Source organism: Blastomonas sp., assembly GCF_030373265.1.
Lineage (GTDB): Bacteria > Pseudomonadota > Alphaproteobacteria > Sphingomonadales > Sphingomonadaceae > Blastomonas.
Map to the genome: position 1 here is coordinate 57,672 of NZ_JAUCZC010000014.1, position 49,945 is coordinate 107,616.

Genomic DNA, 49,945 nt, shown 5'->3' on the forward strand with positions numbered 1-49,945 from the left:
ATGTCCACCGCATCGGCCGCACGGGCAGGGCAGGGGCGACCGGCAAGGCGTATACCTTCATCACCGAGGAAGACGCCGAAGCGCTCGCCAACATCGAAAAGCTGATCGGGACCACCATTCCCGAAATCACCGTAGCGGATCCGGGCGGCAAGAGCGTAGACGCCAAACCTGCCAAGGCACGTGAACCCGAAGAGCGTGCACCCCGCCGCAGAACCCGCAGCGGCGAAGCCAAAGCGCGTGCTCCGCGCGAAGAGCGTGCGCCGCGCGAAGAGCCAGCGCACGAAGAAGAGGTCATCACCGAAAAGCCGGCTCGCGAGAAGACGCGCGAAGACAAGGCTCGTGATGAACGTCCCCGCGCTGCAAAGCCGAAGGAAGAACGCCCGCGTTCGGCCGATCGCCGCCCGGGCGCCGCGAAACCGCGCCGCTCGCATGAGCGCGACGATGGTCCCGATGACGGCTGGAACGGCCCGATGCCGGACTTCCTCTCGGTGGGCTTTGGCGAGAGCTGAGCCTGCTGCGGAGGTTTCCGCGGTTTCGGAACTCAATTATTTTGGTCCATACTCGTCACCCCCGCGAAGGCGGGGGTCCCGCTTCTACGCCGACCGTGCCAAGGACAGCGGGATTCCCACGTTCGCGAGAATGGCGAAACTGAACTTTTTTGAACAGCCCAACGCCCCCGTTCTCCGGCTTTCGTCGGAGAACGGGGTGTGGGTATCGAAGCTTTAGAAGCTGAACTTCGCCGCGATGCGGAAGTCGCGTCCGGCAAGCGGGGCGAAGTCCTTGGTGAAGCTGGCGGCGCGACGACCCACGACATCGAAGATGTTGTTGGCCGACGCGATCAGCGTCACTCCGCGGGCGGAGCCAAAGGGCTTCCACGACGCGCTGGCGTTGACCAGAGTGAAGCCTTCGGTCTCGGTCTCGAAATTGGCATTGCGGGCCTGATCGTCGAACCACTCGACTTCGGCGCGCAGACTGACCACATCGCTCCGTGCCTCAAGCCCGCCTAGCAAGCGCAGCGGTGGGATGCGCGGGACGGGACCCAAGCCGTCGAGTGAGGCACGAACATAATCGGCGACACCGTCCGCACTGAAGCGGAAGCCGCCAGCCCGGGCGAAGATCACCGAGGCTTCGGCTTCGAATCCGTAATATTTGGCATCGTTCTGGATGTACTGGAACACCGGAAGGTCGTCTTCTTCGAGACCGGTCGGAACGTCGATGATGAAATCGTCGAAGTCGTTGTAGAAGCCGGTGAGCGCGAGGCTCACGTCCGGGGTCGACCAGCGGATATAGGCTTCACCGCCCCAGCTCTTTTCGGTGGTGAAATTGGGGTTGCCGATCTCGAACGCCTGGGTCGCGATGTGCGCGCCGTTGGAAAACAGCTCTTCGGCTGCAGGCGCGCGCTGGGCGCGGTTGAGGTTGACCCCCATCCGCAACCGGTCGTCGGCGATATACGCCATGCCCAGTGCGAACGAGTACGAGTTGAAGTCCCGCTCGACGCCCAGCACCTGCGACTTCACATTGACCTTGTCATAGCGCGCCGCGCCTTCGATTTCGAAGTTGCCGCTGCGCACTTCCTGCAGCGTGAAGATGCCGATCTGGTCGGTGACGTTGGGCGGGAGAAAAGCTTCGGCGCCGACTGCGCTGAAATCGCGGTGGACGTATTGCACGCCGCTCGCGCCGCGCCAGCCGCCGCGTTCGCGCTGCACCAGCTCGAGCCGCGATTCGATGCCCTGGTTGCTGAAAACGGTGCCGACTTCGTCACCTTCGAACTCGGTCTGGCTGAAATCGGCGTAGGCCGCGCGCAGGCGGAGCGATTCGAAAAATCCGGGAAGGAAGACTTCGCCGCGGAAATCGACCTTGATCTGGTCGAGGCCGATGGTGACGGGACCTTCTTCCTCTTCGCCGCCGGCTTCCTCTTCCTCGCCTTCCTCACCGTGGTGATGGCCAGCGCCGGGACGTTCTGGAACGCCATACAGGCTGTTGTAATAGCTGCCCGAGACCCCGAAGCTGCCGCCTTCGCCGATATAGGCCAGGCCGCCTGCGAAGCTGTAGGTTTCGGTGCCGGTGTTGGGGATGCGGCCGCGCAGGCCGGCAAGTTCTTCGGCCTCTTCAGCCTCTCCGATATTGCCTTCCTCGCGCTCCTCCGCCGCTTCTTCGAGCTGCTCGGCACGCAGGCCGGGGGAGAGAACGAAGCCGCCGACCCGCAGGTCATTGGACTTGCGATAGCTGCCGTCGAGATGCAGCACGAGCTTGGAAGTCAGCGGTACATCGAGGCTGGCGCCGATGCTCCGTTCGTCCGCCGCGGTGCCGTAAGTTGCGAGCGCATCGAGATGGAACGGCTCTTCGGGCACCTCGCGCGGAATGCGCTTGTCGATGGCGTTCACCGCGCCGCCAACCGCCTGTCCGCCGAACAGCAGCACGGCGGGGCCGCGCAGCACTTCGATGCGATCAAGCACGATCGGTTCTACCGTGACACCGTGGTCGGGCGAGGTGTTGGAGACGTCGATCGTGCCAATGCCGTCGGTGAGCACGCGGATGCGCTCGCCCTGGAAACCGCGCAGCACGGGGCGCGATGCTCCGGGCGAGAAACTGGTGGCGGAAACGCCGGGCAGCTTGGTCAGCGTGTCCCCGATCTGCGAGCGGGCCTCGAGCGACAGCTCGTCACCAGACAGCTCGGATGTTCCGGCCAGAATGCTGAGATCGCGCACGAAGGGTGCGGTCACGACGATGCCGCGATTGCGATGGAAATCATCACCATCGTCTTCGGCATTCACCGTGGCATCGGCCTGCTGCGCCAGCGCGGGCAGGGGGGCCAGCAGTGCGGTGCCGAGGCTAAGCGAGGAGGAAACGAGCAAAAGCGTGCTGCGCATGATCTAGAGATGCTCCCGTGGACTGTGTTTTTTTCAGGTTGCAGCCGCCAGATGCCATTGGCCTTGGGAACAAGCGGAGAGAGAGACCCCGGACGCGACCCAGGCGGCTGATCGGGTGTCCGCTAGCATCGGTGTAATGTTATATCAATATGAATAATGCAGCCCTGCGACAAGACGCTGCGGGTTGCCGTGCGCGGCCGCTTCCGGCACAAACCATGGCCTGCCAGGCCCTTGTCGGCCACCAATCAATGCAAGGACACGCATCATGACCAGCCCAAGCCAGCAGGATTCCGGAGCCGAGGCGCTGATCGCGCCGCCCAGTGACTCGGAAACCTGGTGCACGCCCGCGCAGTATCGCGAACTCCACGCCGCTTCGGTACGCGACCCTGACGGGTTCTGGGCGCTGCAGGCGGACCGGATCGACTGGGTGGCCAAGCCGACGCGGATTGACGGGTCTTCTTTCGATCCGGTCGATATCCGGTGGTATGAGGATGGCGAACTCAATCTGTGCTTCAACTGTGTCGATCGCCACGTCGCCGCTGGACACGGCGCGGATTGCGCGCTGATCTGGGAGGGCGATGCGCCAGGGGATGTGCGGTCGCTGAGCTATGACGATTTGCTGGGTGAAGTTCAGGCGATGGCCGGTGCGCTCAAGGCGCTGGGCGCGAAGAAAGGCGACCGGATCACGATCTACATGCCGATGGTGCTCGAAGGCGCGATCGCGATGCTGGCCTGCGCGCGGATCGGCGCGGTGCACTCGGTCGTGTTTGGCGGGTTCTCCCCCGAGGCGCTGGCCGGAAGGATCGAGGATTGCGGCAGCCGCTTCGTGGTCACCGCAGATGCGGGGATGCGCGGGGGCAAAACCGTACCGCTGAAGGCCAATGTCGATGCGGCGCTCGAGCAGCACGGGATCGATGTCGATGCGGTTCTGGTGGTGCGGCACACCGGCGCAGGCGTCAGCATGACCGAAGGCCGTGACCACTGGTATCATGACGTCACCGCGACGGTTCCCGAAACGTGCCCGTGCGAGCCGATGAAGGCCGAAGATCCGCTGTTCATCCTCTATACGTCGGGATCGACCGGCAAGCCCAAGGGCGTGCTGCACACCACCGGCGGCTATGCGGTATGGGTGGCGACGACCTTCCACTACGCCTTCGATTACCGTCCGGGCGAGGTCTATTGGTGCACCGCCGATATCGGCTGGGTCACCGGGCACAGCTATTCGGTCTACGGTCCGTTGCTCAACCGCGCGACCAGCCTGCTGTTCGAGGGCGTGCCCAATTATCCCGACCACAGCCGCTTCTGGGACATATGCGAGCGGCACGGGGTCAACATCTTCTATACCGCGCCCACCGCGATCCGCGCGCTGATGCGCGAGGGCGACGCGCCGGTGACGAAGCACGACCTTTCCGCCTTGCGGCTGATCGGGTCGGTCGGAGAGCCGATCAATCCCGAGGCCTGGCGCTGGTATCACCGCGTCGTCGGCAAGGAACAGTTGCCGGTGATCGATACCTGGTGGCAGACCGAGACGGGCGGCATCATGATCACGACGTTGCCTTATGCGCACGCGATGCGCCCGGGGAGTGCGGGCCTGCCGTTCTTCGGCATCGACCCCGAACTGGTCGATGCGGACGGCAACGTTCTCGACGGTGCGACCGAGGGCAATCTGTGCATCGCCGGATCATGGCCGGGCCAGGCGCGCACGGTCTATGGCGACCATGACCGCTTCGTGCAGACCTATTTCAGCACCTACAAGGGCAAGTACTTCACCGGCGACGGCTGCAAGCGCGACGAGGACGGCTATTACCGGATCACGGGCCGGGTCGACGATGTCATCAATGTGTCGGGCCACCGCATGGGCACAGCCGAGGTCGAAAGCGCGCTGGTGCTGCACCCCCGAGTCGCGGAAGCCGCGGTTGTCGGCTTTCCACACGACATCAAGGGGCAGGGGATCTATTGCTATATCACGCTCAACGCCGATGAGATCTTCGACGATGCGCTGGTGGCCGAGTTGCGAGCGCTGGTGCGCAAGGAGATCGGACCGATCGCGACCCCCGATCACCTGCACTTCACCCCGGCACTGCCCAAGACCCGCAGTGGAAAAATCATGCGGCGCATCCTGCGCAAGATCGCCGAAAATGACGTCGGGGCATTGGGCGATACCAGCACTCTGGCCGACCCATCGGTGGTCGATGCGCTGATCGCCGGGCGGCAGGGGGGCTGAATTATCTGTTAGATTGCGCAGAAATCTGCCACAATCGGGCATCGGCTTGGCTATCGTGTCGTTCGATTCCTGCGCATTCGCAGCTTAGCCGGAAGATCCCCGCCATGTTCAATACACTTCAATCCACGCTCGTCGTCGCCGGTCTGTTCGGGCTCGTTGCTGCGCCCTTTGTCGGCGTGATGCTGATCCTGCTCGCGATCGGCGCAACGTCGGGCCTCATCGTAGGACTGGGCTTCCTGGCGTTTCTGGCCAGCATCACCTTTGCGGTGTCCAAGGCCGGACGCAATTTTCTGGCGCCCCGCCTGGACAAAGCCGCACGTCGCAGCTGATGGCTGTGATGGGCTGGCCCGTCAGAGCGACGGAGCGAGCAGAGCAACTAGCCACGCCGCCGCTGCCATCAGCGTGCCGAGCGGAAACCGGGTGGCGCTGGACAGCGCCACGCCGCGCCGTTGCAAGACAAGCGCAACCGCCAGCCCTGCACCGCTGGCGATCATGAGCACCAGCGGCAGCAGCTGCCAGCCCAGCCACAGACCGATGGCGCCCAGCAACAGCGGATCGCCGCCACCCAGCCCCTCGCGTCCGCGCAGGGTTTGATAGGCAAATGCGATAGTCCACAGCATCGCGAAGCCTGTAACGGCTCCGATCAGGCGGCTCGACCAGTCGGGAGGAATGCCTGCGAAGGCCGCGATCAGGCCTGCGATCGCCAAGGCGAGGGTCAGCGGATGCGGCAGCCAATAGTGCCGAAAATCGAGCCACGCCAGAGGGAGCAGCAGCCAACCGAACACCGCCACGGCTACGCCGGTCCAGCCCGGATGTAGCGCCAAAGCCAGCACACCGATTGCTGCAGCCATCAGTTCGATGATCAGGCTGTCACGCCCGATTGCAGCGCCGCATGATGCGCATCTGCCGCGCAAGCCGAGGTACGAAACGATCGGCACAAGCTGCCACGGACGCAGCCCGGCACCGCACGAATCGCAGGCCGATCGGCCTGCAAGAACCGACCGTCCCTGCGGCCAGCGGCTGACCAGGGCTGCCATGAAACTCCCCAGAATGGCACCGAGGATCGCAGCGAGCACCGGCCCAAGGATCGAATGGTGGACCAACTGCGCGAGCATTGTCTGACAGGCCTCTTGCGGGATCGGGAAACTTGCTTGCGCCATAGCGGGCTTGGCTGCGGCGTGGAAAGCGCATTCGCGATGCCCCTGCTGGGCATTTGAAATGGCGGACGGGTTGCTCTAGGGGAACGGCATCGTGAAACACGCTGAAGGACCCAACGTCATGACCGCATTTTCCGCCGCCGACCCCGTCGTCATCGTATCGTATGCGCGCACCCCGATGGGCAGCTTTCAGGGCAGCCTCTCCGGCGCGAGCGCAACCGAACTGGGCGCTACCGCGGTCAAGGCTGCGGTCGAGCGGGCAGGGGTTTCGAGCGATGCGATCGAGCGCATCTATATGGGCTGCGTGCTTCCGGCCGGCCTTGGACAGGCCCCCGCGCGCCAGGCGGCGTTGAAGGCCGGGCTGCCAACCTCGGTCGAGGCGACCACGGTCAACAAGATGTGCGGCAGCGGCATGCAGGCTGCGATCATGGGGGCCGAAGCATTGGCATCGGGTTCGGTCGATCTGCTGATTGCCGGTGGCATGGAAAGCATGACCAACGCGCCGTACCTGCTGACCAGGCATCGCGGCGGTGCGCGGATCGGCCATGATCGGGTTATGGACCACATGTTCCTCGATGGCCTTGAGGACGCGTATGAGCCGGGCCGCGCGATGGGCAGCTTTGCGGAAGAAACCGCCGGCGAATATCAGTTCACCCGCGAGGCGCAGGACGAATATGCCATGACCTCGCTGACCCGCGCGCAGCACGCGCAGACTTCGGGCGCGTTCGATCGCGAGATCGTCGCGGTCGAGATCGCAGGCCGCAAGGGCAACGTCACCGTCGACAAGGACGAGCAGCCGCTCAAGGGCGACGCCAGCAAGATACCGACCCTCAAGCCCGCCTTCGCCAAGGATGGCACAATCACCGCAGCCAACGCCTCTTCGATCTCGGACGGTGCGGCGGCCTTGGTGCTCACCCGTCAAAGCGTTGCCGACAAGCTCGGCCTCAAGCCGGTCGCGCGGATCGTCGCGCACGCGGCGCATGCCCATGCTCCCGCCAAGTTCACCACCGCGCCGGTTGATGCCAGCCGCAAGGCAATGGAAAAGGCGGGCTGGAGCGTCGATGATGTCGATCTGTTCGAGGTCAACGAAGCGTTCGCCTGCGTCTCGATGATCGCGATGCGCGATCTGGGCATTCCGCACGACAAGGTCAATGTCCACGGCGGCGCGACCGCGCTCGGCCACCCGATCGGCGCCAGCGGCGCGCGGATCATCGCGACGCTGATCTCGGCGCTGCAGACGCATGGCGGTACGCGCGGCGTAGCATCGCTGTGCATCGGCGGCGGCGAAGCGACCGCGGTTGCGCTCGAGCTGATCTGAGCGAAGAGGGGGAGAAACGCCCCCTCTTCAGGCTCCTATTCTCGTCACCTCCGCGAAAGCGGGGGTCCCGCTTCTGCGCTGACGTTTCGACCGAAGCGGGGCTCCCGCGTTCGCGGAATGACGAGGGTCAGTCCTTCGGCGCGTAGGTCTGGTCGGCGCTGGGGAAGCTGCGCGCGGTGACCTCGGCCGAATAGCTCTTCACCGCGGTCTCGATCACGCCCGCAAGGTTTTCGTATTTCTTCACGAACCGCGCGGTGCGTTCGAACAGGCCGAGCATGTCTTCGGTGACCAGCACCTGGCCGTCACACCGCGCCGATGCGCCGATGCCGATCACGATCGCGGCCACCGCCTCGGTCACCGCGATCGCGATCGGCTCGACCACGCCTTCGACGACGATGGCAAACGCACCCGCCGTGTCGAGCGCGACCGCATCGCTGACGATCTTGTCGGCTTCGGCGCCCGAGCGCCCGCGTGCGGCATAGCTGCCCAGGATGTTGATCGCCTGCGGGGTCAGTCCGACATGGCCGACAACCGGGATCCCGCGTTCGGTGAGGAAACGGACGGTCGGGGCCATCGCCGCGCCGCCTTCAAGCTTCACCGCTGCCGCACCGGTTTCCTTGAGCAGCCGCGCGGCGCTGGCAAACGCCTGTTCGGGCGAGGCTTCGTAACTGCCGAACGGCATGTCGATGACAACGATGCTGTGATAGCTGCCGCGCACCACCGCGGCGCCATGCGCGGCCATCATTTCGAGGGTCACGGGCACCGTACTGGGCAGCCCATAGATAACCTGGCCCAGCGAATCGCCGACCAGCAGCATGTCGCAATGCGGATCGAGCAGCTGCGCCATCCGCGCGGTGTAGGCGGTGAGCATCACCACCGGATTGTCTGTCACGCCGTCCACCTTGCGCCGCTGGATCGCGGGCACGGTCAGGCGTTTCATGGGAGCAGGCGTCGGGTTGGCGCGGCTGGTCGAGGTGTCGAGCGTATAGGTTGTGGACATGGGGGCGGGTGTAGCGGGGCAGGCGATGCACTGCAAACAGAACGGCATGGTGTCGAGAACCCGCGCTTGCCTAATGGTGCGCAGCACGCGACAAGGGCCGCTGCCACTCCTCCACCACGGATATGATTCAGGATGCTGCGAACCCTTGTTATTGTGCTGGCTGCGATCGCCGCGACCGGAACAACGTTAAGCTTGCTGACCAGCTATCGCTGGTACATCCGCATGTGGGACTTTCCGCGTGTCGCGCTGATCGTGTTCGCCGCCTTAGCGCTCGTGCTCGCCATTCCGGTGCTGGCCGGCTGGACCCGCTCGCTCGTGGTGGTGGCGATGCTGCTGGTTATCGGATGGCAGGGCTTGCGCATATACCCCTACACTCCGCTCGCCAAACCCGAGGTGGCTCAGGCGGTTATCAGCAAAGAGAACTGCATTTCCGCGTTCTCGTTCAATGTGTTGCAGACCAACCGCGATTATGCGCGGACCATCTCGCTGATCGACCGCGAAGACCCCGATATCGTGCTGCTGCTGGAAACCGACGGTCCGTGGGAAGCCGCGCTCAAACCAGTGATCGACCGCTATCCACACCGTTTTTCCGCGCCGCTCGACAATCTTTACGGACTGATCATGCTGTCGCGGTTGCCGGTTGAGGACGCCGAGATCACTTGGTTGATCGACAAGGAAACCCCGTCGGTGTTTGCGACCCTGCAGACGAATGGGGGATCGCGGTTCCGCTACATCGGCCTGCATCCCCGCCCACCACAGCCGGGAGAAGACACCGAGAAGCGCGATGGCGAAATCGCGATTGCTGCCCGCCACGCCAAGCTCACCAAGCTTCCCGTGCTGGCGATGGGCGATTTCAACGACGTCGCATGGTCGCGCACCTCGCAGATGTTCAAGCGGATCGGCGGCTATCTCGATCCGCGCGTTGGTCGCGGGCTGTACGCCACCTTCCCAGCAAACCTGCCCGGGCTGCGCTGGCCGCTCGACCATATCTTCATGTCGCCCGACTTCACACTTCTTGATATGAAGGTGCTGGAAAATGTCGGTTCGGACCACCTGCCGGTAATCGCGAAGGTCTGCCTGGCCCCGCGCGCCGCCAAGGTGCTCAACGACGAGCCGGAAACGCCCGATGCCGACGACCACAAGGATATGCACGATGCCATTCGCGATGGCAAAGAGGCCGCACAGAAGGAGGGCACCGCATCGGGCGGGGCGCCACCACCACCCTGATCAATGCGCGGCAGCGACACCTTCTGCGACATTGTCGGTGAAAAAGCCATCGATCCCCGCCGCAAGATAGGCGCGGATTTCGGTGGTCACATTCCCGGTTGCGGTGGGGTCGGCGCCTGCTCGAAGATCAAGCGGAAGAAAATAGTTCTCGCGCCGAAACGTCCAGACATGGACCTTCAAACCTGCCGCATGGGCATCGCGCACCAACGTCGTGGGCTCGGCCAGATTGCCCGCTGCGTCGCGCGGGATGACCATCGCTTTTTCCGCGCCGATGGCGTTGGCGTACCGGGCGATGTCGGCCAGCCCCTGCGGCGTGCTCATTTGGGCGTACGTGACGCCGGGCAGGTCCGGCGGGCCGAACGATCCCGCCATCAATTGCACCAGCGGCAATTGCGTCATGCTGCGGAGGCGCTTGAGGTTCTGGACCTCGAAGCTCTGGATGAACACCGGATCGTCCACGTCGCTCAAGCCTGCCGCCTCAAGCATTTCGACCAAAGGTTCTTCCAGCGGCAGTCCGATTGACCGGAAGTAGCTCGGGTGCTTGGTTTCCGGATACAGGCCGATCGTCCGTCCGGTCTCGCCCTGCCGCTGCTGCACCAGCGCGATGATCTGGGATAGCGTCGGCACCTCGAACTGGCCGTCAAACGCGGTGTTCGCCCTGCGCAACTGGGGCAGTCGCTCCTTCGCGCGCAGCGTCTTGATCTCGGCGAGCGTGAAATCCTCGGTGAACCAGCCGGTCAGGCTCTGGCCGTCGATCAGCTTGGTGGTCTTGCGATCGGCGAATTCGGGCCGGTCGGCAACGTCGGTGGTTTCCGATATCTCGTTCTCGTGCCGCGCCACGAGGACCCCGTCGCGGGTGCTGACCAGATCTGGCTCGATATAGTCCGCACCCTGGTCGATCGCGTGCGAATACGCCTCCAGCGTGTGCTCGGGCCGTTCCCCGCTCGCCCCGCGATGCGCGATGACGAGCGGGCTTGCGGTGCTGGCGAGCAGCATCAGTCCGGTCAGGATCACGCGGTGACCTCGACGCCCTTCCAGAATGCCATGCGATCGGCGATCTCCTTCGCCGCATCCTTGGGCTCGGGGTAATACCAGACTGCATCGGCATTGGTCTTGCCGTCGACCTCTAGCGAGTAATAGGACGCGGTGCCCTTCCAGCCGCACACGCTGGTGGTGGCGCTGGGCTTCAAGAAATCGGCGCGGACGCTGTCCCGCGGGAAATAATGGTTGCGTTCGACGACAACCGTATCGTCGCTCTCGGCGATGACGGTGCCGTTCCAGATAGCCTTGGGCATTTTCACATTCTCCTGTCAGTGGCCCCTGATAGATGGGGATGCTGACAGCGATATGACACCGCCTCAGCCAAACGCCTCGGCATAAAGGTCAGGCTTGAATCCGACCAATACGCCCCCGGAATACTCGAGCACCGGGCGCTTGATCAGCGAGGGCTGCTCGACCATCAGCGCGATCGCCTTGTCACGGGTGATGTCATGCTTGTCGCTATCGGGAAGCTTGCGGAACGTGGTGCCCGCCTTGTTGAGCAGCACCTCCCAGCTGACGATATCGGCCCAGGCGTTGAGCTTGTCAGGGGTGATCCCGGACTTTTTATAGTCGTGGAAATCATAATCCATCCCCTGCGCTTCGAGCCACACACGGGCCTTTTTCATCGTGTCGCAATTGGGGATGCCATATATCGAAAGCTTGCTCATTGACCCTCTTCCTCAGATGCGCCGATCACAAACTTGACCCGGTCTGTGCAGCCCACAAAACCCTGGGTGGTGACAGCTTTTCCGCCACGCACCACGATGACAGCCTGGTTGCCGAAGTCTTCGGTGGGCTGGCTGGCAACTGTCTGGATGTTCGAAACCTCACCCCACGGCGCGACATCGTAGGTGACGATCGCCCAGCCTTCGATCGCGCGCCGACGATACGGCTCCGGGAAGCGAAGCGCGGGCTGGACGGCCCATTCGTGGCGGGCGGGACAGGTCGCGCCGGCGGGGCGGAATTGATTTTCGTCGGGTATGGGTGGGGCGGGAAGTGTCGCTGGGCCGCGCCAATAGGGGTAACGGCAGCCCTTGCGTCCGCCACGGTAATAGCGCGTTTCCTCAACGGCCTTCCTGCTCGCCAGATCGAGCGCGGCATTTTTGGTTCCCTCCACCGTCTGGATGTTCGCGGTCGCCCCATCCTCGCTAATGTCGTAGCCGACCATCGACCACTCCCGCACGCCGGGATTTGCAACTATGGCCTTGAAGTTGGGGAATACGCGCGCCTGAAGGCCAAGGGCTCGTTCGTCGCGACAGTCACCCTCGGCATAAATCCGCTCCCAAGCTTCCTTTGGCAATGGTCCGGCTATCGCGTTCACAGAGTAAGCGGCAAGGTCGGCCACCGGCGCGGCATCTAGGCCCGTCTGGCGCGGGACATACACGATGGTGCAACTCGATTGCCCGCTTCCGCCGGCAAAACGGGTGGCCGCGAGCGAAGGCGCGATGTCATCTGATCCGGTAGCGCGCGCATCTTTCCCAACTTTGCGGATTCCCATGGTCCGGCCGCTGGGATCGATATCGAACGTATAGGTAACCGCACTGGCGGGGCTCTGGCTTGCCCAGGACAGGCTGGACAAAGGGCGTTCCAAAAACGCGGGAACCACGATAGCGCCACCGCAGCGGACCTCTCCTGGGAGCCAGGTAACCAGTGTGCGCTCTGCCTTGCCCGAACCGACCGAAATCACCGGAGGGGTGTAAACAGGCACGGGCAAGAGTAGCATCGCGAAGAGAGTTTCGATCATGGCGGTATTCATGCCCAGAAATGATGACGATTACGAGACGCGGAACACTGGCTACATTCCTCGGACCGTCAACGCCGGGCGATAAAGCCGCGGATGTCGCGCGACAATTTGGAAAGATCGGTCTCGTTGACGTACATCATGTGCCCTGCGTCATAGCTGGTATACTCGATGCGGTCGGCAGGTATGCCGGTGCGGGTCAGCGAATATTCGGCGCCGAAGAAGGGGGTGGCGAAGTCATACCAGCCCTGCGCCACGAGCACGCGAAGGCCGCTGTTCTCGCGCAGCGCGCGCCCGATATAGGGTGCGACGTTCTTGTAATACCGGTTCTCTCCGCCTCTGCCGGGAAGGTCCCAATCCCAGCTCCCGACCCCACCAATCGTGACGTATTGACGTTCGGGATTGAACTTCAGCTCCTGCCGCACAAAGGCGTTGAACGCCGCGGTATAGCTGCCATCGATGCCATAGAAGCTCGGGTCGTTGTCAGGGGTTTCACCGGCGTTGTCAAAGTCCTTGCCGGTGTACCGCGCGTCGAGCCGGCCGACCACCAGCCCGCGATCACGCAGCAATTCCTTGTAGAACCGGCTCGGTACGACCCGCAGATCGGCGCTCTCGAGATACTGTTCGGTAAGGCCGGTGTAGCGCGCGAGCTTGGTGCGGATGGCAGCGCGTTCCTCGCCGACCAGAGCGGTGCCCTTCATCAATGCGGGAAGGTACTCATCGGTCGCAAATACCTTGGCTTCCGCCGCCAGTTCCGCAGCGCCCCCGCCCGCAGCGGCCGGCGTGGTCTTGCCGTGGTAGAGCGCGGTCACCGCCATGCTGGGCACCATCAGCACATAGGGCATTTCATTGCCGGGCACTTCTGCCTGCGCACCGAAATCGAGAATCGTCGAGATCAGCAGCAGGCCGTTGAACGCAACGTCATTGTACGTGCCTTCGAGCTCGTTGACGACCGCGGCGGTGCGGGTGGTGCCATAGCTTTCCCCGCCCAGATATTTGGGCGCGTTCCAGCGGTTGTTCTGCGACAGCCAGATCCGGATGAACTCGGCAATCGACTTGGCGTCCTTGGTGACGCCCCAGAATTCCTTGGGGTCGGTATCGCCCAAAGCGGTCGAGAACGCGGTGCCGACCGGATCGATGAACACGATGTCGGTGACATCGAGCAGGCTGTCGGGATTGTCGACGATGCGATAGGGTGGGGCGCCGTCGTCGCGGCCGTCATTGGGGATCGCGACGCGCTTGGGTCCGAATGCACCCATATGCAGCCAGAGCGAGCCTGAGCCCGGGCCGCCGTTGAACAGGAACGTCACAGGCCGGTTCGAGTCCGCGCCATCCTTGACATAGCTGACCGAGAAGATTCGCGCTCGCGGGTTGCCCTTGTCGTCTTTCAGAAAGGTATCGCTTGCGGTCGCGGTGAAGGCGACCCGCTGACCGCCAAAGGTGCCGCTGTGCCGGGTCACAGATACCATGGGTTCGGTGATCGCCGGTGCCGGCTTCTCGCCCTTGGGGGCGTCCGGCTTTCCGCCATCCTGCGCCAGCAGGGGCGACGTTGCCAGACAAAGCGCGATCGCCGCAGAACCAATCAAGCTGCGCATTCAGTCATCCTTCTTGTGTCGAAAACCCGTATACCATTTGCAGCTTGGCACGGCACACCGCCAGTTTGCAACCCGGCTGCGCCGGAATGCTGACGATCAGGCAGGTTGCAGCGGACGCTGGCCAACTTCGGTGAAGCGCCGAGGGCCAAGGTCGAGCCTGAGCGGCCCGACACGCGCGCCGGGGGGTGAACTTTCCTCGCCCAGCACGAACGACTGGGTCACGGCGTAGCGCGTTCCATCCGGCCCCGAATAACCGATCCAGATATGGACGACCGGCACGAACAGCAGGCGGCCCTGCATCTCGATCGGTTCGATCTGCTCCAGCGGCAGACGGATCTGGCCCTCGCACCGGCGGGTGCCATCAGGCGCGATGTCTTCAAGCTTCTGCAGCATTGGCAGCAGGGTGTCGCCCTGCATCGGATCGATTGTCGGCGGCATGCCACGCCGGGCCTGGACCACTGCCCCGTGGAGCACCACGTCGCTGACCGCGATTTCGGCCATGTTGGTGATCCCAAGGTGATACCGCGCAATGGCGTTGACCAACGTGACATCGACCCCAAGCGTCGTAAAATCTAGCAGCAGCCTCGGAGGCTGAGGGCCAGCACTGGCAGCGGCTTGCGGGGCGGCAGGTTGCGGCGCAGGTGTCGGCTGCGGGGCAGGCGGGGGTGCGGGGGCCGGGGTTGGCGCTGTCGCGGGCGATGGGGCAGGTGCCGGACTCGCGGCCGGTTTGAAGGACAGGCCAGTGGCCTGGATTGTTCCAAACGGGATCGACGAGGCAGGACCTGCGGCAGCATTGGCAGCATTGGCAGCAGCGGCAGGCGGTGCGGCCGGCGGTGCAGGTGGGGCAGCCTGGGGGACAGCAGGCGGCTTGCGCAGCGGCGGTGTCGGCACGGTTTGGGTGGAGACCTGCGGCGCGGGCGCGGGTGCGCTCCGGCTTTGCCGCGCGGATCGCTGCCGCAGCCCCATCACGATCAGGCTGATGAGTGCCACCAGACCTGCGCCAAGCCACCACCATATCGAGCTGTCGGTTTCGCCGTCCGGGGCTTCGGCCTCGGTGGTCGGTGCAGGCACCGCGGATGTATCGGGCAGCGGCAGCGGCGGCGGCGTGACGGGCGGGAGTACGGGCGCGGCATCGGCAGACGGCTCCTGCTCGGCTGGAGCGGGTTCGGTCTGCGAACCCGGCTGCTGCTGGGCACGCGACGGCGCCTGCCGCTCGGTGCGCTGTTGTTCGGAGGTCGACGGCTGGCGCGGCGGCGGCTCCTGGCGCGGCTGGGGAACGGGCACCGGCACCGGCGCAATGCTCGGCACCACAGGCTCGGGCGCCGGTTCGGCAGGCTGCTCGGCGCGGCGCGGCGGGGTGGACTCGCTGTCGACCGGCCCTTGGACATCGCTGGGGGGTTGCGGTTCGGCCTGGGGCCCGGGGGGCAGCGAAAAGCTGCCGGGCGATCCTTGCTGCGCATGACTGGATGCGGGCAGGACGAGCACCAGTGCAAGGACAGCAGGCACCGCGCGGCGATACCGTTTCATCAAGGCTTCCATGCTGTCGATCTTCCCCATTCTGCCCAGAACCATGCCATGCCCCGTCGGCATGGGGCTGTGTCGCTCCCAGCAACGCCGCGCCGGCGCTTAATCGGCGCTGAATGCAATGCGGGAGATGACATCAGCCGTGTGCCGCATTAGATGAGGCGCATGTCCGATCAACCCCAAACACGCTTTCTGGGCAAAGACAGCCCGATACCGACCTCACCCGAGACCGCGGTGCTGGACTATGTTCCCAATCCGCGACCCGGCAAACCCTATCTGGTGCGCTTTGCCGTTCCCGAGTTCACCTCGCTGTGCCCGGTGACCGGCCAGCCCGATTTCGCGCATCTGGTGATCGATTATGCGCCCGACGCGGTGATGGTCGAATCCAAGTCGCTCAAGCTGTTTCTGGGCAGCTTCCGCAACCATCAGGCGTTCCACGAGGATTGCACGGTGGGCATCGGCGAGCGGCTGTTCGACGAGATGCAGCCGCACTGGCTGCGCATCGGCGGATACTGGTATCCGCGCGGCGGCATTCCGATCGACGTGTTCTGGCAATCGGGCGAACCGCCTGCGGGGCTATGGCTGCCGCCGCAGGAGGTTCCAGGCTACCGCGGTCGGGGCTAATCCTTGACCGAGGCGGTGCAGGGTGCGCCGTCCGGTCCCACAGCGCCCTTACAGGCGCGCAGCGGCAAAAGCCCTTCGGTCTGCTCGACCAGCCTTTTCTTGCCGTCGGCCGTGCGCGTCAGGTCGAAACTGTCATAGAGCTTGCCCGACGCCGTGTACGCCCGAAATCCGATGGTCTGCGGGGTGACGGTGAACACCTGATAGAGCTCGGTGTCTTCGGCCACTTTGTCAGGCTGGATCATTGCCCGGTCGTTGAGCCCGTACATCTTCTTGCCGACCACCGACACCAGATAGACCGGCCCCTGCGCCGCGCCGGATGCGCGCCTGGCTCGGCCATCGCTCGCGCCCTGCTCGGCGGTCAGACGGCTGTAGCAATGATCATGGCCCTGAAGCACAAGATCGACGTCGTGCTTGTCGAATATCGGCTTCCAGGCCGCCTTGAGTTCGGCAGTGTCGTTGGGCCGGGCACAGGTGAAAATCGGCTGGTGGAACAGTACGACGTTCCAGTCTGCCGTACTGGCAGCGAGCGTCGCATCGAGCCACTGCGTCTGGCGATCAAGCGTGCCCAGGTCGAGTGCCGAGGTTCCATCGAGGACGATGAACCGCACCCCCTGATAATCGGTGAAATAGGTGGTGGTTTCGGCACCGGGCGCGCCATTGCCAGGCAAGGAGAAGCTTGCCGCCCAGTGCGGGCCCAACCGCCGCAATTCGCTGCCGTCGGGTTGAACATCGTCGACATATTCATGATTGCCGGTGGCAGGAAGCTGCGGGATCATCGAAAAGGCATAGCCGCCCGCCTGGTTCCACTCGCCCCATTCGTCATCATGGATAAGATCGTCGCGTTGCGCGACAAGATCACCTGCATGCACCGCCAATGCCGGTGCAGCGGTGTTGAGAAAAGCCTGACGGATCACGCGTGAGCCAATCGGGAGGATGCCGTTCTGGGTGTCGCCGAAATACAGGAAGGTGAACGGCTTTGCCGCAGACGCCGCGGTACGGAACTGCAGCCATTCGCTCCAACCCTCCGCGCCCTTGACCCGATAGAGATACGCAGTGTCGGGGGTCAGGCCTTCAAACCGGGCATGATGATAGCGCGAAGGGCCGTTGTCGGTTGCCAGATCGAGCGACCGTCCCACGACTGGCTTGGCGAAATAGGCAATGCTGGGCCCATCGACCGCCGGTGCGATCTCGGCGACGGCTTCGGTCTGGCGAACATCGGTGCGCCAGGCCACCGCCATCGAAGTTGCGGGATCTGCGCCTGCCGTCAGCACCACCCGGTCCGGTATGCCCTTGGCGGCATAGGGCTTGCCCGGGGAATGCGGAACGGCGGCGGGCTGTTGCGCAACGGCGTTGGCAGAGGTGACAATCGAGATTGCCGCCGCGAAAAACGTCAAGGATAAAGGAAATGCTGTCATCAGAATGCTGCACTTATGCCAAATTTGAGCGTGAAGCTGTACTCTTCATACTGTAGCAGCCGGCGACGGTTGTTGAAGTTCTGATAGGCGAAGAACGGCCGATCGCCGATGTTGATCGCCTCTGCGAACAACCGCACGCCCTTGAGAAGTTCGTAGCGAGCGCTCAGGTCGACCTGGAAATGCTCGTCGACGATCCGGTCTTCGTCTGCGGCGCCGCCGATCTCGTCGAGATAGCGATCACGATAGGTCCCTGCAGCACGCAGGCTGAGCGGACCCTTTTCATAGCCGATCACCGCGTTGAACGTGTTCTTCGAGGCGGCAGGAAGCGAGATCTCGCGGCCATCGAACAACGTGCCCTTGGCGTCGGTGTAGGTGTAGTTCAGGTTGACGAGAATGCTATCCAGCGGCGAGGGCAGGAAGTCGAGCACCTGCTGATAGCTGAACTCCAGACCACGGATCGTGGCCTTGTCACCGTTGAGCGGGATGCTGGCTTCATCGTAGCGGATGCCGTTGATGACCCCGCCGAAAGGATCGGTTGCCGGGTCGGTAAAGGTCGCCGAAACGATGAAATCGTTGATGTCCTTGTAAAAGAAGCCTGCCGAAATCGCGCCGTTGCGCGAGAAATAATATTCCGCCGACAGATCCAGGTTCCATGCCTTGTAGGGGCGCAGCGCGGGGTTCCCGAACGAGCCTTCGCGCTCGTTGCCGTCATTTTCCTCGACCACGAACCGCGGGGCAAGATCGGCAAGGTTGGGCCGGACGAGGCTGCGGAAGCCGCCTGCGCGGAGAACCAGATTGGGGATGGGTTCAAATCTGGCGGTCAGGCTGGGCAGCCAGGTCGTGTAGTTGCGACGGAAATTGTTGGGCGTGACGAACACCGTGTCGTCGTCAAGTTCGACCCCGTCCCGGATGGCCCCGCCTTCGACCAGTTCGACCAGATTGGCCGAGATGTCGTTACGGGTCCGCTCAAACCGGACGCCGCCGATCACGCGGACCGTCGTGCTGTCATAGCGTCCAAGCAGATAGCCCGCGAGAATGTCCTCATCGACCGTGTAGTTCTCAACCGCCGAGCCGAACTGGCTTTCGAGCGGATTGCGTTCGAAGCGGCCGACGTTCTGGCGGAAGAAGCGGGAGAACAAACGCTTGTCCACTGCCGGCGAGATATCGGCCAGGCCGTAGGTCTGCGGGCCCACAAAATCGCTCAGCAGGAGATCCGGCCCATCGAAGCCGTCGTAGAAGTCGAGCTGGAAGTTGAGCGATTTCTCACGCCAGCGCGATTTCACTCCGCCCTGCACCGTCAGCTCTCCCGACGCCAGGCCGAAGCGATGGGCAAGATCGGCGCGCACCGCGAACTCTTCGTCCTGGGCGTCCGCCAGTGCCGAGATCTCCGCGCGGTTGAACTCGTAATTCGCCGGATTGATGAAATCGGCATTGCCGGTCGGGATCGTGAAGCGCGGGATCATGTCGTCGGTATAGTCGAAATCGACGCTGACGCCGTCGCCATCGAAGCGCGAGCGGAACCGGACCGGATCGATCGATCCGTTTTCGCGCTCGCTCGATTTCGCCCAGCTGCCCGAATAGGTGAACTTCCATGGACCGGTATCGGTCTCACCGCCGAACGACACGGTACGGATCTTCTGGCTTTCGAAGCGGTCCTTGTTGTCGCGGCGCACCTCGATCCGGCCATCGGCATCGTCGAACAATGCGCCGTTGGCCGAACCGCTGCGCGGATCTTCGTCGAACACGAACACCAGGCGGCGACGGAACTCCTGATCGTCGAACTGGCTGTACAGGCCGCGCAGGTAGAGCTTGGTGGTGTCGCTCAGGCGTGCGTCGAAGTTCAGAGTCGCGCTGATCCGCTCGCGCTCGACGTCATAATCGCGAAAGTCGATTTCATCGGTAAAGTCGATCCCGGCATCCGACGTGCTCCAACCAGAAGTCTCGACGTTGTCCGATGCGAACTTGCGGTTGTAGTAGGACACGCCGCCGGCCACGCCGAAATTGTCGCCCAACTTTTTGGAAAAATCGAAGCTGGCCTTGGGGGTGAGCGTATCGGCGAGGTCGTTGTAACTGCCCTCGAGCTTGACCGAGAAAAGGTCCTTCTTGCGATCGAACGCGCTGGTGGTGTTGATTTCGATCGATGCACCGATGGTGTCGCCATCCATATCGGGGGTGAGCGACTTTTTCACTTCGATCGATTCGATGATGTCGCTGGAAATCACATCCAGCGCGACCGAGCGGACGTCGCCTTCCGGGGACGGGATGCGCACGCCGTTGACCGAAGTGGAGTTCAGATTGGGATCGAGGCCACGCACCGCCACAAAGCGGCCTTCGCCCTGATCGTTCAGGATGTTGAGGCCGGGCAGGCGGCGCAGCGATTCGGCGACGTTCTGATCGGGGAACTGGCCGATGGCATCGCGGGTCAGGACGCTGCTGACCCCATCGGCAGCACGTTGACGGGTCAGGGCACTTGCCTGGCTGGCCGCCTGGCCGATGACCAGAATGTCGTTGCCGTCGCTGATCCCCAATCGGACGGGGACCTGGACCGATCCGCTCTCGGTGACCGTGATGGCGGTGGTGAAAGCAGGCGCACCGACATACTTCGCTTCGAGCGTATAAGTGCCCGCCGGAACATCGGGAAACCTGAAAGTACCGTCGCGATCGGTGGTGATGCTGCGGCCAAGTTCGACGATTCGGACTTCGGCCGCCTGCAGCGCGCGGGTTTCGCCGATGTCCGTGACCGTCCCTGTGACGTCTCCGGCAAAAGCGGCTGCCGGGATCATTCCCACGCTCAGAACAAGCGCTGCGGCCAAGGCGCGCTGGCAGCCGACGCCGGCGGAAACTTTGAAGATACGCTGTGAAATTGCCACTGTGGCCCCCCGATCTGCATTTGCTAACTGAGCAGCCCGCTAGGAGGTGGATGTTACGGCAGCACGATGCAGGGGTGACGTTGGCGAGACTCTATTGCGTCATCTGGAAGACGGCATGGGATGCGGAACCTTGCCATGAGCAAAAATAGCAGATCACGGGAACTTTCAATGATGTCAGCAACTTTCGTTTCTGGATCCCGCATGCTATGGACAGCCCCATGACAAACCCCGCCGCCATCCGCCATGACCATCCGATCTCGGTCGACCCGTCCGAGATTGATTTCATGGGCCATGTGAACAACGCCCATTATCTAAAATGGGTTCAGGATGCGGTGGTCGCGCATTGGCAGAACATTGCGCCTCCCCAGGCGGTGGCCGAGCATCTGTGGGTCGCGCTCAAGCACGAGATTACGTATCGCAAGCCAGCGTTTCTGGACGATCAGGTGATCGCGACGGTCGTGCTGGAAAAGGTTCACGGCGCGCGCGCGTTCTATGAGACGATCATCCGCCGCGGCGAGGATGTGCTGGCCGAGGTGAAGTCGAGCTGGTGCTGCCTGGATGCCGAAACGCTCCGTCCCGCCCGGCTGGCCGAGGACATCAAGCGCCGCTTCTTCGGTAACTGAACGCCTAGCCGATCAGCCCCAGGCTGATCAGAATCGTCAGGAATCCGGTCACCACGAAAACGGTGCAGGTCAGCAGTAGGCCGAGCCGGAAAACGCCGCCAAGGCGCGAGGTGCCATAGGCATGGCGCAACTGCCGGTACATGTGGAATGGCGCATAAAACAACGCTGCGGGAATGATCAGCCCCGGCAGGATGTTGAACTTGACCGACAGCGTCACGACAATGAACAGCAAGGACATGAACGCGATCGAATAGGTCGTGAACACGGCGTGATCGTAGAAGCGGTGCCCGCGCTTGCCCAGCGTCGACAGCCAGACGAACGGGATCGACAGCGGGATCAGCAGCCAGGCGAATTTGTATCCGTTCGATTGAATCTTGTAGAGCAGCAGCTCGGGGTTCTTTTTCGCCTTGGCCGCGATTTTATTGATCCAGGCGTCAAACGCTTTCACACCGGTGTTCACGTCGGTGTTGAACTGGAACATGTCGGCCGCTGCCGCATCATCGGGGCTGAGTGCTTCGGGATAGCGCGCCTTGCCCTCGGTGGCGTAGGAAAGCCCGTTGACCTCGTTCTTGAGATCTTTGGTCTTCTCCTCCAGCGCCGCGCGGGCAGGATCATCGGCAGGCAGTTTCTCGAGTTCTGCTGTGCTGCCGGCGATCCTGGGTTCGAGCTTGGCGATCTCTGCGCGCATTTCCGTCCGCCAATCGCCGCTGAAGACCTTGGTGCCGTCGGCCGTCTGCGCGGTCGAGTCACCGGTAAAGTTGGGCGACCCGACATACGAGAAAATCGCGAACATCATGAAGATCGAGAACAGGAACAGCGCCATCGGGCTGATGAACTTGGCGCGCTCGCCGTGGATATAGCGGCGGGTGAGGTGGCCCGGTTTCCAAGCGAGCAGCGGCAGCGTGTTCCAGAACTTGCCGTCGAAATGCAGCACGCCGTGCAGGATGTCGTGCCAGAACGCCGAAATCGACCGATGGACATGCGCTGCCTAGCCGCATTGGTGGCAGTGCGGGCCGGTGAGCACGGTGCCGCAATTGAGGCATTTGCCATGCCGTGCATGCGCGGCATCACCCGCGTGAGGCTCGGATGCGCGCGCCCAGAGGGCCCCTTCAGCGATCGCGCCTGCCGCTTCCAATTCGCCGCTCATGCCCGTTGCCGCCCCGCATCCGTTTATCCGCACCGTGTCTACAATCGGGCGAGCGGGGGGCCAAGCGATTTGTCGGGGCCGCGTGTCGCGGCGCCATTAGCCATTGCCTTTGATCTTCGCCTGCGGTTAACCGGACCGCATGGCCCATTTCGATCCCAAGACCTATCGCAACGCATTGGGGCAGTTCGCTACCGGTGTCACCATCGTCACCACGCGCGATGCCGATGGCCATGCGGTGGGTGTGACCGCCAACAGCTTCAACTCGGTTTCGCTGGATCCTCCGCTTGTGCTGTGGTCGCTGGCTCGGTCAGCCAGGTCGATGGCCGCGTTCGAACAGGCAACCGACTTTGCGGTGCATATTCTCGCCAGCGATCAGGAACACCTGTCCAACCTGTTTGCTTCGCGGGTCGAGGACAAGTTTGCCGGCATGGAAGTCGGCAGCGAAGGACCGCCATTAATCGAGGGCTGCTCGGCGCGGTTGGTGTGCTCCACCCGGCACATGTACGAGGGCGGCGACCATGTGATCATGGTCGGCGAGGTGATCGACTATGAGAGCGATGGCAAGCCTCCCTTGGTGTTCCACGGCGGGGCTTATGCCGACCGGATCGCGCGCGAGGCAGGCTCGGAATCCCCCCCAGTCGTGTACGCTGTCGCAGGTCGTATCGCGACCATCACCCTCAACCGTCCCGAGACCCGCAATGCGCTGTCCGAAGAGGTGATCGGTGCGCTGGTTTCGGCGCTGGAAGCCGCCGATGCCGACAGCGATATCGATTGCGTGATCCTGACGGGGGAAGGGCCCAGCTTCTGCTCGGGCGGTAACATCAAGCAGATCAAGGCGCTGACCGCCGAACAGCATATGACGCCTATCGAGCTGGAGAACTGGTACAAGACCCAGATCCAGCGCATTCCACTGACGATGGATCGGCTCTCGGTGCCAGTGATCGCAGCCGTCCGCGGGCACGCCATCGGTGCGGGGTGTGACCTGGCCAGCATGGCGGATATCCGGATAGCTGCCGAAGATGCGATATTTGCCGAGAGCTTCCTGCGGGTCGGCATCATTCCCGGCGACGGCGGCGCGTGGCTGCTTCCACGTATCATCGGCCTCGCCAAAGCCAGCCAGATGATGCTGACCGGCGAGTTCATCGATGCGCGCAAGGCCGAGCATTACGGACTGGTGTCGGAGGTGGTACCGGTCGACGCGCTCGCCGGCCGTGCGATGGAACTTGCCGCCATGGTGGCACAATTTCCGCCATCGGCCATCCGCAAGACCAAACGCCTGATCAAGGATGCACGGGACGTGTCGCTGGCCGAACATCTGGACCAGGCTGCGATCTGGCAGGGTGTCTTGCAGCAGATGGACGATCATCGCGAGGCGATCGACGCCATTCTCGAGAAGCGCGCGCCGAATTTCCAGGGAAAATAATCATTCGGGTGCATTTGCTAGAGCAACAGCCCTGCGGTTATTAACCTTTGCGCGCCATTTTTGTTAACCATTTCGAATCAGTTCTAATGGTCGTCTGCTTCTGGGCTCATCTGGCTGGGCGCAAACGGTGGATGGCTCTTGAGCGATACCTTCCGAATACAAAATGACCCCGGCTTTTGGCCGGGGTCAAATGCTTGAAAAGCCGATATTTTCAGCTTAGTTCCAGCCGCCGCCCAGGACCCAATCCCAGAAACCGCGAACAGGCTGCTTGGTACGCTTTGCCATTTTTAGCACTCCTTATTCGGACGCGAATTTCGAGCCACGTCCAGTTCCGGAAGCTAACAGAATGTAAATTGGTCAACAAGATGTTAACTATGTTTGGCAACCGGTCGATCGCGTTCGGGCCGGGATCGCGGTCCCGGCGCGACGCGATGACAAATCAGTTGCTAAAGGATTTCGGAGCGGGCGATGCCACGGTAAGCTGCCCGGGCCCGACCTGCTGCACCTCCAGCAGGCGTTCCGCCACACCGCTGCGACCGAAGCGGAAGGCGCCATCGAGCCCGATAAAGCCACCATCATCGCGCAGGCGGTCCATCGGAAACACACTGCCGGGTTTCCAGTCGCGTGCGATTCGGGTGGTCAGCAAGACGCTGTCATAGCCCAGGGTCGACAGACGGAAAGGGTCGCTGCCGAACTGAGCGCGGTACTTCGTTGCATATTGCCGGTACAGTCCATCCGAAACGCTGGCGAACCACGCGCCACGCATCGCCGCCGATGCGGGAAGCGCGCGTTCCGTGTTCCACAATTCGGTGCCCAGAACGCGCGCATCGGTGCCGCCATGGGCGCGGATCAACGGCACGATGCGGATCGCTGCGGCGCCGCTGTCGGCGATCAGGATCGCTTCATAGGCGCTATCCTGTTGCATCTTCTTGAGCGCGGCGGTGATCGCGGCGTTGCCGGCGCCATAGCTCTGCATCGAGACAACGGTGCCGCCCGCTGCCTTGACCGACCCGAGGATCGCAGAAGATGCGCGCTGGCCATAGGTGCCTGCCGGAACAAGCGCGGCAAAGCGGGTGATCCCCTGTCCCTTGGCATGGCGCACGACCCGGTCGATCGACTGGGCGGGCACATAGCCCATGATGAAGACGTTATCGCCGGCGACGCCGACATCGTTCGAATAGCTGATAATCGGGACATTGGCCGCTCTGGCGGTCGCAGCGATGGCGACGACATCATCGCCCAGCAACGGGCCGAGGATCAGGCGGTTGCCGTCGGCGATGGCGCGCTGCGCCGCGGGCAGGGCACCGCGGGCGGTGTCATAGCTGGTGATACGGATATTGCTTGCCTTGGTGTCCATCAGCGCGAGTGTGGTGGCATTGGCGAGCGATTGACCGACGGCGGCATCCTTGCCCGAAAGGGGCAGCAGAAGTGCGATACGGTGCCGCGCGGCGTCACTGGGAAGCACACCGGTAATCGGGCCGTCATCGGGCCGGGTCGAGGGCTGATCGGGCTGCTGGCTTGGGGTCGATGGCGGCGCTGTCTTGGGAACCATGGTCTGGCAGGCCGCCAGGAACATGGTGCCCAGCACCAGCATGAGGATGGTCTGCCATTTTCGATAGAGGTGTTTCACAGCTTGTCGCTCCCGCCATGCCGGTCCATGAACATCCGCGTGAATCATGATCCCGAACCCGGCCTGTATATCGTGGCAACGCCAATCGGCAACCTTGGTGATCTGTCGACACGCGCCCGACAGGTGCTGGAACAGGCCGATATGATCGCGTGCGAGGACAGCCGGGTGACGGGTGGCCTGCTGCATCACCTCGGTTTCAAGCGGCCGCTGGTGCGCTATGACGACCATGCCAAACCGGCGGACCGCGAGCGGCTGATTCATGCAGCTTTGCAAGGGCCTGTGGCTCTGGTCAGCGACGCTGGCACACCGCTGATCTCCGATCCCGGCTACAGGCTGGTGCGGGAAGCACGCGCGGCAGGTGTGGCAATCCACTCTGTGCCGGGGCCATCGGCGTTGATCGTGGCGCTCACACTGGCGGGGCTGCCGACAGACAGATTTTACTTCCACGGATTCCTGCCCAACAAGGCCGGTGCGCGCGACAAGGACATTGCAGCATTGGCTGCGATCCCGGCAACCCTGGTGTTCTATGAAAGCGCCAAGCGCATCGCGGCGTGCCTCTCCGCGCTGCATCTTGGCCTTGGCGATCGCGAGGCAGCGGTGGTCCGCGAAATCAGCAAGAAGTTCGAGGAAACCCGCACGGGGACATTGAGCGAGCTGGCTTCGTTCTACGCCGAGTCCACGCCCAAAGGCGAAATCGTGCTGGTCATCGGGCCGCCGCTAGCAGACACCGGAGAGGCGGATGAGGCCGCCGTCGCGGCAGCGCTGGCCGAGGCCTTGGCGACGATGCCGCCGGGCAAGGCTGCTGGTGAGGTCGCCAAGCGCTTCGGCCTCGACCGCAAGGCGCTCTATGCGCGCATTATGGCAGAGCGGGCGAACGATGGCTGACGCCAGGCGCAGGCAGGCGGAAGCGTCCGGACGCCGGGCCGAGACGCTGGCAGCATGGTGGTTGCGCCTCAAGGGCTGGCGAATATTGGCAATGCGGGTGCGTACACCCTTTGGCGAGGTGGACATCGTGGCGCGGCGTGGCCGGATGGTCGCGTTCGTCGAGGTGAAGCACCGTGCGACCGCGCGCGAACTTGATGATGCCATCGATCATCACCGGCTGCGCCGCGTCTCGGCTGCGGCCGAGGCGCTCATGCCGCGCTTCGTTCGCGCGCAGGACGATGCACGCATCGATGTGATCCTGCTTGCACCGCGCCGCCTGCCACGCCATCTGACGCACGTCTGGCAGGGCGACTGAACGTCCCGCGCTATTTTATGCCCACCCAAACAAAGGCCATTTCATGAAGATCGCGGTACAGATGGATCCGATGCCCGGCATCAACATCAAGGGCGATTCGAGTTTCGCACTGATGCTTTCGGCGCAGGCGCGCGGCTATACGCTCTATCATTACGACGTCGAGACGCTGACCTATGAGGCGGGACAGGTCACGGCGCATGCTCACCCGGTGACGGTGCGCGCCGTCCAAGGCGACCATTTCACATTTGGTGATCCGGTGCGGCTCGATCTGGGCGAGGATGTCGATGTCGTGCTGATGCGGCAGGACCCGCCGTTCGATGTCGGCTACATCACCGCCACGCATATTCTGGAGCGGCTGAAAGGCCGCACCCTGGTGGTCAACGATCCCGCCTCGGTGCGCAATGCCCCCGAGAAAGTCTACGTGCTCGACTTCGAGCGGTTCATGCCGCCGACCCTCGTCACCCGCTCGCTCGACGAGGTGAAGCGCTTTCAGGCACAGCACGGCGCGATCGTGGTCAAGCCATTGCATGGCAACGGCGGCAAGGCGGTGTTCCTGGTGGGCGAGGACGGCGCGAACCTGTCCGCTTTGGTCGAGCTGTTCGGCCAGATCTGGCGCGAGCCATTCATGGTGCAGCCGTTCCTCCCTGAGGTCGCGCAAGGGGACAAGCGCATCGTGCTGGTCGACGGCAAGGTGGCAGGCGCGATCAACCGCAAGCCGGGCGAGGGGGAGTTCCGCTCCAATCTCGCGGTTGGCGGCTATGCCGAATCCGCGACGCTCACCGAGCGCGAGCAGGAAATCTGCGACGCGATGGGCCCCGAACTCAAGGAACGCGGACTGGTGTTCGTGGGTATTGATGTGATCGGCGGCAAGTGGCTGACCGAGATCAACGTCACGTCGCCCACCGGCATCGTTGCAATCGGCGCGTTCAACAACTCCGATGTCGCTGGCATGATCTGGGACGCAATCGAGGCTCGCCTGAAGACCTGAACATGAATGATCTGATCATCGATCTGGTAGCCCAAGGCGGATATTGGGGCGTCGCGCTGCTGATGGCGCTCGAGAACGTCTTCCCACCGATCCCGTCCGAGCTGATCATGGGGCTGGCGGGGATCGAGGCGGGCAAGGGCCATTTCAACCTGTGGTTGATGATCCTGGCCGGTACCATCGGATCGGTTGCGGGCAACTATTTCTGGTATGCGATCGGCCGTTCGTTTGGTCCCAAGCGGCTCGAGCATTTCGTCGCGCGCTGGGGGCGGTGGCTGACACTCGACCGGCGCGAGATCGACCGGTTCAATCGACTGTTCCATCGTCATGGTGCCTCGACCATCTTCTTTGCGCGCATGATCCCGACGGTGCGAACGCTGATCTCGCTGCCTGCAGGGATCTTCGAGATGAGCCGTACGAAATTCCTGCTGTGGACCTTTGCCGGGGCGGGGCTTTGGAATATCGTCTTCGCGGGGATCGGGTTTCAATTGGGCTCGCGGTTTGACGAGATCGACAAGTACACCGGCCCGATATCGACCGGGGTGATCGGTCTGATCATCCTTGTGTATCTGGTGCGGGTGACCTTCTGGCGGCCGGTCAAGAGCGATCAGGGGCCGACGTAGCGCTCAACGTCCCTCGACTTCGCTCGGGAACTCGGAGAGGGGCTGCATTAGGCTCTGATGTCCCAGTCCCGTCTGTCCCGAGCGTAGTCGAGGGACGTGCGCACCCGCTTTCGACTGCATTTCAAGCCCGCGGATGCGCATTCTCGTAGACATCCAGAAGATGCGCGGCATCGACCTGGGTATAGATTTGGGTCGACGACAGGCTGGCATGACCCAGCAACTCCTGCAGTGAGCGAAGATCGGCGCCGCCCGCCAGCAGGTGCGTCGCAAAGCTGTGGCGCAGCGCGTGCGGGGTGGCATCCTCGGCGAGCCCGAGCAGCCGCCGCGCATGCATCATCGCGCGCCGCACCAGGGCAGGCGATAGCGGACCGCCACGTGTTCCCCGGAACAGCGGCTCCTGTGCAGCGAATTCGAACGGGGCGAGCGCGACATACTGGCTGATCGCCTCGCGCAGTTGCGGTAGCACCGGCACCACGCGCTGCTTGTTGCCCTTGCCGGTAATCCGCATCGTTTCGCCTAGGGGGAGGACCGATCCGGTCAACCCCGTCGCTTCGCTGATCCGCAAGCCAGCGCCATAGAGCAGCAACAGCACCGCCCAATCGCGCGCCTGCACCCAGCCGGGCGCATCGCGCGAAGCCATGGCGTCGCCCAGCGCCATGATGTCGTCCGGCGCGATCGGGCGTGGCAGGCTACGCTTGATCCTGGGCCCCTTGATGCGCGGGGCGCTGCTGTCCGAGCCGCTCTGTTCGCCAGCAAACGTGAGGAAGGCGCGGATCGCCGAAAGCTCGCGTGCGGTGCTGCGGTTGGCGAGGCCATCGCCGCGCCGCGCTGCCAGAAACGCGCGCAGATCGGCCTGAGTCACGCCGCCAAGCCGCGCCGCATCGGGGCGCTCGCCCCAATGCTCGGAGAGGAATTCGGTCAGCCGCTCGGCAGTCGCGACATAGGCGCGCACCGTGTGCTGCGAGCGGCGCCGGTTGTCCGCGAGATGCGCGCGCCACAGTTCAATCAGATCGGGGAGCGGTTCTGCCATGCGAGGCACGGTATCAGGCGGCAGGCTCGATCGCCACCACCTCGGCGAGGATCGCATCAAGCAGCGGCATGCCCTGCGGCGTGACGGTGATGTGCTGGCCGCTGCGCTCGACCAGGCCCAGCGCAACCAGCCTGTCGGTGGCGGCTTCGTCTATGAGACTGGGCTGAGGAACCCCCGAAAGCTGCGCGATTCGCTCCAGATCAATCCCTTCGGCCAGCCGGAGCCCCATCAGCAATGCTTCGGTCGCCTGGGTCTCGGCATCCAGCGGACGTTCGACCGACAGGCCATGACCGTTGCGGGTGATGGCCGACAGATAGTTTTCCGGCTTGCGATGCCGCTCGGTCGCCATTGCGCGGCGGCGGCCATGCGCGCCCGGGCCGATCCCGGCATAATCGCCATAGCGCCAGTAGGTGAGGTTGTGCCGGCTCTGTTGGCCGATGCGGGCGTGGTTGCTGATCTCATAGGCGGGCAGACCGGCGGCGCCGGTCATCTGCCGGGTGAGATCGAACAGATCGGCGCAATGGTCGTCGTCCGCCGGGACAAGCTCGCCGCGCCGCACCAGGGTCTCGAACCGCGTGCCAGGCTCGATGGTGAGTTGATACAGCGAGAGATGCCCGGTGCCAAAGCCAAGCGCACGGGTCAGCTCGCGCTCCCAATCGGCGAGCGACTGGCCCGGGCGCGCATAGATCAGGTCGAACGTGACGCGGGCAAAGCGGTCCTGCGCGATGTCTAGCGCCGCCAGAGCCTCGGTCACGGAATGCGCGCGACCCAGGAATGCGAGTACGTTATCGTCGAGCGCCTGCAGCCCCAGCGAAACGCGGTTTACGCCTGCCAGCGCTAGGTCAGCAAAGCGCGCGGATTCGACCGACGACGGGTTCGCCTCGAGCGTGATCTCGATATCATCGGCAAAGCGCCAGTGCTGTGCGGCTTGCTCGATCAGCGTTTGCACCAAAGCAGGCGGCATCAGCGAAGGCGTGCCGCCACCGAAGAAGATCGATCCCAGCGTCCGGCCTGGCAATAGCGCTGCCTCGTGCGCCATATCGGCGAGTAGCGCGGCCTGCCACTGCGCCACGTCCACACCTTCGCGGACATGGCTGTTGAAATCGCAATAGGGGCATTTGGAAACGCAGAACGGCCAGTGGATATAGAGGGCAAGCGACTCATCTCCCCTGCCGCTTGCGGGAGGGTTGGACGAGGCGGAGCCGAGGCCGGGGTGGGCCTGAGGTCGGCGCGATTCAGGCCCACCCCCGATCATCGGCATACGCCGCTGATCGACCCCTCCCGCTTGCGGGAGGGGAGAAGCGTTTTCACCGCTCAAAAGCAGGCCTCGACCAATTTGGCGAAGGCGGCGGCGCGGTGGCTGATGGCGTGTTTGTGCGCAGGGTCGAGTTCGGCGAAGGTCTGGTCGAAGCCTTGTGCGACGAACACCGGGTCATAGCCAAAACCGAGCGTCCCGCGCGGCGGCCAGGTCAGCGCGCCGTTTACGCGCCCTTCAAACACCTCGGCATGGCCATCGGGCCAGGCGAGCGCGAGGGTGCAGATGAAATAGGCGCTGCGATCCGCATCCGGCCCGAGCTCGGCCAGCCGCCCCTCGACCTTGCCCATTGCCATATACCAGTCGCGGCCCGGATCGCCTTCGAACCACTGCCGTTCGGCCCAATCGGCGGTGTAGACGCCCGGCCTGCCGCCCAAAGCCGCGACACACAGTCCGCTGTCATCGGCCAGCGCGACACACCCCGATGCCTGCGCCGAGGCATGCGCCTTGAGCAATGCGTTCTCGGCGAATGTGGTGCCGGTCTCGTCGGGCTCGGCCAGGCCGAGATCGCCCGCAGACACCGGTTCGATGCCGAACGGCTCGAGCAGCGCGCGAATCTCGCGTACCTTGCCCTGGTTGTGGCTGGCGATCACCAGCCGGCCCGGTTCGAGTTTGCGCGCCGCCATGGCCTCAGGAAACCGCGCGGTCCTGTGCCGCGAAGATTTCGTTGCAGCCCATTCGCGCCAGCCGCAGCAACCGCAGCAGCGCTTCCTCGCCATACGGCGCGCCTTCGGCGGTGGCCTGCGCCTCGGCGATGTTGCCGCCCTCGATCAGCACGAAATTGGCATCGGCATCGGCGTTCGAATCCTCGATATAGTCGAGATCGAGAACCGGCGTTCCCTGATGAATGCCGCAGCTGACTGCCGCGACCTTGGCGGTGATCGGGTCTTCCTTGAGGAGGCCCTTTGCCATCAACCCGTTGACCGCGAGCCGCAGGGCAACCCACGCGCCCGAGATCGCGGCGGTGCGGGTGCCGCCATCGGCCTGGAGCACGTCGCAATCGAGCGTGATCTGGCGTTCGCCAAGCTTCTTGAGATCGACGACCGCGCGCAGCGAACGTCCGATCAGCCGCTGAATTTCCTGCGTCCGGCCCGATTGCTTGCCCTTGGCCGCTTCGCGCTGGCCGCGGGTGTGGGTGGCACGCGGCAGCATCGAATATTCCGCCGTCACCCAGCCTTCACCCTTGCCCTTGAGCCAGGGCGGCAGCCGCTCCTCAATGCTCGCGGTGACCAGCACCTTGGTATCGCCAAAGCCGATCAGGCAGCTGCCTTCGGCATGCTTGGTGAAGCCGGTTTCGATGCTGATCGTGCGCATTTCGTCGGGGGCGCGGCCGGATGGGCGCATAGTGATTCTCCAGGGAATAAACGTCAATGCAGCGCCCCTAGCTGGCGACCGTCCCAATGGAAAGCATCAAGCCACTTGCCATCGGGGATCAAAAATGGCAGTGGCGCAGCCCTCAAGCGATCATGGGCGATTAGCTCAGTTGGTAGAGCATCTCGTTTACACCGAGAGGGTCGGCAGTTCGAGCCTGTCATCGCCCACCATGATCCTGCAGATGTTGCCTGACGGCCACGGCCAGTCGGCGAATCTCCAGATAGCCAGTTTCGTTCAGCTACTGGTCAGCATGCCGCGGACATGAATTGCGTCCATGCCGGGTCGTATGTTTCTCTTACTAGCGTTGAGCTTCGGCGTTCTGGGCGGCGCGGCGACATTGGCGCCAATTGAACGCGCGATACCGGTTCAGGGCGAATGCGCGGGCAAGAAACGCGTGATCGCCGGAACCGTTCGCAACAAACGGATCGAGACGCGCAGACGCTGCCATGTGTTCATGCCGATCCTGATGTAGACCAGGACGGAGGCATCGCCGGTCAGCCCTTGGCCAGGGTCTCTTCCATCAGCGCCGACGCCCGGCTGCCGTTCCAGTCCATGCCACCGATCATGCGCCAGACCTCCTTGCCCTCGGCATCGTACAGCACGGTGGTGGGCATCACGCCGGTCATATAGCTGAAGCCGAGGTTGTTCTCCGGATCCACGAACGGCTCGATCGTCTTGTAGCCCTTTGCCGCGAAGAACGGCTTGATCTTGTCGAGGTTCTGCATGTCCTGCGATACGGTCAGAACCACCAGCCGGTCCTTCTCGCGCGCGGCCAGCGCATCGAGCGTCGGCATCTCCACGACGCAAGGGCCGCACCATGTCGCCCACAGATTGACCAGCACCGGCTTGCCCTTGAACGCGGCGAGGCTGGTGGGCTTGCCATCGGGATCGTTGAAGCTGACATCGGGCGCCGCCTTGCCGCGCTGCGAGATATCGAGCGTTCCCGACAGCGGTACCGAGGGTCCTGCCGCAGCTGCGCTTTTTTCCGTGCCTGCGGGTTGCTCCGACGCAGGGGATTGCTTATCGCACGCGCCAGTTGCCAGCGCGGCAAGGGCCACCACCGGCCAGATGCGCTTGCTGGATAAATGGGCGATACGCATGGGTAACAACTCCAACAGCATGTGGGGCGGACGGTTCGCCGCAGGGCCTTCCGATGTGATGCGGGCCATAAACGCGTCCATCCCGTTCGACAAGGCGCTGTGGCGGCAGGATATCGATGGCTCGCTGGCGCACGTCGCGATGCTGGCCGCGCAGGGGATCATTCCTGCGGACGATGCCGAGGCGATCACCGGCGGGCTCAAGCAGATCGCCGAGGAATATGCCGCGAACGGCGTGACCGAGGACTGGTCGCTTGAAGACATCCACATGCACGTCGAGGCGCGCCTTTCGGAACTGATCGGCCCCGCTGCTGGACGCCTGCACACCGCGCGCTCGCGCAACGATCAGGTCGCCACCGATTTCCGGCTGTGGGTGCGCGATGCCTGCGATGCCGCCGACGCCGCGCTGCAGGCGCTGCAAACCGCGCTGGTCGAACGGGCCGGCGAGCATGCCGATGCGATCATGCCCGGCTTCACCCATCTGCAGATAGCGCAGCCAGTGACTCTGGGCCACCATCTGCTGGCCTATTACGAGATGTTCGCGCGCGACCGCGACCGCTTTGCAGCTGCGCGCGCACGGATGAACCAGTGTCCGCTGGGCTCTGCCGCGCTGGCCGGAACCGGCTTTCCGATCGATCGCGATGCGACCGCTGCAGCGCTGGGGTTCGACAAGCCCACCGCCAACTCGCTCGATGCGGTATCGGACCGCGACTTCGCGCTCGATTACCTGACCGCCGCCTCGCAATGCGCGCTGCATATGTCGCGGCTGGCCGAGGAGTTCATCATCTGGGCGAGCCAGCCGTATGGCTTCGTCAAGCTGCCCGACAGCTTCTCGACCGGATCGTCGATCATGCCGCAGAAACGCAACCCCGATGCCGCCGAACTGGTGCGTGGCCATTCCGGGCGGATCATCGGCTGTCTGACCGCGCTGATGATCACGATGAAGGGCCTGCCGCTTGCGTATTCGAAGGACATGCAGGACGACAAGCCGCCGGTGTTCGAGGCCGAAGGGCTGCTGATGCTGAGCCTCGCCGCAATGACCGGTATGGTCGCCGAGACCACCTTCGAGACCGACGCGATGCGCAAGGCGACCGAACGCGGCTTTGCCACCGCGACCGATCTGGCCGACTGGCTGGTGCGACAGGCGGGCATTCCGTTTCGCGAGGCGCATCACATCACCGGCGCGGTGGTCAAGCTGGCCGAACAGCGCGGCGTCGCGCTCGATACCCTGCCGATCGAGGACCTGCAGGTGATCGACGCCCGGATTACCGAGGCGGTTTACCCCGCCTTGTCGGTCGACGCATCGGTCGCCAGCCGCAACAGCTATGGCGGCACCGCACCCGATCAGGTAAGGCTCCAGGTGGCCCGCGCCCGTGCCGCGTTGGGCGCAAACGCGGGGGCGGGAGAATGACGATGCTGCGTGCCTGTGTTGTGCTGCTGTCCGCGACGGCCCTGCTTGCGTTGCCCGCCTGTGGCAGCCGCCAGAAGCTGACTCCGGTAGAAGGTACGGCGCCAGCGCCCAAAGCCTATGGCGCGCCGATGATCGCGACGCCCGATCAGTTGCTCACGCCGAGCACCCAGTCTCGCCCCGAACGCAACGTCGAGCTTCGCCGCAAATCCGAGGCCCGCGCCGACGATCCGTTCGATCTTCCTCCCGAATAACCACAGAGGTTCCGCTCGATCATGGACCATTTTTCGCTGATTGGCGGGCAGTTGCATGCCGAGCAGGTGCCACTGGCGCGAATTGCCGATGAGGTCGGCTCGCCGGTCTATGTGTATTCGCGTGCCACCTTGGAGCGCCATGCCGATGTGTTCCGCGAAGGCCTGGCCGGGGTTCCGCGCAAGCATCTGGCCTTCGCGGTCAAGTCCAACCCCAATCTTGCGGTGCTCAAGGTGCTGGCCAAGCGCGGCTATGGCGCGGATGTGGTGTCGGGTGGCGAGCTCGATCGCGCGCTGGCCGCGGGCATGGCGCCGGCGGATATCGTGTTTTCCGGGGTCGGCAAGACCGCCGATGAAATCCGTCATGCTCTGGCGACCGGTATCGGCCAGTTCAACATCGAATCCGAAGAAGAGGGCGAGATGCTAGCCGCGATAGCGGATTCCATGGGGCTGACAGCGGCGGCCGTGCTGCGGATCAACCCCGACGTCGATGCGGGCACCCATGCCAAGATCTCGACCGGCAAGGCGGACAACAAGTTTGGCGTCGGGCTGCATGTCGGGCCGGGGATATACGGGCGGCTGTCGCAACTGCCAGGGATCGGCCTGCGCGGGGTGGCGGTGCATATCGGCAGCCAGCTGCTCAGCCTCGATCCGCTCGAAGCAGCCTTTGGCAAGATCGGCCAACTCGTCGCTGATCTGCGCGGAAGCGGACACATCATCACCCATGTCGATCTGGGCGGCGGGCTTGGCGTGCCGTATCAGGCGGACAGCAACCCGCCTTCACCTGCCGAGTACGGCGCGCTGGTGGCAAGGGTCACCCGCGACTGGGATGCGACGATCCAATTCGAACCCGGCCGCGTGATCGCGGGCAACGCGGGCGTGCTGCTCACCCGCGTGATCCGCGTAAAGCCGGGGATCAAGCATCCCTTCGTCGTCGTCGATGCGGCAATGAACGATCTCGCCCGGCCCGCCCTGTATGACGCATGGCACGATTTCGAAGCCGTCGTGCCCGATGGCACGCGGATGACCGCCAACATCGTCGGTCCGGTGTGCGAGAGCGGCGATACCTTCGCGATGAACCGCGATATCGATACCGTTGCCGCCGGGGACCTTGCCGTGTTCCGCACCGCCGGTGCCTATGGGGCGACCATGGCGAGCAGCTATAACAGCCGCGGTATCGTCGCCGAGGTTCTGGTTGACGGCGATCGCTTCGCTGTGGTCGCAAACCGCATCACGCCTGCCGAAATCATGGCGGCAGAGCAGGTGCCCGACTGGCTGTGAACCAGCTGCCGATCTTCCTCAACCTGCGCGGGCGTCCGGTCATCCTGCTGGGGGAAGGCGAGGCGGCGGATGCCAAAAGGCGGTTGATCGAACGATCCGGCGGCATCTGTGTCGGCGAGGATGCTGGCGAGGCGCGGATTGCCATCGTCGCGATCGAGGACGAGGCCGAGGCGGCCGAAGCCGTCGCCCGGCTCAAGGCGCGCGGCTTGATCGTCAACGCGGTCGACCGGCCCGCGCTGTGCGATTTCACGACGCCTGCGATCATCGACCGCGATCCCGTGCTGATCGCCATCGGTACGGGAGGCGCGTCTGCCGGTCTTGCCAAGGCGTTGCGACAAAGGCTCGAAGGCCTGCTTCCGGCGGCATTGGGCACTCTCGCCCGCGCGCTCGATGGGGCGCGCGACGGCATCCGCCGACGCTGGCCAGACGGAGCCGAACGGCGTCGCGCGATCGACGCAGCGCTTGCCCCTGGTGGCGCGCTCGACCCGTTGAGCGACCTCGGCGCAGACGCGGTGGCGCACTGGATTGACGGCAACGGCGTATCGGTCTCGGCAGGATTGTATGAGATCGTGATCGGCTCGCCCGATCCGGATGACCTGACCCTGCGACAGGTGCGGCTGCTGGGCAGCGCCGATCTGGTGCTTCATCCCCACGACATGCCCGCCGCGATCCTGGCGCGCGCCCGCGCGGATGCCGCGATGCGGATCGCAAATGCGGACCAGGGCACGCCCGAAGGCGTAACCGTCAGGCTGGTCTGGGCGCCGACAGCAAAAAGTTCATGAACACCGTCGCGATCGGCTTGGCGGGATCGTCCTGCCACGCCTTGGCCTCAACGTTGGCCACCCGCCGCCCGATACGGGTCACCTCGCCCAGCGCATAGGTTCTGAGCTCGCGACCGCCGCGCATGAAGTTGATGGTGATATTGACCGGCTTGATCTTGAGGTTGCTCTCGTCCTGGCCCAGCGTCACCCGCAGCGCCGCGATCGCCGAAATTTCGAGCAGGCCGCTGAGCGCGCCGCCGTGCAGAAAGCCCGGGCGTCCCATCACCTGCGGGCCATAATCATAGGCGATTACCGGCAGGCCGCCGTGCATGTGATCGACGGTCATTCCCATGGTCGTGGCGAATGGCGGCATGAAGCCCAGAACCGATTGGATGGTGTCGGTGTCGCTCATCGTTCAGCCCAGGAAGTTTTCGACGCGGATGAAGGTGCCCGCGACATGCGCCACGGGATCATCGGGATCGCCATCGTGCGCGACGCCGCGGACGAACGCCATCGAGCGTGTGGTCTTGTAGCATTCCCCGCGGCCGAACACCGTCTTGCCCGGAGTCGCCGGGCGCATGTAGTCGACCCTGAGGTCGAGCGTGACCTGGGGCCGGAACTTGCCGATGGCCGTCCACACCGAGACGCTGGTGGCGTTGTCCATCAGGCTGATGATCGGCCCCGATGCGATCACGCCGCTGTCGACATCGCCGATCAGCGCGTCCGAATACGGCAAGGCGAGCTCGACCCAGTTGTCGCCATGCGCGTGGTAATGGATGCCCAGATGGCCGCTATGGCCGTGGCTCGACATCATGGTCTGGAACATGCTGGGGTCGAAGCCGCTCGACGGCTCGGCAGAGTCAGGGGTTGGATCGGTCATCGCATGGGGTTCGATTCGCAAGAGCTCGGATTAATGGACTATAATTGGCGCAGCACGGTCATGCTCTGCACTCTCCCGGCGGTTCGTCAACCCCAAGGGTTCAAGGAGCGCATTCATGCCCGTTCAACCGTCTGTTCCGGCCATCCCGCTTGCCGATCTTCCGGACTATGACGACCCGGTTGCCCTGCACGGCGCCCGGCTCGATTGCAGCCCATGCACCGGGGTGAATGACGATCTGTGGATCATCGCGGTGATCATGGTGTATGAATCCGCCTGACCTTTGAGGACGCTGGCGGGTGACGATCGAGCAACATCTGCGCGCCTGCGTCGATCGCCTTGCCGACCTCAGCCCGGCAGAGCTCTGCGATGCCCTCGACCCGATCCTTGCCGACGACGAACTTGCGACCACGTGGCTGGCAGACCGAATGGCCGACATGCGCCAGGAAACGCCCCGACTGCCCGCAGGCTTTTCCGATCCCGTCTGCCAATCGCTCGTGATCCTCGATCACGCACGCGTGCATCTGTCGCTAGCCATGATCTCGGCCGCGAACTGGAATGCCGAGCGTACGCTCGCAAAGGATACCCAGGCGATTGTCGGCTTCGCCGATGGCTGGACCATGGTCCGTTTTCTTGTGGCCCCACAAGCGCGCATTGAGCGCCATGTTCTCTCGCCAACGCCGCAAGGCTTGCGCGCTTTTCGGAAGAAGCCGGTTCCGGTGCGAGCCGCGCAATCGATCCGCTTGAACAACGCGACCGAGTCGCTTCGGTTCGTCGAGATGGGTGGGGATGTGGTCATGCTGCGACTGCTCGTTCGCGATCCGAGCGTGGAGCAGGCCTTTGAGTGCGATGCCCGCACCGGCGCTGTTCTGCGCGTCCGGGAGGCGCAGTCGGTCCATGGCCGCACCCGGATCACGGTATCGCTGTTGCGGGCCTTGGGGCGGAGTGATGCGGTTGGCGTCATCGCCCAGGCGATGGCATCCTGGCCCCCACACTTGCGCTGGCATGGCGTCCGGGAGGCGCTGGCGACCGACAGCATAGCCGGTTTCGGCCTGTTGCAGACGATGGCCGAAGGCGATCCGGATGCGCAGCTGCGCGCGCTCGCCCGCCGCACCCGCGCTGACCTGATGACGCGTTACCCGCAACTCGCGGCTTAGGGCGCCGTTCCGTGGCGCTCACGATCACCACCCAGCCGGTCGAAGCGTGCACCCTGGAAGAATGCCTTGCCGCGATCGACGCAGCAGGATTCACACCGCACGACCCGCGCTCGGTCGTGCATGGCGCCGAATGGCTGGCGCGGCTCGCGGCCAACCGAGACTTTCTGGGCGACCTTGCGCTGGCGCGGCTGCAGCAATCGGGAGGCCGCCCCGCCGGACAGGGCTATACGCCGCAGGTGCTGATGCTGGGAACCGCGCGTCCCGGCTGGTTCATGCGCGCCAACATCTGGCCATCGGCGCAGGAGGCGGTGACGCGCGAAAGCGGCGAGACGGCCTTCGTCTATGGACTGGCGCACGATCACAACTTCGATTTCCTGACCGTGGGTTATCATGGACCCGGGTATCGCAGCGATCATTACGAGGTCGACCCGGGATCGATCGTCGGCAGGACTGGTGAAAAGGTTGGTCTGCGTTTTGTCGGAACCAGCGTGCTCCACCCCGGGCGGGTGATGCACTATCGGGCGCGGCGCGATGTGCACTGCCAGTATGCGCCTCAGTCGCTGTCGGTCTCGATCAACCTGATGCACAGCACGCCCGACCAGCGTTGGCGCGACCAGTTCCAGTATGACATCGCGCGCGGGGTGATCACCAGAGTGTTGACCGGATGCACCGGAGAAACGCTCGCCCGACTGGCGCTGGCGCTCGAGCCTTGCGATGGTCGTGACAGACTCGAGGAAATGGCATCTCGTCATCCGCAGGAGCGGCTGCGCTGGTCTGCCATCGTGGCGTTGGCGCAGGCCGCACCTGATGCCGGCACCCGCGCCGAAATTCTGGCCCGGCACGCTGCGCGCTCCACGGACTGGCTGGCCCGGAGGTGTTTGGCCGAGATTGGCGATTGATGGCGCAGGTGTGGCAGCTATAGTCGCGTCCAATCATTATGGGGGCGCACCACACACATGTTCATCGCAGACCTGGATATCGGACAGATCGGACGCCTGATCCAGTTTGCGATGGCTCCCGCTTTCCTGCTGATGGCGACGGGTAACATGCTTCAACTGTTTGCGGGGCGGCTGGCCCGAGTGATCGACCGTGAGCGCGTGCAGCTTGCAGAGTTCAGCCGGACGGAGGGTGAAGACCATGTCCGCGTCGTCCGCGAACTGAGGATTCTCGATCGGCGGGCCTCGATCGTCAATAAGGCGATCCTGATGGCGACGCTGAGCGCCTCGACCGTCAGCCTACTGATCGCGGCCATGTTCGTGCTGTCGTTGACGGGGTACAAATTCGGTCATGTCGTCGCAGGCGGGTTCATTCTCGCGATGGTATTTCTGATCGCCGGGCTTGGTCTGTTCATCGCCGAAATCCGGCTTGCAACCCGCAACATCCGGATTGAGGAACGCCTGCTGGTGCTCGACGACGACTGATCGCGCTCGGCACAGAAAAAGGGGCTCCGCGAATGCTCGCGAAGCCCCTTTTAAAATCTGATCTAAATCTGAGAAGGCTCAGCCGGCAGCTGGTGCCGCAGCAGCGGCGGGTGCTGCATCGCCCTCGGCAGGAGCGGCTTCGCCTTCAGCGGCTGGGGCGGCGTCGCCTTCGGCCGCAGGCGCTTCTTCTGCAGCGGGGGCTGCCGGCAGCGGCAACGGGCTGCCCGACTGGGTGTTCATCCACGCCATCAGGTTGGCGCGCTCTTCGGGCTTGCCAAGACCGGCGAAGCTCATCTTGGTGCCGGGCGCATAGGCCTTGGGCGAGGTGAGCCAGGCGTTCATCTCTTCAAAGGTCCAGGGACCCGACTTTTCCTTCAGCGCATCGGAATACGCAAATCCGGGAACGGCTGCGTGCGGCTCGCCCATGATGCCGTAAAGATTGGGGCCAATGCCGTTGGCGCCGCCATTGGTGATCGTGTGGCAAGATCCGCACTTGGCGAAGGCCTTCTCGCCCGCAGCGATGTCGGCGCTGGCGAGCAACGTGGCGACGGGTACTTCTGCGGCGGCTTCGCCTTCGGACGACACGACGCCTTCGATCACGAAGCCAAGCTGTTCAGGACGTTCCGGCTTGTCAGCATGGAACACCTTGCCGCTGATGATCGAAAGGCCGAGGGCGGCGATGCCCCCTGCAAGAACCCAACCTGCAATCGTGTTTTTGCTGTCCTGCATTGCCCTGTAGCCTCGTCTTTTGCTGCAGGCGCCATGATGGCACGGCGCCCTGAAAGGTCGTGATCCGATGAAACCGACAAGAATGCCGGATGTTTCGGTGTTTCGAAAGGCATGTTGCCGCGTCGCAACAAGGCCGGTTCGCCGCTCCCTCTAATCATGGAGAAGGCGCACTGCAAGCCCCGAGACACCCGTTTTCGCCTTGTCGTCGTGGCATTGGGTGCCTATTCGCCGTGGCCATGCAAAGCTACCCCCAGATCGCCCGCCTGCTGGTCGAAGACATGGCACGGATTGCTGCCGATGCGCCAGAGCGCACAATCGCCTTTCAGGGCGCGCCCGGGGCCTATTCGCATATCGCCGCCCGCCAGTTCGCTCCCGACTGGCATCCATTGCCGTGCTATTCGTTCGAGGATGCTATGGATGCGGTCAAGGATGGCCGCGCTGCCAAGGCGATCATTCCCATCGAGAACTCTCAGCATGGCCGGGTGGCGGACATCCATTTCCTGCTTCCCGAAAGCGGCCTGACCATCGTCGCCGAATATTTCCTGCCAGTCCATCACTGCCTGCTCGCCAAGAGCCAGGGGCCGTTCCGCGCTGCGGTCAGCCATCCCCAGGCGCTGGGCCAGACCCGGCATTACCTGCGTGCGCACGCCATCCAGCCGACCACCTATGCGGATACAGCAGGCGCCGCCGCGTTCGTTGCCGAATCGGATGACCCTGGTCTGTGCGCGGTGGCGTCCCGGCTGGCAGGCGAGGTGTTCGGGCTGACCGTGATCGCCGAGGGTATCGAGGATGCCGACCACAACATGACCCGCTTCGTGGTGCTGGCCGCGCATCGCGATGACCCGCTGCCGGGCTCGGATACGGTGATGACCAGCATGATCTTCGAGGTGAAGAACATTCCGGCGGCGCTGTTCATGGCGCTTTCGGGTTTCGCCACCAACGGCATCAACATGACCAAGCTGGAAAGCTATATTCGCGGCGGCAGTTTTGCCGCAGCCGAATTCTACGCGGATATCGAAGGCATGCCAGGCGATCCGGCGGTGGATCGCGCGTTGGAAGTGCTCGGCCATCACAGCAAATGGGTGCGGATATTGGGCAGCTATCCGCAGGCGCTGGCGAGAGTGTGAGCGGGCTTTAGCCAGCAGATGTATCGGCCCGGTTGAGCTTCCGCATCAACGGGGTCACGGACAATCCGTGCAACACGATCGAGCCCAGGATGATCAGTCCCACGGTTTCCCAGAGGGCATGCTGGTCAGCGAAATTGCCGTGGTTGAGCGCGAAGGCGAGGTAGTAGACCGACCCAAGCCCGCGAATGCCGAAAAAGGCGATGATGAACCTCTCCAGCGCGGGGCGCGGCAGATCGATCAACGCCAGCCAGCCAATCACAGGCCGGATTACCAGCAGAACGAGCGCCGCGACCGCAACGTTGTTCCAGCCGACGTTCGCCAGCAGCTCGCCGCCTGTCAGCATGCCACCGAAAAGCACCAGCAGCACCATCATCACCAGCCGCTCGGTCTCATCGGCGAAGTCATGCAATTCCGAATTGAAGGCGTCGCCCTTGGCCGATCGGTTCAACATCACGCCCGCCACGAACACCGCCAGAAAGCCATAGCCATATGCGAACTCGGTGGTGGCATAGATGGCCAGCGTTGCCCCAAGGGCGATAAAGCCGTCTCCGGTGCGTGACAGCCGGGTATCTTCGGGCAGGCGGTAGATGATCTGTCCCAGCAGCCAGCCGCCCAGAGCCCCCATCGCAGCACCGACGCTGAGCCGCCAGACGACATCGTGCCATAGCCAGGTTCCGAGCGAGGCGAGGCCCAGACCGCCGGCGCTCGCGACCAGCGCGAGATGGACGAATGGAAACGCCAGCGCATCGTTGAGCCCGGCTTCCGATGTCAGCGCGAATCTGGCTTCGTCGGTATCGTCGCCGCTCGGCCGCTCGATCTGGACGTCGGACGCCAGCACCGGGTCTGTCGGCGCGAGGCACGCGCCAAGCAGCAGCGCCGATGCGAGCGGCAGCCCGAGAATCCAGTGACCCGACAGCGCAATCGCGCCAATCGTCAAGGGCATGACCACGGCCAGCAGCCGGATCGTGATGTTCCAGTTTGTGATCGTGAATGGTCGTCCGATCTTCAGGCCTGCGCCCATCAACGAGATGATCACGATGAACTCGGTTGCTTTCTCGATCAGAACAGGGGCTTCCACCGGGTGGGGCGAGAACGTCCCCAGCGGCGTGAGCGCGAAGATGGCCATGCCCAGCCCGACAAAGATGATCGGCAGCGACAGGGGCAGTTTCTTGAGCAGCAGCGGCAACCACGCGACGAGCAGCACCACCACGCCGATGGCGAGCAGCCACAAGGTGTAGTTGTGCATCAGAAACTTGCCGATCGCACTGGTGAACAGCGGGTCGGCAAAAGCCGTGACATCCAGCGTCGGCGATTGGGGGATCAGGGATTGCCCGCCAAGCCGTGTCATCAGTGCGCAGCACCCCAACTAGGGCCCGTGCCGATCTCGACGCCCAGAGGCACGCTCAGCGTGACCGCTGGCTCGGCTGAGCTCTCCATAACGCGTCGGATCACCGCCGATGCCGCCTCCACCTGCTCTGCGGGCAGTTCGAACACAAGCTCATCGTGCACCTGCAACAGCATGCGCACCTCGTGCAGCCCGGCAGCCTGCAGCGCGGGCACCATCCGCACCATCGCCCGCTTGATGATATCGGCGCTGGTGCCCTGGATCGGCGCGTTGATCGCGGCGCGCTCGCTGCCCTGACGCTCGGCCTGGTTCTTGGAGTTGATCCGCGGAAAATGCGTCTTGCGGCCAAAAAGGGTCTCGGTGAAGCCGCATTCGCGCGCTTTTTCCATCGTCTCGGCGATATAGCGGTTGATGCCGGGGAAGCGCTGGAAATAGGTGTCGATCATGGCCTGCGCTTCGTCTGCGCTGACCTCGAGCCGCCCGGCCAGACCCCAGCGCGATATGCCGTAGAGGATCGCGAAGTTGATCGTCTTGGCACGCCCGCGGGTGTCCCGGTTGACCTCGCCGAACAGTTCGAGCGCCGTGCGGTTGTGGATGTCCTCGCCCTTCGCAAAGGCATCGCGCAACGTTTCGACATCGGCCATGTGCGCGGCCAGCCGCAGCTCGATCTGGCTGTAATCCGCAGCCAGAATGACATTGCCGGGCTCCGCGACGAAGGCATGCCGGATCTGCCGCCCGATCTCGGTACGGATCGGGATGTTCTGGAGATTGGGCTCGGTCGAGGACAGCCGCCCGGTCTGTGCGCCGACCAGGCTGTAGCTGGTGTGGACGCGGCCCGTCACCGGGTTGATCTGCTCCTGCAGCGCGTCGGTGTAGGTCGACTTCAGCTTGGCGAGCTGCCGCCAGTCGAGCACCTTGCGAGAGATGTCAGACCCTTCGCCGGCCAGCTTCTCCAGCACGGTGACATCGGTCGAATACTGGCCGGTCTTGCCTTTCTTGCCACCCTTGAGGCCCATCTTGTCGAACAGGATCTCGCCCAGCTGCTTGGGGCTGCCGATGGCGAAGGTCTGGCCTGCAAGCGCATGGATTTCGAGCTCGAGTGCCGCCATGCGGGTGGCAAAATCATGGCTGAGCGCGGCCAATTGCTCGCGATCGACCTTGATGCCGTTGCGCTCCATCGCCGCGACCACCGGAACCAGCGGGCGGTCGACCATCTCGTACACGCGGGTCGCGCCCTCCGCGGGCAAGCGGGGGCGCAGCACGTGCCACAAGCGAAGTGTCACGTCGGCATCTTCTGCGGCATAGCGGGTGGCATCGCTCAGCGGCACTTCGTTGAAACCGATCTGCTTCTTGCCGGTCCCCGTGAGCGACTTGAAGCTGATGCACTCGTGCTGCAAGTGCCGCTGCGCCAGCGCATCCATGCCGTGACCGCCACTGCCGAATTCATGCCCCGCATCGAGATCGAAGCTCATCACCATGGTGTCATCGATGGGAGCGACCGCAATGCCATGACGCGCGAGCACGTTGATGTCGTATTTGAGGTTCTGGCCGATCTTGAGAACGCTGTCGGCCTCGAGCAGCGGCTTCAGCCTGGCGATGGCGATGTCCATCGGGATCTGCGCGGGCTTTTCGGCGAACATGTCGCTGCCGCCATGCCCGAGCGGGATATAGCAGGCCTCACCCGGCGACAACGCCAGACTGACCCCGACCAGGCGTGCCTGCATCGAATCCAGCGAATCGGTTTCGGTATCGACTGCGATGGTCCCAGCAGCGAAAGCCCGGCTGATCCAGTCATCCAAGGCTTCGATATCCTGCACGCAGACATACGCGGCGGTATCGATCGGCGACATCCCGATCGGCTGTGGCGCGATGGCGTTGTTGCTGCGCGGGGCGGTATCACCCGACGGAGCAGACGATGATGGCGGCGAATCCGCGGGCCCGCTCGCACCCAGCTTGCGCAGCAGGCTGGTGAAACCGTGGAATTTCAGGAATTCGGCCAGCGGTTCGGGCGGGATGTCCTTGAGGAGAAAGTCCTCCAGCTCGTTGGGCAGCGGGCAATTGTCTCTCAGGGTCACCAAAACCTTGCTCAACCGCGCCATCTCCGCCTGCTCGATCAGGCTGTCGCGCATCTTGGACGGTTTCATTGCGGGAGCTGCAGCCAGCACGCTTTCCAGATCACCATGTTCGACGATCAGCTTCGACGCGGTCTTCGGGCCGATGCCGCGGATGCCGGGCACGTTGTCCACCGCATCGCCCATCAGCGCAAGAACGTCGCCGAGCTGTTCGGGTGTGACGCCGAATTTTTCCATGACCGCTTCGGGGCCCATGCGCACGTTCTTCATCGTGTCGAGCATGTCGAGCCCGGGCTGGATCAGCTGCATCAGATCCTTGTCCGAGGAAACGATGGTGACCTTCCAGCCCTTGGCGAGCGCGTCCACCGCATAACTCGCGATGATGTCGTCCGCCTCGACATTGTCTTCCTCGATGCAGGGCATCGAAAACGCCCGGGTGGCATCCCGGATCAACGGGAACTGGGGGACCAGATCTTCGGGCGGGGCAGGGCGGTGCGCCTTATACTGATCATACAGCTCGTTGCGGAAACTCTGCGAGCTCTTGTCCAGAATCACGGCCATATGCGTCGGCCCGTCGGCCTTGTGCAGATCATCCGCCAGCTTCCACAGCATGGTGGTATACCCGTAGACAGCGCCCACAGGCGTGCCTTCCGGATTGGTCAGCGGTGGCAACCGGTGGTAGGCGCGGAAGATGTAGGACGATCCGTCGACGAGGTAGAGATGGTTCTGTTGTGACATGGCAAATCCGATAGCAGCGGGTTCCGGCACGGTCATGCAGTTTCGGAACCTCGAGCGCAGCCAGAGCGTTCCTTTGTGACGCTGAAGGCGTATACCTCGCGCACCACAAAAGGAGCACTTTTCATGCGAAATCTTGCAATCATCGGCCTCGCAGCCCTCACCCTTGGCGTTTCAGCCTGCTCGGCGGAAACCGAGGACCGCGCCAGCGCAGCGGCCGAATCTGCCGGTGACGACATTGAAGCCAATCTCGATACCGCTGGCGAGGCGATCGACAACACGATGGATGATGTCGAGGCCGGAGTCGACAGAACCGCCAAGGACCTCGATGCGAAGGCCGACAGGGCCGGCAACGAAATTGAGCAGGAATGGGACGAAGCAGAACGCGAAGCGGCGCGGGAAACGAACTGACCGCTGGCTATAACAGGTCTGCCTGCTCGATCCTGCTGGACCGGGCGGGCAGGCTGATCAGCGTTCCATCCTCCCCCATCACCACCGTTCCGGAATAGGCTTCGGCCACACCCTTGAGAAAATAGGGATGCAGCAGCCTGGTCGGCATGCGCGGCACGATATGCGTCAACACGAGCATCCGCGCCTTGCCCTTTTGCGCGCTGCCCGCAACGGCCACGGGCGAGCTGTGATAGTTGGTGATATCCGCCATGATCTTGGCGACCCTCGCATCGCCGCGGGCCTTGGCGGTAGCGGAGATCTGCCTGACCATGTCGATATTGAGCACTTCGTGGACCAGCACGTCGCACCCGTTGCACATCTTAGATACCGATGCCGTTGGCGCGGTATCGCCGCTGATCACCACCGAGCGACCCTTGTAATCGAAGCGATAGCCCAGCGCCGGTTCGATCGGACTGTGATCGACCAGAAACGCGGTGACGCGCACGCCCGATGCTGCATAGACCACCGAAGGGGCATCCTTGCCGCCGAGCGAGATGGTTTTGGCGCGCGCGCCAGCACCGCTGCGCGGCATGATGTCTGCCCCATGATGCGCGATGCGATAGCCATAGTCGGCCGTGTACGCGGTGTCGAAGCCCGAGACGATGCGATCGACGCCTTGCGGACCATAGACCGGCAAGGGCGATGAGCGACCGCTGCTGGCCCAGCGCAGCATCAGGACCTCACCCAGACCATCGATATGGTCCGAGTGGAAATGCGTCAGAAAGGCAGCGTCGATCTTGCCGAGCGAGACCCCGATCTGCCCGATCCTGCGGCCAGCGCCCGAGCCTGAATCGACGAGGAAGACCTGCTTGCCCGCGATCACCAGGGTACAAGGGCCAGCGCGCGCCGGATCGGGAAGGGGAGAGCCGGTTCCGCACAGGATGACATGCAACCCATCGTCGAGGCCGACGGTGGCATCTTTGCCGTAAGAGGCTTCGAGCGCCCGCGCGAACACGATTTCGCCGAGCGGCTCGCGCGCCAACCAGCCAATCACGGCCAGAACAGCAAGCAATATGACCGCAACGGTCAACAGGCGGCGCATAGGCTATCCCCTCAATATTATGTCACTCCATATGCCATAATATTGAGGGGATAGCCAGCCGCGATCGGCGATCGAAGATTTCCGATTGCGACCGAGTTATGGCGCGTTGCGGTATCGCAAAGTCGTCGTCAGGCCGCAGGATGGTGTCGATCCAGCTTTGCGGACCGGTGCGCGAGACCCAATGCCACCACCAGCTTCGATTGTCGCCGCGCCGCTGCCGTGCCTCCCGGCAGCATCCGAATGAAGCAGTTGTCGACCCCCATTGATGTCGGAGCCGAAATCGACCCGCAAGAATTGTTCCGCAGGGCTTGGATGAGGTTCGGCCAGTCGTCGACCACAAACCGTCTGCATCGGCTGGAAAAGGCGGCTTGGCAGCGCCGCTCGCGCGCCATACACTGACTATGCCCGCAACTGGCGCATCAAGATGGATCACCATCGGGGAGCGGGTGATATCATTCGTGTCGCGCGCCTGGGCAACCTTCCGGAAGAAAGGCATGCCCATGACCGACGCCAATCCACCCTTCACCGTTGTCTTCGTTCTGTTCGATAACGTCACCCAGCTCGACTTCACCGGACCAGCGCAGTTCCTGTGCCGGATGCCGGGGGCGAAGGTTCATGTGGCGGCTGCCGATATGTCTCCGGTGATGACCGATGTCGGCTTCGGCATCATGCCGACGGTGACGTTTGCCGATTGCCCGCAGGCCGATCTGCTGTGCGTTCCCGGCGGGCTGGGCGTCGCGCCTGCACTCAGCGATACGCGGCTGATCGATTTCGTGGCGCAACAGGCGTCGGGCGCGCAATGGATCACCAGCGTGTGCACCGGTGCGTTCATCCTGGGCCGCGCGGGATTGCTGAAGGGCAAGCGCGCAACGACGCACTGGGGCTATACCGGCCTGTTGCCAATGGTCGGTGCCGAGCATGAGGACGCGCGCACCGTGTTCGACGGCAATCTCGTGACCGCAGGCGGCGTGACCTCGGGCATCGATTTTGCACTGGCGATCATCGCGCATCTGCATGGCGAGGATGTCGCGCGTTCGATCCAACTCTCGCTCGAATATGACCCCGCCCCGCCCTTGGTAGGGGGCACGCCTTCAACCAGTCCGGCTCACATTGTCAGTCTGATGCGGTCGCGTTTTTACGATGCTCGGTCAGCCGAGATGGCGGCCGCGCTCGACGCCACCGCCTGAGATAGAAAAAGGGCCGGAAGGTTTCCCCTCCGGCCCCGTTTTCTTGTGCTTGGCTTGGAGCCGAGCAGCGTGGATCAGAAATCCATGCCGCCCATGCCGCCCATTCCGCCGGGCATGCCGCCCATGCCGCCGCCCGAAGACTTGTCTTCAGGAGCGTCACAGATGGCAGCTTCGGTGGTGATCAGCAGACCGGCAACCGATGCTGCGTCCTGCAGAGCAGCACGAACGACCTTGGTCGGATCGATCACGCCGGCAGCCACCAGGTTTTCATACACATCGGTCGATGCGTTGAAGCCCAGCGTCTCGTCGTTGCCGTCGAGCAGCTTGCCCGAAACGACCGCGCCATCATGGCCGGCATTCTGTGCGATCTGGCGAACCGGAGCGTACAGCGCCTTGCGGATGATATCGATGCCACGGGTTTGGTCGTCGTTGACGCCGGTCATGCCTTCGAGCGCACGGGTTGCATAAAGCAGGGCCGTACCGCCACCGGGGACGATGCCTTCTTCGACGGCTGCGCGGGTTGCGTGCAGCGCGTCGTCAACGCGGTCCTTCTTTTCCTTCACTTCGACTTCCGAAGCGCCACCGATCTTGATGACCGCAACACCGCCGGCGAGCTTGGCCAGACGTTCCTGCAGCTTTTCACGATCGTAATCGCTCGAGGTGTTCTCGATCTGGCCACGGATGGCTTCCACGCGAGCCTTGATCGCATCGGCTTCACCCGAACCATCGACGATGGTGGTGTTGTCCTTATCGATCGAAACGCGCTTGGCTTCGCCGAGCATGCCGATGGTAACGCTTTCCAGCTTGATGCCGAGGTCTTCGCTGACCATTTCACCCTTGGTGAGGATCGCGATATCTTCCAGCATCGCCTTGCGACGATCACCGAAGCCAGGAGCCTTGACCGCAGCAACCTTGAGACCGCCACGCAGCTTGTTGACCACCAGGGTCGCCAAAGCTTCGCCTTCGATGTCTTCTGCGATGATCAGCAGCGGACGACCGGTCTGGACGA

The 49,945-nt window shown here is 63.6% G+C and carries 50 protein-coding genes, 1 tRNA gene and 1 riboswitch (1 of these 52 running past the window's edge); of the genes, 25 read left to right on the forward strand and 26 right to left on the reverse strand.

Annotated elements, in window-relative coordinates; genetic code table 11:
- Nucleotides 1–509 carry the end of a DEAD/DEAH box helicase gene (locus tag QUV11_RS10005; RefSeq protein WP_300882207.1) on the forward strand. It extends 973 nt beyond the left edge of the window, so the window shows 509 of its 1,482 coding nt (coding positions 974–1,482); the start codon falls outside the window, past its left edge; the stop codon is at nt 507–509.
- Nucleotides 510–722: 213 nt separating this feature from the next.
- On the opposite strand, the gene QUV11_RS10010 is transcribed toward QUV11_RS10005, so the two are convergent.
- Nucleotides 723–2,870: a TonB-dependent receptor gene (locus QUV11_RS10010; protein ID WP_300882209.1), complete on the reverse strand. Its 2,148-nt coding sequence runs from the start codon at nt 2,868–2,870 to the stop codon at nt 723–725.
- Between the two features lie 265 nt (nt 2,871–3,135).
- Here QUV11_RS10010 and acs point away from each other — a divergent pair, with 265 nt between their 5' ends.
- The gene (acs, locus tag QUV11_RS10015; RefSeq protein ID WP_300882211.1) at nt 3,136–5,094 is read left to right on the forward strand and encodes an acetate--CoA ligase; all 1,959 of its coding nucleotides are present in this window, start codon (nt 3,136–3,138) and stop codon (nt 5,092–5,094) included.
- Between the two features lie 104 nt (nt 5,095–5,198).
- Nucleotides 5,199–5,423 carry a hypothetical protein gene (locus QUV11_RS10020; RefSeq protein ID WP_300882213.1) on the forward strand — a complete coding sequence of 75 codons (225 nt, stop codon included), beginning with the start codon at nt 5,199–5,201 and terminating at the stop codon, nt 5,421–5,423.
- 21 nt (nt 5,424–5,444) lie between these two features.
- On the opposite strand, the gene QUV11_RS10025 is transcribed toward QUV11_RS10020, so the two are convergent.
- Entirely contained in the window at nt 5,445–6,209 is a 765-nt protein-coding gene (locus tag QUV11_RS10025) for an A24 family peptidase (RefSeq protein WP_300882215.1), read from the reverse strand.
- A gap of 163 nt (nt 6,210–6,372) precedes the next feature.
- Between QUV11_RS10025 and QUV11_RS10030 the strand changes: the two genes are divergently transcribed.
- A complete protein-coding gene (locus QUV11_RS10030; RefSeq protein WP_300882217.1) occupies nt 6,373–7,569 on the forward strand; it encodes an acetyl-CoA C-acyltransferase in 1,197 nt (398 codons plus the stop codon).
- Nucleotides 7,570–7,696: 127 nt separating this feature from the next.
- On the opposite strand, the gene panB is transcribed toward QUV11_RS10030, so the two are convergent.
- Nucleotides 7,697–8,569, reverse strand: a complete 873-nt coding sequence (gene panB, locus QUV11_RS10035; protein WP_300882219.1) for a 3-methyl-2-oxobutanoate hydroxymethyltransferase — start codon at nt 8,567–8,569, stop codon at nt 7,697–7,699.
- A gap of 132 nt (nt 8,570–8,701) precedes the next feature.
- Here panB and QUV11_RS10040 point away from each other — a divergent pair, with 132 nt between their 5' ends.
- The gene (locus tag QUV11_RS10040; RefSeq protein ID WP_300882220.1) at nt 8,702–9,796 is read left to right on the forward strand and encodes an endonuclease/exonuclease/phosphatase family protein; all 1,095 of its coding nucleotides are present in this window, start codon (nt 8,702–8,704) and stop codon (nt 9,794–9,796) included.
- Here the strand turns inward: QUV11_RS10040 and QUV11_RS10045 are convergent, their stop codons facing one another.
- From QUV11_RS10045 to QUV11_RS10070, 6 genes are all read right to left on the reverse strand, one after another.
- Nucleotides 9,797–10,792, reverse strand: a complete 996-nt coding sequence (locus QUV11_RS10045) for a glycerophosphodiester phosphodiesterase (RefSeq protein ID WP_300882303.1) — start codon at nt 10,790–10,792, stop codon at nt 9,797–9,799. It abuts the gene before it with no gap.
- Between the two features lie 14 nt (nt 10,793–10,806).
- Nucleotides 10,807–11,091, reverse strand: a complete 285-nt coding sequence (locus QUV11_RS10050; protein WP_300882223.1) for a DUF427 domain-containing protein — start codon at nt 11,089–11,091, stop codon at nt 10,807–10,809.
- A gap of 63 nt (nt 11,092–11,154) precedes the next feature.
- Nucleotides 11,155–11,505 (reverse strand): ArsC family reductase, encoded by a 351-nt coding sequence (locus QUV11_RS10055; RefSeq protein WP_300882225.1) that lies wholly within the window; start codon nt 11,503–11,505, stop codon nt 11,155–11,157.
- On the reverse strand, nt 11,502–12,581 hold the full coding sequence (locus QUV11_RS10060) for an energy transducer TonB (RefSeq protein WP_300882228.1): 1,080 nt from the start codon (nt 12,579–12,581) through the stop codon (nt 11,502–11,504). The genes QUV11_RS10055 and QUV11_RS10060 overlap by 4 nt, the downstream gene beginning before the upstream one ends.
- Nucleotides 12,582–12,649: 68 nt before the next feature.
- Nucleotides 12,650–14,173 carry a peptidase S10 gene (locus QUV11_RS10065; RefSeq protein ID WP_300882230.1) on the reverse strand — a complete coding sequence of 508 codons (1,524 nt, stop codon included), beginning with the start codon at nt 14,171–14,173 and terminating at the stop codon, nt 12,650–12,652.
- A gap of 96 nt (nt 14,174–14,269) precedes the next feature.
- Nucleotides 14,270–15,700, reverse strand: coding sequence for a hypothetical protein (locus QUV11_RS10070; RefSeq protein ID WP_300882232.1), 1,431 nt, complete (start codon nt 15,698–15,700; stop codon nt 14,270–14,272).
- Nucleotides 15,701–15,862: 162 nt separating this feature from the next.
- On the opposite strand from QUV11_RS10070, the gene queF reads away from it, so the two are divergent.
- Nucleotides 15,863–16,321 (forward strand): preQ(1) synthase, encoded by a 459-nt coding sequence (gene queF, locus QUV11_RS10075; protein ID WP_300882234.1) that lies wholly within the window; start codon nt 15,863–15,865, stop codon nt 16,319–16,321.
- Here queF and QUV11_RS10080 read toward each other — a convergent pair.
- Nucleotides 16,318–17,715: a metallophosphoesterase family protein gene (locus tag QUV11_RS10080; protein ID WP_300882236.1), complete on the reverse strand. Its 1,398-nt coding sequence runs from the start codon at nt 17,713–17,715 to the stop codon at nt 16,318–16,320. The two genes, queF and QUV11_RS10080, sit on opposite strands and share 4 nt — an antisense overlap.
- A gap of 20 nt (nt 17,716–17,735) precedes the next feature.
- Nucleotides 17,736–20,519, reverse strand: a complete 2,784-nt coding sequence (locus QUV11_RS10085; protein ID WP_300882305.1) for a TonB-dependent receptor — start codon at nt 20,517–20,519, stop codon at nt 17,736–17,738.
- Between the two features lie 305 nt (nt 20,520–20,824).
- Between QUV11_RS10085 and QUV11_RS10090 the strand changes: the two genes are divergently transcribed.
- Nucleotides 20,825–21,229 (forward strand): thioesterase family protein, encoded by a 405-nt coding sequence (locus tag QUV11_RS10090; RefSeq protein ID WP_300882238.1) that lies wholly within the window; start codon nt 20,825–20,827, stop codon nt 21,227–21,229.
- A gap of 4 nt (nt 21,230–21,233) precedes the next feature.
- On the opposite strand, the gene QUV11_RS10095 is transcribed toward QUV11_RS10090, so the two are convergent.
- Both QUV11_RS10095 and QUV11_RS10100 read right to left on the reverse strand, forming a co-directional pair.
- A complete protein-coding gene (locus tag QUV11_RS10095) occupies nt 21,234–22,163 on the reverse strand; it encodes a DUF3667 domain-containing protein (RefSeq protein ID WP_300882240.1) in 930 nt (309 codons plus the stop codon).
- A 54-nt stretch (nt 22,164–22,217) separates the two neighbouring features.
- Nucleotides 22,218–22,376 carry a hypothetical protein gene (locus QUV11_RS10100; protein ID WP_300882241.1) on the reverse strand — a complete coding sequence of 53 codons (159 nt, stop codon included), beginning with the start codon at nt 22,374–22,376 and terminating at the stop codon, nt 22,218–22,220.
- A 139-nt stretch (nt 22,377–22,515) separates the two neighbouring features.
- Between QUV11_RS10100 and QUV11_RS10105 the strand changes: the two genes are divergently transcribed.
- Entirely contained in the window at nt 22,516–23,799 is a 1,284-nt protein-coding gene (locus tag QUV11_RS10105) for an enoyl-CoA hydratase-related protein (protein WP_300882243.1), read from the forward strand.
- A gap of 439 nt (nt 23,800–24,238) precedes the next feature.
- Here the strand turns inward: QUV11_RS10105 and QUV11_RS10110 are convergent, their stop codons facing one another.
- A complete protein-coding gene (locus tag QUV11_RS10110; protein ID WP_367279854.1) occupies nt 24,239–25,429 on the reverse strand; it encodes a penicillin-binding protein activator in 1,191 nt (396 codons plus the stop codon).
- Between the two features lie 27 nt (nt 25,430–25,456).
- Between QUV11_RS10110 and rsmI the strand changes: the two genes are divergently transcribed.
- Genes rsmI through QUV11_RS10130 form a run of 4 tightly spaced genes read left to right on the forward strand, consistent with a single transcriptional unit; the run spans nt 25,457 to nt 28,277 of the window.
- Nucleotides 25,457–26,314: a 16S rRNA (cytidine(1402)-2'-O)-methyltransferase gene (gene rsmI / locus QUV11_RS10115; RefSeq protein WP_300882245.1), complete on the forward strand. Its 858-nt coding sequence runs from the start codon at nt 25,457–25,459 to the stop codon at nt 26,312–26,314.
- A complete protein-coding gene (locus tag QUV11_RS10120) occupies nt 26,307–26,669 on the forward strand; it encodes a YraN family protein (protein WP_300882247.1) in 363 nt (120 codons plus the stop codon). The genes rsmI and QUV11_RS10120 overlap by 8 nt, the downstream gene beginning before the upstream one ends.
- A 43-nt stretch (nt 26,670–26,712) precedes the next feature.
- Nucleotides 26,713–27,657 carry a glutathione synthase gene (gshB, locus tag QUV11_RS10125; RefSeq protein WP_300882249.1) on the forward strand — a complete coding sequence of 315 codons (945 nt, stop codon included), beginning with the start codon at nt 26,713–26,715 and terminating at the stop codon, nt 27,655–27,657.
- A 2-nt stretch (nt 27,658–27,659) separates the two neighbouring features.
- Nucleotides 27,660–28,277: a DedA family protein gene (locus tag QUV11_RS10130; RefSeq protein WP_300882251.1), complete on the forward strand. Its 618-nt coding sequence runs from the start codon at nt 27,660–27,662 to the stop codon at nt 28,275–28,277.
- A 121-nt stretch (nt 28,278–28,398) separates the two neighbouring features.
- Here the strand turns inward: QUV11_RS10130 and QUV11_RS10135 are convergent, their stop codons facing one another.
- From QUV11_RS10135 to rph, 4 genes are read right to left on the reverse strand one after another with little or no spacing between them, the layout of a single operon-like run.
- Nucleotides 28,399–29,307, reverse strand: a complete 909-nt coding sequence (locus QUV11_RS10135) for a tyrosine recombinase XerC (RefSeq protein ID WP_300882254.1) — start codon at nt 29,305–29,307, stop codon at nt 28,399–28,401.
- Between the two features lie 13 nt (nt 29,308–29,320).
- Nucleotides 29,321–30,562 (reverse strand): radical SAM family heme chaperone HemW, encoded by a 1,242-nt coding sequence (gene hemW / locus QUV11_RS10140; RefSeq protein ID WP_300882309.1) that lies wholly within the window; start codon nt 30,560–30,562, stop codon nt 29,321–29,323.
- Nucleotides 30,563–30,621: 59 nt separating this feature from the next.
- The gene (rdgB, locus tag QUV11_RS10145) at nt 30,622–31,248 is read right to left on the reverse strand and encodes an RdgB/HAM1 family non-canonical purine NTP pyrophosphatase (RefSeq protein ID WP_300882256.1); all 627 of its coding nucleotides are present in this window, start codon (nt 31,246–31,248) and stop codon (nt 30,622–30,624) included.
- 4 nt (nt 31,249–31,252) lie between these two features.
- Nucleotides 31,253–31,966, reverse strand: a complete 714-nt coding sequence (gene rph / locus QUV11_RS10150; protein ID WP_300882258.1) for a ribonuclease PH — start codon at nt 31,964–31,966, stop codon at nt 31,253–31,255.
- Between the two features lie 124 nt (nt 31,967–32,090).
- On the opposite strand from rph, the gene QUV11_RS10155 reads away from it, so the two are divergent.
- Nucleotides 32,091–32,166, forward strand: a tRNA-Val gene (locus tag QUV11_RS10155).
- A gap of 104 nt (nt 32,167–32,270) precedes the next feature.
- A complete protein-coding gene (locus QUV11_RS10160; RefSeq protein ID WP_300882260.1) occupies nt 32,271–32,468 on the forward strand; it encodes a hypothetical protein in 198 nt (65 codons plus the stop codon).
- A 22-nt stretch (nt 32,469–32,490) separates the two neighbouring features.
- Here QUV11_RS10160 and QUV11_RS10165 read toward each other — a convergent pair whose 3' ends face one another.
- A complete protein-coding gene (locus QUV11_RS10165; protein WP_300882262.1) occupies nt 32,491–33,096 on the reverse strand; it encodes a TlpA disulfide reductase family protein in 606 nt (201 codons plus the stop codon).
- Between the two features lie 19 nt (nt 33,097–33,115).
- Between QUV11_RS10165 and argH the strand changes: the two genes are divergently transcribed.
- Genes argH through QUV11_RS10185 form a run of 4 tightly spaced genes read left to right on the forward strand, consistent with a single transcriptional unit; the run spans nt 33,116 to nt 36,815 of the window.
- Nucleotides 33,116–34,504 carry an argininosuccinate lyase gene (gene argH / locus QUV11_RS10170; RefSeq protein WP_300882311.1) on the forward strand — a complete coding sequence of 463 codons (1,389 nt, stop codon included), beginning with the start codon at nt 33,116–33,118 and terminating at the stop codon, nt 34,502–34,504.
- Entirely contained in the window at nt 34,501–34,755 is a 255-nt protein-coding gene (locus QUV11_RS10175) for a hypothetical protein (protein ID WP_300882264.1), read from the forward strand. Before argH ends, QUV11_RS10175 begins: the two co-directional genes overlap by 4 nt.
- A gap of 21 nt (nt 34,756–34,776) precedes the next feature.
- Nucleotides 34,777–36,033: a diaminopimelate decarboxylase gene (gene lysA, locus QUV11_RS10180; RefSeq protein WP_300882266.1), complete on the forward strand. Its 1,257-nt coding sequence runs from the start codon at nt 34,777–34,779 to the stop codon at nt 36,031–36,033.
- Complete coding sequence (locus QUV11_RS10185; RefSeq protein WP_300882268.1) at nt 36,030–36,815, forward strand: NAD(P)-dependent oxidoreductase; 786 nt, start codon at nt 36,030–36,032, stop codon at nt 36,813–36,815. The genes lysA and QUV11_RS10185 overlap by 4 nt, the downstream gene beginning before the upstream one ends.
- Here the strand turns inward: QUV11_RS10185 and QUV11_RS10190 are convergent.
- Together QUV11_RS10190 and QUV11_RS10195 are read right to left on the reverse strand one after the other, a co-directional pair.
- Nucleotides 36,778–37,206, reverse strand: coding sequence for a PaaI family thioesterase (locus tag QUV11_RS10190; protein ID WP_300882270.1), 429 nt, complete (start codon nt 37,204–37,206; stop codon nt 36,778–36,780). The genes QUV11_RS10185 and QUV11_RS10190 overlap by 38 nt on opposite strands.
- 3 nt (nt 37,207–37,209) lie before the next feature.
- Nucleotides 37,210–37,620, reverse strand: a complete 411-nt coding sequence (locus QUV11_RS10195; protein ID WP_300882313.1) for a PaaI family thioesterase — start codon at nt 37,618–37,620, stop codon at nt 37,210–37,212.
- Between the two features lie 169 nt (nt 37,621–37,789).
- On the opposite strand from QUV11_RS10195, the gene QUV11_RS10200 reads away from it, so the two are divergent.
- From QUV11_RS10200 to QUV11_RS10215, 4 genes are read left to right on the forward strand one after another with little or no spacing between them, the layout of a single operon-like run.
- Nucleotides 37,790–37,951, forward strand: a complete 162-nt coding sequence (locus tag QUV11_RS10200; protein ID WP_300882272.1) for a hypothetical protein — start codon at nt 37,790–37,792, stop codon at nt 37,949–37,951.
- Between the two features lie 19 nt (nt 37,952–37,970).
- Nucleotides 37,971–38,828 carry a hypothetical protein gene (locus QUV11_RS10205; RefSeq protein WP_300882274.1) on the forward strand — a complete coding sequence of 286 codons (858 nt, stop codon included), beginning with the start codon at nt 37,971–37,973 and terminating at the stop codon, nt 38,826–38,828.
- A gap of 11 nt (nt 38,829–38,839) precedes the next feature.
- Complete coding sequence (locus QUV11_RS10210) at nt 38,840–39,727, forward strand: transposase (RefSeq protein WP_300882276.1); 888 nt, start codon at nt 38,840–38,842, stop codon at nt 39,725–39,727.
- A gap of 57 nt (nt 39,728–39,784) precedes the next feature.
- The gene (locus tag QUV11_RS10215) at nt 39,785–40,249 is read left to right on the forward strand and encodes a DUF2721 domain-containing protein (RefSeq protein WP_300882278.1); all 465 of its coding nucleotides are present in this window, start codon (nt 39,785–39,787) and stop codon (nt 40,247–40,249) included.
- Between the two features lie 78 nt (nt 40,250–40,327).
- Here QUV11_RS10215 and QUV11_RS10220 read toward each other — a convergent pair whose 3' ends face one another.
- The gene (locus tag QUV11_RS10220) at nt 40,328–40,978 is read right to left on the reverse strand and encodes a cytochrome c family protein (RefSeq protein WP_300882280.1); all 651 of its coding nucleotides are present in this window, start codon (nt 40,976–40,978) and stop codon (nt 40,328–40,330) included.
- Nucleotides 40,979–41,214: 236 nt separating this feature from the next.
- Here QUV11_RS10220 and QUV11_RS10225 point away from each other — a divergent pair, with 236 nt between their 5' ends.
- Entirely contained in the window at nt 41,215–42,105 is an 891-nt protein-coding gene (locus QUV11_RS10225; RefSeq protein WP_300882282.1) for a prephenate dehydratase, read from the forward strand.
- Nucleotides 42,106–42,112: 7 nt separating this feature from the next.
- On the opposite strand, the gene QUV11_RS10230 is transcribed toward QUV11_RS10225, so the two are convergent.
- Nucleotides 42,113–43,453, reverse strand: a complete 1,341-nt coding sequence (locus tag QUV11_RS10230; protein ID WP_300882284.1) for a cation:proton antiporter — start codon at nt 43,451–43,453, stop codon at nt 42,113–42,115.
- Nucleotides 43,453–46,260, reverse strand: a complete 2,808-nt coding sequence (gene polA / locus QUV11_RS10235; RefSeq protein ID WP_300882286.1) for a DNA polymerase I — start codon at nt 46,258–46,260, stop codon at nt 43,453–43,455. Before polA ends, QUV11_RS10230 begins: the two co-directional genes overlap by 1 nt.
- Nucleotides 46,261–46,335: 75 nt before the next feature.
- Between polA and QUV11_RS10240 the strand changes: the two genes are divergently transcribed.
- Nucleotides 46,336–46,668, forward strand: coding sequence for a hypothetical protein (locus tag QUV11_RS10240; protein ID WP_300882288.1), 333 nt, complete (start codon nt 46,336–46,338; stop codon nt 46,666–46,668).
- Nucleotides 46,669–46,675: 7 nt separating this feature from the next.
- Here the strand turns inward: QUV11_RS10240 and QUV11_RS10245 are convergent, their stop codons facing one another.
- The gene (locus QUV11_RS10245; RefSeq protein ID WP_300882290.1) at nt 46,676–47,749 is read right to left on the reverse strand and encodes an MBL fold metallo-hydrolase; all 1,074 of its coding nucleotides are present in this window, start codon (nt 47,747–47,749) and stop codon (nt 46,676–46,678) included.
- Nucleotides 47,750–48,146: 397 nt separating this feature from the next.
- A riboswitch (ZMP/ZTP riboswitch) is annotated at nt 48,147–48,231 on the forward strand.
- An 18-nt stretch (nt 48,232–48,249) separates the two neighbouring features.
- Here QUV11_RS10245 and QUV11_RS10250 point away from each other — a divergent pair.
- Nucleotides 48,250–48,936 carry a DJ-1/PfpI family protein gene (locus QUV11_RS10250; RefSeq protein ID WP_300882292.1) on the forward strand — a complete coding sequence of 229 codons (687 nt, stop codon included), beginning with the start codon at nt 48,250–48,252 and terminating at the stop codon, nt 48,934–48,936.
- Between the two features lie 74 nt (nt 48,937–49,010).
- On the opposite strand, the gene groEL is transcribed toward QUV11_RS10250, so the two are convergent.
- A partial coding sequence (gene groEL, locus QUV11_RS10255) for a chaperonin GroEL (RefSeq protein WP_300882294.1) occupies nt 49,011–49,945 on the reverse strand: 935 nt, incomplete at its 5' end.

Coding starts and splice junctions, on each gene's coding strand:
- queF (WP_300882234.1), top strand. CDS start 15,863: ATGTCCGATCAACCCCAAACACGCTTTCTGGGCAAAGACAGCCCGATA.
- QUV11_RS10050 (WP_300882223.1), bottom strand. CDS start 11,091: ATGCCCAAGGCTATCTGGAACGGCACCGTCATCGCCGAGAGCGACGAT.
- QUV11_RS10060 (WP_300882228.1), bottom strand. CDS start 12,581: ATGATCGAAACTCTCTTCGCGATGCTACTCTTGCCCGTGCCTGTTTAC.
- QUV11_RS10120 (WP_300882247.1), top strand. CDS start 26,307: ATGGCTGACGCCAGGCGCAGGCAGGCGGAAGCGTCCGGACGCCGGGCC.
- QUV11_RS10025 (WP_300882215.1), bottom strand. CDS start 6,209: ATGCTCGCGCAGTTGGTCCACCATTCGATCCTTGGGCCGGTGCTCGCT.
- QUV11_RS10010 (WP_300882209.1), bottom strand. CDS start 2,870: ATGCGCAGCACGCTTTTGCTCGTTTCCTCCTCGCTTAGCCTCGGCACC.
- QUV11_RS10130 (WP_300882251.1), top strand. CDS start 27,660: ATGAATGATCTGATCATCGATCTGGTAGCCCAAGGCGGATATTGGGGC.
- QUV11_RS10065 (WP_300882230.1), bottom strand. CDS start 14,173: ATGCGCAGCTTGATTGGTTCTGCGGCGATCGCGCTTTGTCTGGCAACG.
- QUV11_RS10215 (WP_300882278.1), top strand. CDS start 39,785: ATGTTCATCGCAGACCTGGATATCGGACAGATCGGACGCCTGATCCAG.
- QUV11_RS10250 (WP_300882292.1), top strand. CDS start 48,250: ATGACCGACGCCAATCCACCCTTCACCGTTGTCTTCGTTCTGTTCGAT.
- QUV11_RS10135 (WP_300882254.1), bottom strand. CDS start 29,307: ATGGCAGAACCGCTCCCCGATCTGATTGAACTGTGGCGCGCGCATCTC.
- QUV11_RS10055 (WP_300882225.1), bottom strand. CDS start 11,505: ATGAGCAAGCTTTCGATATATGGCATCCCCAATTGCGACACGATGAAA.
- QUV11_RS10165 (WP_300882262.1), bottom strand. CDS start 33,096: ATGCGTATCGCCCATTTATCCAGCAAGCGCATCTGGCCGGTGGTGGCC.
- acs (WP_300882211.1), top strand. CDS start 3,136: ATGACCAGCCCAAGCCAGCAGGATTCCGGAGCCGAGGCGCTGATCGCG.
- lysA (WP_300882266.1), top strand. CDS start 34,777: ATGGACCATTTTTCGCTGATTGGCGGGCAGTTGCATGCCGAGCAGGTG.
- QUV11_RS10100 (WP_300882241.1), bottom strand. CDS start 22,376: ATGAGCGGCGAATTGGAAGCGGCAGGCGCGATCGCTGAAGGGGCCCTC.
- QUV11_RS10040 (WP_300882220.1), top strand. CDS start 8,702: ATGCTGCGAACCCTTGTTATTGTGCTGGCTGCGATCGCCGCGACCGGA.
- QUV11_RS10045 (WP_300882303.1), bottom strand. CDS start 10,792: ATGCTGCTCGCCAGCACCGCAAGCCCGCTCGTCATCGCGCATCGCGGG.
- rdgB (WP_300882256.1), bottom strand. CDS start 31,248: ATGGCGGCGCGCAAACTCGAACCGGGCCGGCTGGTGATCGCCAGCCAC.
- rsmI (WP_300882245.1), top strand. CDS start 25,457: ATGAACATCCGCGTGAATCATGATCCCGAACCCGGCCTGTATATCGTG.
- QUV11_RS10085 (WP_300882305.1), bottom strand. CDS start 20,519: ATGATCCCGGCAGCCGCTTTTGCCGGAGACGTCACAGGGACGGTCACG.
- panB (WP_300882219.1), bottom strand. CDS start 8,569: ATGTCCACAACCTATACGCTCGACACCTCGACCAGCCGCGCCAACCCG.
- polA (WP_300882286.1), bottom strand. CDS start 46,260: ATGTCACAACAGAACCATCTCTACCTCGTCGACGGATCGTCCTACATC.
- QUV11_RS10195 (WP_300882313.1), bottom strand. CDS start 37,620: ATGTTCCAGACCATGATGTCGAGCCACGGCCATAGCGGCCATCTGGGC.
- QUV11_RS10175 (WP_300882264.1), top strand. CDS start 34,501: ATGACGATGCTGCGTGCCTGTGTTGTGCTGCTGTCCGCGACGGCCCTG.
- QUV11_RS10200 (WP_300882272.1), top strand. CDS start 37,790: ATGCCCGTTCAACCGTCTGTTCCGGCCATCCCGCTTGCCGATCTTCCG.
- QUV11_RS10030 (WP_300882217.1), top strand. CDS start 6,373: ATGACCGCATTTTCCGCCGCCGACCCCGTCGTCATCGTATCGTATGCG.
- argH (WP_300882311.1), top strand. CDS start 33,116: ATGTGGGGCGGACGGTTCGCCGCAGGGCCTTCCGATGTGATGCGGGCC.
- rph (WP_300882258.1), bottom strand. CDS start 31,966: ATGCGCCCATCCGGCCGCGCCCCCGACGAAATGCGCACGATCAGCATC.
- QUV11_RS10225 (WP_300882282.1), top strand. CDS start 41,215: ATGCAAAGCTACCCCCAGATCGCCCGCCTGCTGGTCGAAGACATGGCA.
- QUV11_RS10245 (WP_300882290.1), bottom strand. CDS start 47,749: ATGCGCCGCCTGTTGACCGTTGCGGTCATATTGCTTGCTGTTCTGGCC.
- hemW (WP_300882309.1), bottom strand. CDS start 30,562: ATGATCGGGGGTGGGCCTGAATCGCGCCGACCTCAGGCCCACCCCGGC.
- QUV11_RS10160 (WP_300882260.1), top strand. CDS start 32,271: ATGCCGGGTCGTATGTTTCTCTTACTAGCGTTGAGCTTCGGCGTTCTG.
- QUV11_RS10090 (WP_300882238.1), top strand. CDS start 20,825: ATGACAAACCCCGCCGCCATCCGCCATGACCATCCGATCTCGGTCGAC.
- QUV11_RS10020 (WP_300882213.1), top strand. CDS start 5,199: ATGTTCAATACACTTCAATCCACGCTCGTCGTCGCCGGTCTGTTCGGG.
- QUV11_RS10105 (WP_300882243.1), top strand. CDS start 22,516: ATGGCCCATTTCGATCCCAAGACCTATCGCAACGCATTGGGGCAGTTC.
- QUV11_RS10070 (WP_300882232.1), bottom strand. CDS start 15,700: ATGAAACGGTATCGCCGCGCGGTGCCTGCTGTCCTTGCACTGGTGCTC.
- gshB (WP_300882249.1), top strand. CDS start 26,713: ATGAAGATCGCGGTACAGATGGATCCGATGCCCGGCATCAACATCAAG.
- QUV11_RS10220 (WP_300882280.1), bottom strand. CDS start 40,978: ATGCAGGACAGCAAAAACACGATTGCAGGTTGGGTTCTTGCAGGGGGC.
- QUV11_RS10190 (WP_300882270.1), bottom strand. CDS start 37,206: ATGAGCGACACCGACACCATCCAATCGGTTCTGGGCTTCATGCCGCCA.
- QUV11_RS10230 (WP_300882284.1), bottom strand. CDS start 43,453: ATGACACGGCTTGGCGGGCAATCCCTGATCCCCCAATCGCCGACGCTG.